Here is a 52,457-nt window from a genome sequence, read left to right as displayed (position 1 = left end):
GAGCGTATGGAGCGGGAGGGTACGGTCCTAGCCCGGCGGGTGGCGTCCCATCGCAGGCTGGCGATTCAGTTCACCCCCACCCAGCGGGCCGGGGACATGGTGCTGCGCTGCGAGGGCGTACGCAAGGCCTACGGCGACGTGGTCCTGTTCGATGACTTCAACCTCGAGATCTACCGCGGCGAGAAGATCGGCATCGTGGGACCCAATGGCGTCGGCAAGACCACCTTGCTGCGCATGGCCATGCACAAGACCGAACCGGACGCGGGGACAGTGCGGCTCTTCGAGAACCTGCAGGTGGGTTACTACGACCAGGAGCACGAGGACCTTCGGCCGGAACTCACCGTGATGGAGGAGATTGAACCCAAGGCCTCGCAGAGCCAGCAGGCTCAGATCCGCTCGTTCCTGGCCCGGTTTCTGTTCCAGGGCGACGACGTGTTCAAGCGGGTGGGTGCGCTCTCCGGCGGCGAGCAGAGCCGGGTCATGCTCGCTCGGCTCATGTACAGCAATCCCCAGGTGCTGATCCTCGACGAGCCGACCAACCATCTGGATATTCCGGCCAAGGAAGTGTTGGAGGACGCCCTGATTTCATATCCGGGTGCGGTACTGCTGGTGAGCCACGACCGGTACTTCCTCGATCGCGTGGTCAACAAGCTGCTGGTCCTGCCCGAGCGGGCCAAGTACGAGACCATGACCGGCAACTGGAGCACCTACGCCAATCGACAGGCGGAGCAGGAAGCCCGCCGGCGAGCGGAACTGGACGAGGCCCGCAAGCAGGCCCGGCGTACAACCAAGACTCGCACCAAGCGACTGCCGTCCGGCGAGGTCGTCGAGGACGATTCGCCGTACGCCTCGTGGTCCATCGATCGCATCGAAGAGGAGATCATCGAAAAGGAGACGGCCTTAAGCGAGCTCGAGCAGCAGTTCGCCGACCCGGCCATCTACCGTGACGCAGAGCGGGCCCGTGCGTTGAGGGCGGAGTCGGACCGGCTGAGGGCAGAACTGGCTGTGCTCAACGCGGCGTGGGAGAGCCGGGGCTGATCTGGTACCAGAGCGCCTGCGCTACATCACTCTGTACCCAACAAGGAGAGACAGCGTGGTTTCTGCCCGCCCCTCATACCAGCTCGTGGACCAACGGTTCGAGAGGTCGCTCGTACGTGTCGATCGCACTGCGATCATGTCCGAGCACGGCCAGATCGCGGCGAAGCCGGCCGGAGCGGAGCACAAAACGAGCGGCGGAAAGGTAGGCGATGCCGATCCTCTCCGCCGCGCCCTCCTCCTCTTCCCGTCAGCGGACCTCATTGGGCCCTGCTTGTCTCCTACCCCTCCTCGAACACGTCGACACCGATGAACCGCGCCAGCCGTCGTGTGTCCGCCAGGTGATTGCCGTAGAAGATCACCCGGTGCAAACCATGGGACCAACCCTCGAACATCTTGCGGGCATCGCGGACCTTGACCGTGATCTTGGTGCGGCAGCCCCGGTCCACATCGGGGACGTCCACGATCTTGCCGGTTGACACCAGCATGGTGCCCACCCCATAGCACTTGGCGGGTGAGGCCGCCCAGCGTGTCGGCGTCCCTGACCAGAGCGTTGCTCAGGAACTCGACGTCCTCGAGGCCCGGCACCTGATCGATTCCGGCCTGGAGCCGTTTGGCCTCTGCCTGCAAGTCCGGGTCAGGCTTCGGCCAGGCCGGGTTCACCCCGATGAACACCCGCAAGACGCACGTCTTGGTGAAGCCGCCCCGAGGGCCAACCGCGGGCCCCGCCCCGCCAGTCTCGCTCTCAGCTTTGGCGAGTGTCGTGGCGGCCAGAACTCCCGCCGATGCGGTACCGAGAACCGTGCGCCGCGTCCATCTGCCGTGCATCGCGTGCTCCTTTCACGTGACAGGCCGCCGATGGCCCGCAGCGTGGAGATACCCGAGCGCCCTCGGCCGCGCCATCGACAGGTGGTGCACCACCAGCAAGCTGGTTTCACGGCCAGGTCGTCCACCTGCTGATCCGCCTGCCTGACGATACCCGGAACCGCATGCCCGGGATCGAGCCAATCCGCGCCACTCCGCCCGCGGTCGCATTTCCGCGGGTCCCCGCAGAGCACGACCGTTCAGTGAGGCTTTGTCTCCCCCGGACAGAGCCGCTATACTCGTGGATCAGTCCGGGAGGCGGACCGGACCGGCGACCTGCAGTGACCAGCGATGAGCAAGACGGCACAATCCAAGTTCCTGCGTGAGTCCGGCGTCGATGTCTTCAACGGCAACGAGTTGCTGGTCAAAGGCGCCCTCGAGACCGAGGGCGGCGTGCACCTGCTGACCGGCTACCCCGGTTCGCCGGTGGCCACGTTCTTCGACGTGCTTGCCGATCTGGCCGACCTGCTCAAGGAACGGGGCATCGAGGGCCGGATTGCCAACAACGAAGCCCTCTCGGTGGCCGCGGTCAATGGCTCCCAGATGGGACCGCTCCGGTCCCTGGCCGCATTCAAGAGCGTGGGGCTCCACGTGGCCAGCGACGCGCTGGCCCTCGGCAATCTGGCCGGCCCACACGCCGACGGCGGGGCGGTCATCGTCGCCGGCGACGACCCCTGGAACGAGAGCACCCAGGTCCCAGCCGATTCACGCTTCCTCTTCCGGCACCACCAGGTACCCGTCATCGAGCCGAGCACCCCGCAGGAGATCAAGGACTACGTCGGTGCGGGTTTCTCTCTCTCCCGGGCCTCAGGACTCTACACGGGCTATGTGCTGACCACGCCGCTGGCCGACGGTGGCGGATCGGTGATCTGCTGCCCCAACCACTACCCGCTGACCAACGCCAATCACCGGTTCGATCTGCAGACCGACACGCTGGATCTCGAGAGCCGCGTGCTCCTGCCTCCGCGGACCGGTCGCCGCGAGCTGGACCTCCCCCAGCGTCTCGACAGACTGCTCCGCGAAGTCGAACGGCTCGGCCTCAACCGCCTCGACGACGTACCCGGCCAGAACGAGGTTGCCATCGTCACCAGCGGCATGGCGTGGCAATATGTTCGCCAGTCACTGAGTGATCTCGGGCTTCTGCACAGCGTGCCGGTGCTGAAACTGGCAGTGAGCTACCCGCTCAACCCGCGGCAGATCGAGCCGCTCCTGGCCCGATTCAAGCACCTGGTCATCATCGAGGAACGCCGGTCGTTCATCGAGGAGCAGATGGCAGGACTCGCGATTCATTACGCGCAAGCCGGCGGCCGCCGCATCGCACAACTGTGGGGCAAACAATTCCCTCAGGAGGCGAGCGGATTTCCGTCGGTCCAGGGCCTGAACGTCTCGATCGTGACCGATCGCCTCGGGCGCTTCCTGCGGTCCATCCAGTCACCGCTGGCCCGCAAGGCGGCCAAGGCCATCGACTCCGAGCTGCGGGTCATTGCCGAAACCGCTAAGTTCGATGCGAGCATCTCGGCACGCACTCCAACATTCTGCCCGGGCTGCCCGCACCGCGATTCGTCCGGACTTTTACTGAAGATCAAGAGGCGATTCGCAGACGAGGGTTACATGCGTCGCCGGCACGGCCGCGGGGCCGTCGACCTGGTCTTTCACGGCGACACGGGCTGCTACACAATGCTCATGTTCGAGCCCAATTCCCAGCTCATGCACAACTACTCCGGCATGGGTCTGGGCGGCGGCACCGGCAGCGGCATCGATCCGTTCATCAATAACAAGCAGGTCGTGTTCATGGGCGACTCGACCTTCTTCCACTCCGGCCTCACCGCGATCAGCAACTCGATAGCCGCCTGCCAGGACATCACCTACATCATCCTGGCCAACGGGACGACGGCCATGACCGGCCACCAGCCGCTGCCTTCCGTACCAAACGACCTGCTCAATCGCCCCATTCCCACCCAGGAAATCGAGCAGATGGTCCGGGCCATCACCGGCGGGCAGTGTCCAGTCATCCGGACAGATCCGGACAATCACAAGGAATACAACCGCACCCTCGAGCAGACCATCCTGGCCGACGGGGTCAAGATCATCATCGCCGACAAGGAGTGCGGCATCACCTTCAACCGTCGGCGGCTCAGGGCCCAGCGCAACGAGCAGCGGAAGTTCGGCTTTGTCTGCCGCCAGGTGCACATGAACGTCACCCCGGAGGTCTGCGACTACTGCCTGGAGTGCACGAACAACACCGGTTGCCCGGGCCTGACCGTGGTGCCCACCGACTACGGCCCCAAGGTGCAGACCGACCTGTCCTGGTGCGTCAACGACGGGGCGTGTGCCAAAGTCGAGGCTTGCCCCTCGTTCGAGGAAGTCATCATCACCCGCCGGCGCCGGCCCACGCCCCGGGGACACAAGATCGCCCTCGAGGACATCCCCGAGGTCCCCGTCCAATTCAAAGGCGACACATGGCGAGTCTGGCTGGCCGGAGTCGGCGGCATGGGGATCGGCACGGCGGGCAGCATTCTGGTCCTGGCCGGTCAGCAGGAAGGCTACCACGTCCAGTTCAGCGACAAGAAGGGTCTGGCGATCCGGAATGGGGCGGTCTACTCGCAGATTGTGTATACCCGAGCAGCCAACAGCCAGCAGTCAGCGGTCAGCAGCGATGCCCCCTCGGCACCAGGGGGTCGTGAGCCGGGCACGCCGGCCAACGAACCGGTGGCGTCCATGGTCGTTGGGTACGGGAAGGCTGACCTGCTCATCGGCATGGACCCGCTGGAGGCGGTGCGGGCGATCGATGCCGGGCAGAAGTTCCGCGTGGCCAGCCCGAAGCGGACGGCCGTGGTTGTCAACACCGATGCCAGCCCCACGATTCGAACGCTCATGGGCCGGGACGAAATCAACGTCGAGTACCTCGAGCTGTGCCTGCGGAAGGCCACCCGACCGGACGGCTACTTCGCGGCCCGCGTGTCGCTGCTGTGTGAACGCATCTTCGGCACCAAGCTGTACATGAACATCACCATGCTGGGAATCGCCTGGCAGCGCGGGCTCATTCCCGTCTCGCTGGATGCCCTGAAGGAGGGAATCCGCGGTACTATCCGGGCGGATTTCAAGAAGAACCTGCGGGCCTTCGACGTAGGGCGAAAACTCGTCTGCCGACCGGATCTGTTCGCCGATCTCTTCGCCGACAGCCGAGGAGACCTGCTGGCTGCGGCCGACGGTGAGTCGAGCGGGCTCGGCGAATCGCGAAGCACGCGGTCCCGTTCGCTGGCCAGAACGGTGCGCGCCAAGGCCGCCTACCTCAACATGCGTCTGCTCGGCAGCCGGAAGGCCCTCCGGGCAGACCGCAAGACCACTCGCGGCGGTCGGAGACTTCCTCGCTCCGAGCGGCCGGGACCGACGGGGAGCCGGCGGCTTCCCGACACCAAGCTCGCTCGGGCCTACAAGCACATGACCTACACCACGCTGCGGGCCTGCCGGGAACTCGATCGAGAAACGATGCGCGACATCGCCATCCGCATCTATGACCTTATTCACTGGGGCGGCCTGAGCTACGCGAGGCGCTATGTAGACCGTGTTCGCCGCACCTTCCTGGCGGATGACGAGCGGCACGGTTTCGCGGCTACCCGGGCGGTGATCTGGAACCTGGCCAAGCTGATGCTGATCAAGGACGAGTTCTTCGTCGCCCACCTCCTGACCAGTTACGAGAAACGCCGCCGAGACCGGCAACGCTACAACGTCAACCCCGCCAACGGCGACAAGATGCGGTATCGACGCACGTTCCACCCGCGGTTCTTCGGCAAGCAGATCGACATCGTGGTACCGCACTGGACACTGTATGTCCTTCGCAACATGCGTTTCCTGCGGCGGATCATTCCCTACTGGCGGCACCGTGAGCAAGCCTTCTTAGCGTGGTATGAACAGCGGGTCGATGCTTTCACCTGGACGACTGAAACGGAGTACGCCGCCTACCTTGAGGCCCTCCGGTGCGTCGAATCGGTCACCGGCTACGCCGAAATCCGCTGGCCAAAGATGGCCTCCGCCCAATCCAAGGCCGAGCGACTCCTCGCCGGCTGCCAGCGGGGCCGGCTGCCCTCCGCGGCTCGCCGTGACGATCAGTGACCCAGGCGACCAGGGAAGATCATCGCCAGCCGACGGCGTGTCCCGACGCGGAAGACGGTCCGTCCGGGGCCGTCTGCCCCAGAGGGAATGCACCCTTCCGACAGGAATCGGGCCGTCTCACCAAGACGAACGAGGCAGGGCAGGAAGGCATACGCCGAAGGTGAACTTATTGTGCTTAGGCTGGACGCTTTCTCTCTTGACGTCCCGGATTCCTGACTTATAATGAACGACGCGTGAATAGTGCGCACGGGTTGCGCAATCACCTATTCTCCAAGAGGTTGTGGCCCGCTTTTCGCGAGACCGAGGGAGGCCGCGGGCGGTGGCCGTAACCTATGGGGATCGAGGTCGGTGATAGAGAAGGCTCCACCGACCGGACATGAGGAGCGTTTGTTAAGCTGAGTGCGTCTTCTCGGATGCCTGAGGGCTCAGGTATTCGTCGGGCGATGGCCGTGGATGACACGGGCGATGCCCGGAGGTGTACGAAGGCGCCATCGTCGTGTGTCCGCCAGTCGCGGCGGTTCGAGGGTACAGGCAAGCGTCAGGGCGAAGGTCGCCGGAGAGTGCCAAGAGTGCGACTTCTTCGCCCGTGTCATGACCGGAGTGAGGATGAAGCAACAGGGGTAACGCGTGACCGTTCTCATGCCTAGCACCCGAGTGTGGTTCGTGCGGTATCCCGAACGGATGACTCTGACGTGAGCCTGCTCATCCCGTTGTATCGGCGGGAGTTACGATCTGCCTCCGACAGGTGGTCCACCTGAAATCGTGGCGCCGCCCGGCCTTCGGTCGTGCGCGAAGTCCACGCGGTTCCCTCCTTGCGTCTTCCCGATCCCCCACTGGATAGCATCGCTGCCTTGCGGTTCAACCGAGTCCGGGGCGCCGGCATGAGTTCGCCGGATGCTGACTCGCGGGGCGGGTGATGATCATATAAGGAAGAAGGTGGTAATCATGGGAGTGCCCATCGCGATGGACAACTCCGCGATGATCGCCCTCTGGATCCTCGACTTTGTGGCGGGCGTGGTCATCGGCTGGGGCCTGTTGACCGTGTTGAGCAAACGCCGCCGCGTGGCCGCCCTCGAGGAAGCGGAGCGCATCGTCAACGAGGCGCAGAAGCAAGCCGAAGTCATCGTTGAGAAAGCCCAGGTTAACGCTGAGAGACACTTCATCCAGAAACAGGAGGAGTTCGAAAAACAAAGCGCCAAGGACCGGGACGAAATCAAGGAACTCGAACGCAAGCTCGAGAAACGCGCGGACAATCTCGACAAGAAGCTGGATACCCTGAGTACCAAGGAACGGGCCCTGGAGCAGGGCGAGCAGCGGGTCAAGGATCGTGAAACGAGCCTGACTCAGAGAGAGGAGGAGGTCGGCCGGGTTCTTAAGCAGCAGCGCGAGCAGCTGCAGCGGATCAGCGGCATGTCCATCGAAGAGGCCAAGCAGCTCCTGTTCAACCGCTTGAAGGACGAGGTCGAACATGATGCGGCCGAGATGGTCCAGAAAACGGTCAATCTGGCCAAAGAGGAAGCCCAGGCCAAGTCCCGTGAGATCGTCGTCACCGCCATTCAGCGATACGCCACCGAACACACCAGCGCTGCCACGGTCAGTACGGTCGACATCCCCTCGGACGACATGAAAGGGCGCGTGATCGGCCGCGAAGGCCGCAATATCCGGGCGTTCGAGAAGGCCACGGGCGTGGACGTGATCGTCGACGATACCCCCGGCGTGGTCGTAGTCAGCGCTTTCGATCCGGTGCGGCGGGAAATCGCCCGTCTGTCGCTGGAGCACTTGATCCAGGACGGCCGCATTCACCCCACCCGAATCGAGGAAATCGTGCAGGAAACCAGCGAACAGGTCGCCCGCGAGATCACCGAGCGGGGCAAGAAAGCCGCGGTCGAGGCCAATGTCGGCGGCCTGAACCGCAAGCAGATCGACCTGCTCGGCCGCCTGAGCTATCGCACCAGTTACGGGCAGAACGTCCTGCAGCACTGCATGGAGGTCGCTTTCCTGTGCCAGATCATGGCCGACGAACTCGGCCTGGACGGCACCCTTGCCCGGCGATGCGGATTGCTGCACGACATCGGCAAGGCGGTGGATCATGAGGTCGAGGGCGGCCACCCCCAGATCGGGGCAGACATCTGCCGACGGTTCAACGAACGGCCGGAGGTGATCAACGCCATCGCGGGGCACCACGGCGACATTGAGGCAACCAGCGTCTACACGCCGCTGGTCGCCGCCGCGGACGCGGTGAGCGCTTCGCGGCCAGGAAGCCGCCGCGAATCGCTGGAACGTTACATCAAGCGGCTGGAGCAGCTTGAGCAAATCGCCGGCCGCTACCCCGGCGTCAAGCAGGCGTACGCCGTACAAGCCGGACGCGAGATCCGGGTGATCGTCGACGCCAACCGGGTAACCGACGGCCTGGCGACCAAGACCGCGATCGACATCGCCAAGCAGATCGAGGCGGAAATGACCTACCCGGGCGAAGTGAAGGTCACGGTGATCAGGGAAATGCGGGCAACCGAGTTCGCGCGGTAGAGCAGCGGCCTTTCGTCGTCCGTCCTGGGACCATCGCCGACCGGACGGGCTGTACTCCGGAAACTGTAAGCACAAACGGGGCGTCTCGTTGATCAGGAGACGCCCCGTTTTCATTGGCTTTTCCGACAGCCGACCCGGTCGCCGAATCGCAGGCCGCTCAATCGGCCATGCCACTCCATCGACGCGGCCGGCAGGCGGATCAGCGTTTCCTCTTGGCCGACTTCTTGCCGGCCTTCTTGGGCGCGCCACCGCCCAGGATCGCGTCCTTGGCGGCCTTGGCCACGCGGAACTTCACGACCTTCTTGGCCGCAATCTTGATGGTCTCGCCGGTGGCGGGGTTGCGGCCCATGCGGGCCTTCCGCTGGACGAGCACCAGCTTGCCGAGCCCCGGCAGCGTGAAGCTGTTCTTGGCCTCATCGTAGGCCAGAGCGGCCAGCTCTTGCAGGAACAAGGTGGCCTGCTTCTTGGGAACACACACTCGTTCCGCGAGTGCCGCCGCGACGGCGGATTTTGACATTGCCTTAGCCATGGCTACCTCCTTGTAACATAAGGCGAGCCTTACACGGGCTCGTGCGCACCGGGAATATAAACACTCACCTAGGCAACGTCCAGTAAAAAACGCGGCAAAATCAACGAATTTCGTCAGAATCACGCCGGAAAGGGGTGAAAACCGGAGGAAACAGCCTTGTTGAGGACCACGATGGGCAAATTCTCTCGGAAATCCGGCACAAAAACGCCGGCTACTGTCCCCACTTGAGCTTCCGAGTCAGCGTGTGCCAGCGGTGCTGGGTGGGATGGCAGACCAATTGAAACGCCACGTCCGCCCGATGAACAACGAGCCGGTCGCCAATCCCCAGCGGGAACATGGCTTGCCCATCGATGACCACGGTCGTACCGGCGTTGGCCTGGCGGGCGAGCACCTCGATGCTCGATTCACCCGACATGACCAGCGGACGATGGGTCAGGGAATGCGGGGCAATCGGAGTCATGATCAGGGCCTGCACGCCCGAATGCACGATCGGTCCGCCGACGGACATGTTGTGTGCGGTGGATCCGCAGGGGGTGGCAAGGATGAGACCGTCGCCGCTGACATCGGTCAGAAAGTGGCCGTCAATCGCAATCGACAGCTCGATCATCCGGAACGGTGGCCCGGTATTGACGACGCAGTCATTCACCGCTAGGGATCGGACTGAGGAGCCATCCGGGCGAGTGATCGTCACCTCGATCATCATGCGGGAACTGACAATCGCAGGGTCGTTCAGGACAGCATCCAGGTACGCAGCGACATCGTCGAGGCTGAACTCAGCCAGGAAGCCGAGTTTGCCAAAATTGACACCGACGAGCGGGATTCCCAGATGAGCGGTCGAGCGAGCGACGGAGAGCAGGCTGCCGTCGCCGCCGAGGACGAGGATCCGGCCGGGATTCCGGTTCACGCAGGCCAGCACATCGGTGATTGGACCGGTGGCCAGCACGGTCGCCTTGGGGCGAAGGGTCTCAACCAGGGACGCCGTGGTCGCCTTGGCATCGGGTTTGGCCGGGTTGTAGAGGACGACGACGCTGGGACGATCGTGCATGGCCCGACTCCCGCCGGCTGGTGCCGGTTCTTTGCGGTTGCGGGCATGATAAACGGGTGGCCCTTGAAAGGCAAAGGGCTTCGTGGTAGTATTAAGAATCTGTGCTCGGTTGACCCCGATCAGTGCCGAAGCCTGAGACAGGGTAGCGGCCGGCCGTTTATCGGCCCGCCCCTCCGCACCCGGGGCCACGAGCTCGTCATGGAGAAGTACCGCCATGCGGCTGGATTTGAAGGTGTTTCCACCCCTCCGGCTGTTCTGCTAATCGCCCGCCACCGGCATCGGCGGTCGATTCCCAGGACCGCCGAGGTGGGTTTCCACGAAATGAACCGGTTGAGTTGAGTATTCTGCAAAGCCGTCTTGTCCGGCGTGTCGTGGTCGAGTGTGATCCGCATCGAGCGTCGGAAGGACACACGAAGTGAAAAGGTGAAGCGAGCTGTCATGTCGAACCTGCGTCATCTGAGAAATATCGGAATCTCGGCCCACATCGACTCGGGCAAGACCACCTTGACCGAGCGAATGCTGTACTACACGGGTCGCATTCACCGCATGGGCGACGTCAAGGACGACGAGCGCGGCGCCACCATGGACCACATGGAGCTCGAGAGAGAGCGTGGCATCACCATCACGTCGGCCGCGACCACGGTCCGCTGGCGGAACAAGACCATCAACATCATCGACACGCCGGGTCACGTCGATTTTACCATCGAGGTCGAGCGTTCGCTGCGCGTTCTGGACGGCGCCGTCCTGGTGCTGTGCGCCGTCGGCGGCGTGCAGTCGCAGTCGCTCACCGTCGATCGGCAGATGAAGCGTTACAGCGTGCCCCGCATCGCGTTCATCAACAAGTGCGACCGGGTGGGCGCCGATCCCGCGCGCGTGGTCAACGAGATCGAGACCAAGCTGGGACACACCGGCGTACCCCTGCAGATCCCCATCGGACTGGAAGGACACCACCAAGGGGTGGTGGACCTGATCGCGATGAAAGCCCTCTACTTCGAGGGAGAAAACGGCGAGCACATTCGCATGGAGGAGATCCCCGCGGAGCTCCGCGAGGCGGCGGACCGGGCCCGCCACGGAATGCTCGACACGCTCTCACTCTACAGCGACGAACTCATGGAGTTCATGCTCGAGGAGAAACCCATCGACGAGGAGCTGATCCACCGGATCGTCCGCGAGCAGACCATTGCCCGGGAGATCACACCGGTGCTGATGGGCTCGGCCTTCAAGAACCGGGGAGTGCAGCCCCTCCTGGATGCCGTCACCCGCTATCTGCCCAGCCCGCTGGATCGGGTGATCTACGCCCGCGACAACCGGAACCAGGGGGCGGAGATGACGTTGAGCGCCGATCCGGACGGCTCGGCCGTCGCGATGGCGTTCAAGATCGTCGAGGAGTCGTTCGGGCAGCTGACCTTCACCCGCGTGTACCAGGGCCGAATTGTCCGCGGGGGAACGTACTACAACAGCCGGGCGGGCAAGAAACAGCGCGTCGGGCGCATCTTGCGGATGCACGCCAACGAGCGCGAGGACATCGACGTGGCCGAGGCCGGCGACATCGTCGCCCTGATCGGCGTGGAATGCAGTTCGGGCGACACCATCTGCGACACGGCGCACAACTACTCGCTGGAGAGCATCCATGTGGCCGAGCCGGTCATCTCCCTGTCCATCAAGCCCGCCCAGAGCACCGATCGTGACAAGCTGAGCAAGACACTACACCGGTTCTGCCGCGAGGACCCGACGTTCCACACCCATACCGACGAGAAGACCGGCGAGACTATCATCTCCGGCATGGGCGAGCTGCACCTGGACATCTACATTGAACGGCTGCGGCGAGAACAGAAGATCAAGATCGAGGTGGGGGCTCCGCAGGTCAGCTACCGCGAGGCCCCGACCCGCGAGACGCCTTTTGACTACAAGCATCGCAAGCAGACCGGCGGGTCCGGTCAGTATGCCCATGTCGTCGGCAAGCTCATTCCGCTCCCGCATGGCGCCGAAGACGACTACGAGTTCGAGAGCACGGTCAAGGGCGGGCGAATCCCGACCGAGTACATTCCGTCCTGCGACAAGGGCTTCCAGAGCGCCCGGGGCAAGGGCCCGCTGGCCGGCTTCGAGATCGTGAAGGTCAAGATCCTGCTCGAGGACGGCACCTACCACTCGGTCGACTCCTCCGACCTGGCGTTCCAGATCTGCGCCCGAGACGCGTTCGTCGAAGCGTTCAAACGGTCGCAGCCCGCCCTGCTCGAGCCGATCGTGAAGGTCGAGGTCGAGGCGCCGCCCGAATACCAGGGCAGCGTAGTCGGCGATCTGTCCAGCCGCCGCGGGATCATCCTGGGCAGCGAGCTGAAGCAGAATGTCACCGTCATCAACGCTGAGGTTCCGCTCGCCAACATGTTCGGCTATGCGACCGATCTGCGGTCGGCCACTCAGGGCAAGGGCACATTCACCATGGAATTCGCCTGCTATCGCCGGACACCGCGCGATGTACAGGAGGAGGTCGTCACCACCCACCGCAAGGCCGAGGCCCAGCGACGGTGAGGCCCGGCCCGGGCGGTTGGGAGCAGCACGGGGCAAGGATCATCGGTATGAAGCGGGTGACGACACCAAGCCCACCCCCCGAAGAGAGCCAGACGCGTAAACGGGCTGCTCCTCGCTTCAACGAGGAACAGCCCGTCCTTTCGTCAATCGCGAAAGCAGTCAGACAAACGCCTCACCCACGAGACGGCGTCTGATCATTGGATCAAAGGCCCCAGCTGTTGAAAAGCGGCGAGGTGTTCGGAATCCTCGGGAAGAACTCGGCGAAGGTCGGAATCAGGGCACCCACAGCTTCCTTCGCCGTGGCGTTGATGGCAGCCAGTCCACCCGACACGATCTGATCCCTGACGGTCGTGAGGGTACAGCCGCCGAACACAAAACTGCCGCCAATGACCATCGCACCTACGACAGCCAGTTTCCTCATCGCCCTACCCACCATGTGCGCTCTTTTCATGAGTCCTATCTCCTCAAGCGACAACCAGAATGTGATCCGTCACACGACCCCACTGACCGCGATGTGAGGCGGTTTCGGGGTTTTAGAAGCTGCCGGGACAGGATCCCCGGGCCCGCACCCACACAGATTACCTGTCCTCCGGGCGGAAATCAAATTCCTCGCCGTTCGTCCGAGACATGCAAGAACACCCGAGGCCACGCCACCGCCCTACTGGGGTTGATGCATCGCCGGCGGCTCCGGTATCTGCATATCGACACCAACCACCCCTTCTTCTGTAGTCGTTTCGACTTTCAGGCCGGAGCGATGGAAGATTTTCAGCATTCCGCTGTTCTCGGCCAGGACCTCAGCATGGAACTTGCGGAGGCCCTGGGCCTGGGCGAGTTCGACCAATCGCTTGAACAAGAACGACCCCAACCCCTTGCGCTGATAGTCGTCGCGAACCACGAAAGCCATCTCTGCCGAGCGTTTGGCGGCGTCGGTCATGTACCGTCCAACACCGATCACTTCCTCGCTGCCCGCCACGCCGGTCACGCCAATCAAAGCCATCTCGGTATCGTAATCGACGTTGCAGAACACCTGTAACTTATTGTGGGGCATCGACTTAAGCGTGTTGTGGTACCGAAGGTATACCGTCTTCTCGCTGAACGAGTAGAACATCTCCTTGATCAGGCGTTCGTCGTCCGGGCGAATCGGCCGAACCATGATCTCCGTACCATCGTTCAGTGTCGTGGTCGCTTCCATCTCCGCGGGATAGGGTCTCGACGTCGGCGGCAAGATCTGATTGGCGTAGACGATTCTCCGTCTCTTGGCGGCAAACAACAACTCGCCCCGGAAGTCGGGGTGGGCGATACCAATCAGGGACATCGCCCGCTCGCGGAGGTTGCGGCCATGCAGGTAGGCCACGCCGTATTCCGTCGCGATGTAGTGAATGTCGCCACGGGTCGTGACCACGCCGGCTCCTTCCTGAAGCGCCGCCACGATACGAGAGCGGACTCCGTCGGCGGTGACGGCGGTACTGGGCATGGCGATGATCGGCTGGCCGTTCCGGGCCATGGCCGCCCCGCGCACGAAATCCGCGTGGCCACCGATGCCGCTGTAGAAACTGTTGCCCAGCGAATCAGCGCAGACCTGGCCGGTGAGATCAATTTCCAGGGCCGAGTTGATGGCCGTCAGATTGTCGTGCTGGGCGATGACGAACGGGTCATTGGTGTAGTCGGAGGGGTGCATCTCGATCATCGGGTTGTTGTCCACGAAGTCGAAAAGCGTCTTCGATCCCGCAGCGAAACTGCCGACGATCTTCCCGGCGTGGAGGGTCTTGTACTTGCCCGTGATGTTGCCGGCCTTGGCCAGTTTCATCACGCCGTCGGAGAACATCTCGGTGTGAATACCCAGATCGTTCCGGTCGGTCAGCAGCGCCAGCACGGCGTCGGGAATTCGGCCGATGCCGAGTTGGAGGGTGGCGCCATCGGAGATCAAGCGGGCGATGTTGGCAGCGATCTTGCGAGTGACCTCATCATCTCCGGCAAGGCCGGGCCACTCCAGCAAAGGCTCGTCGTGTGCCACGAGGTAGTCAATCTGCCGCACGTGGATGAAGCTGTTGCCCAACACCCGCGGCATGTTCGTGTTGACCTGGGCGATCACTACCTCGGCCGACTCGACCGCGGCCTTGGTGATATCCACGGACACCCCAAGGCTGCAGAATCCGTGCTCGTCAGGAGGACTGACCGTGACCAAGGCCACGTCGATGGGCACCCGTCGCGACTTGAACAGATCGGGCACCTGCGACAGGAAGATCGGCGTGTAGTCGGCCCGGGCCTGGTTGACTGAATCGCGCAGACTGGCCCCGATGAAGAACGCGTTCGCTCGAAAGTTGGCGGCATATTGCGGATCGGTATAGGGGGCCACACCGAAGGTCAGGACCTGGATGAGCTCCGTGTCGGCCAGATGGCTGCCGGCGTCGCACAAGGAGTGGACCAAGTGCTGGGGCTCCCCGCAGGCCGAGCCGATGAAGACCCGATCTCCGGGCTTGATCTTGCGCAGGGCGAATGCGGCCTCCACCGTCTTGTCTGCATATCGTTCACGCCAAGGTTGGCTCATCGGTTAGCTCTCCGACAGAATAATCCGGGCATCGGCTACCATGCATCCCTTGCCACGGGGGTAGACGATGAGCGGGTTGATGTCAAGTTCCTTGATCCTGGGATTGTCCGTGACCATTTGCGAGAGCCGCATGAGACAGTCGGCAATGGCCGTCAGATCCGAAGGGGGCTCGCCGCGCACGCCTTCGAGCAGGCGGTAGGAGCGAATATCCTTGATCATCTCCAAAGACACGTTCTCCCGGATCGGCGCGAGGCGGAAGGCCACGTCTCGCAGGGCCTCGGTGTAGATGCCGCCGAGTCCGAACATGAGCAGAGGCCCGAATCGCGGGTCGCGGGTCACTCCCAGAATGATCTCCTTGCCGGGCTGCAGCATCTTCTGAACGAGAACGCCCCAGATCTCGACCTCGCTGCCCAGCTTGCCCCGAACGGACTGAATCATGGCCTCGTAGGTTGCGCGAACCGAGGCTTCGTCGGTCAAATTGAGCTTCACGCCGCCGACATCGGTCTTGTGCAGAATCTTCGGGCCGGAGATCTTCATCACCACGGGGAAACCCATCTCGATCGCGGCGGCCGCGGCCTCGTCCGCCGACTTGGCTAGCTTGTAGGGTACGATTGGGAAGCCATAGTAGGTGAAAGCCTCCAAAGCCCGCACCTCAACCAGCTGGTTGCGTCCAGCGGCCGTCTCCTGCCGGAACAGTTCATCCACCGCGGCCCGGTTGACCTCGAACCGGCGGTAGTCGAGGATCGGGGAACGAATCCACTCGGCAAAACGGGCCTTGGCGGCCATCGATCGCATGGCGTTCTCAGGAAACTGATACGTCGGAACGCCGTGCTCCTTGAGCACCCGAACACCCGGCTCGACGTCGCTTTCACCCATCATGCAAGCCACAATCGGCTTCTCGCAGTAGCTCTCCATCTCGACCACGACCTCGGCGATTTCCTTGGCATTGGTCATCGCCTGAGGAGTGACCAGGACCATGACCTGGTCGACTTCCTCATCGGCCGTGACCGCATCCAGGGCCGCCCGATAGCGGTCATGGCGCGCGTCTCCAATGACATCCACGGGATTCTTGAGACTCCCGGTGGGCGGCATCTGGAACTTGAGCGACTTGATGGTGTATTCCTGGAACTTGGAGAGCTTGAGGCCATACCGAATGCACGCATCCGTGGCCATGATCCCCGGACCGCCTGCGTTGGTGATGATCGCCGTTTTCCGGCCGCGGGGCAAGGTCGGCTCGGCAAAGACCTCGGCATAGTCGAACAGATCCTCGACGCTCTCCACGCGGATCACGCCGGCCTGGGAGAACACCGCGTCGTAGACCTCGTCCGAGCCGGCCAGTGAGCCAGTGTGGGACGCCGCGGCGGCGGCGCCTTCCTGGGTGCGGCCAGTCTTGATCGCCAGGATCGGCTTCGGATTGCGCCCGTGGGTGATCGAATGGGCCACGTCAACGAAGGCCTGGCCGCTGGACAGATCCTCGACATACATCAGGATGACCTTGGTCGCCGGGTCGCCGGCCAGAGACTGGAGCAGGTCGATCTCGTTGATGTCGGCCTTGTTGCCGAAGCTGACAAACCGGGAGAAGCCAATCCCTCGCCCCTTGGCGTAGTCCAGGAGGGCGGCGGCCAAGGCACCGCTCTGGCTGATCAGGCCCATGCACCCGGCCTTGGGCAGGGCACCACCGAAGGCCGCGTTCATGCTCACTCCCGGCGCAGTGTTGATCAAGCCCAGGCAGTTGGGGCCCAGGATCGACAGCCCGCGTTCCTTGGCCAGAGCCTTCAGCCGATTCTCCCGCTCCACGCCCTCGCCGCCCACTTCCTTGAAGCCCGCGGATATCACGATGAAGTGCTTGGTTCCGTGGTCGGCACACTCGCTCAACACGGCTTCGACCGAGTTGGAGGGCACGATGACCACCGCTAAATCCACCTGGTCGTCGATGGCCGAAGCCGCGGGCACACACCGGATGCCCATGAGGCTCTTCGACTTGGGGTTCACCGGGTAGATCACCCCACCGAAGGAACCGATCACCAGGTTCTTGAGAATCTCGCTCCCGGCGGTTCCCAGACGACGAGACGCGCCGATCACCGCGATGGACTGCGGGGCGAACAGCGGCTCCAGATCACGCACCGTCCGTCCGGTCTCGGCCGGGCCGGCGGCCTGGTTCATCTCCGGCTTGCTGGAATTGGACTTTGCACTACGAGCCATGAGATCAGCATCCTCTCAGTGTCCAGGGTCTCTGCTCAAGCCTACGCCGGCTGCCAGCTTTGCAGAATGTGCATGTAGTTGGCGCGTTCGTAGGCCTTCGGATTTGGCACCTTCAGCAAACTCATGCTACCCTGCATCTGGGCCAGCGAATCGTACTCGTGTTCCTCCAGCCACTGGGCGACGTCTTGCCGAATGGTCTTCAGGTGCTGCGGACCGCGCTGCAACAGGGCCGACACCATCTGGACTGCGTGCGCCCCGCACATCACCGCCTTGACCCCGTCGAGGCAGGTGTGCACGCCGCCGGTCACTGCCAGATCGGCTTGAATCCGCCCCGACAGGATCGCCAGCCACCGCAGGCGAAGCAGCAACGCGCCCGACGAGGACAAGTTCAGATCCGAGAGCACTTCCAGCGTCTCGACGTCAATATCCGGCTGGTAGAACCGGTTGAACAGCACCATGCCATCCACCCCGGCCGCGTCGAGCTGCTTGGCCACGTTGGCGAAGGAGGAGTAGTACGGCGATAGCTTCACGGCCACCGGAACGGTGACCGTCTTCTTGACCGACCGGACCATGTCCACGGTACGCTTCACCACGGCCTCGCCGGGCTCGGTCATGTCCGTTGCCAGGTAGTAGACGTTGAGTTCCAGAGCATCGGCTCCGGCTTGCTGCATCCGCTTGGCGTAGTCCAGCCAGCCACCCAGCGTCGTGCCGTTCAACGAGGCGATCACCGGCACCTTCACCGCCTGTTTGACCTTGCGAATCTGCTCCAGGTACTCATCCGGCCCCAGAACGAACTCGTCCGGCTGAGGCAGATACGAGAGCGCCTCGGCGAAGGACTCGGCCGGGCCATCCATCGCACTGGCCGTCGCCAGCCCCTCGGCAATCAACTGCTCCTCAAACAGGGAGCGCATGACGATCGCCGCCGCACCGGCGTCTTCCATCTTCCGGACGTTGTCGAGTTTGTCCGCCAGCGGCGACGCACCACACATGAACGGGTGGGTAAGCTTGAATCCGAGGTAATGCGTGGAAAGATCCATGAACGGGACCTCCATTGAGGGTTGTCGGTTATCGGTTATCAGCAGCCAATCATCGACTCTTCGGTTTCGGGGTATTCACCCGCGTCGAGAAGCAGAGCCGGCTGACTCCGCTTCCCGACATCCAGTCGCTACACGCTACTCGCTCTTGCCGCCGTTGGACTTGGGAACGGTCAGCTTGGCCATATGATCATAGACGGCCAGTCGTCTGGCGGAGGCCTCGGCGGCCATGACCGAGAGCTTCTGGAATCGTTCCGGATTCATCTTCTCGACCATCCGGAAACGAGTTTCGTTCCGCATATACTCGCTGACCTTGGTCTCACCCGGCGTCGAGTCGAGGATGAGCGGCGGTTCGCCGTTGAGAACCCGTCGCGGGTCGTAGCGGTAAAGCGGCCAGACGCCGCTGTTGACCGCCAGCTTCTGCTGCTCAAGGCCGAAGGCCAGATCGTAGCCGTGAGCAATGCAGTGGCTGTAGGCAATGATGATCGATGGACCGGGGTAGGACTCGGCCTCGACGAAGGCCTGGACCGTATGGGTGTCCTTGGCCCCAATCGCCACGCTGGCCACGTAGACGTGCCCGTAGCTCATGGCCATCAGGCCCAGATCCTTCTTGCCGACCGACTTGCCGGCCGAGGCGAACTTGGCGGCGGCCCCGATGGGGGTGGCCTTGGACGCCTGCCCGCCGGTGTTCGAGTACACCTCGGTGTCCAGCACCAGGATATTGATGTCCCGCGGCATCGAGAAGACGTGATCAAGGCCACCGTACCCGATGTCATACGCCCAGCCATCACCGCCCAGCATCCAGACCGACTTGCGCACGAGATAATCCGCCAGGATGGTCAGACGTGCGGCATCGTCCTCCTGAAGGGTGGCCAGCTTGGCCTTCAGGGCGGCGACCCGATCGCGCTGCGCCTTGATCCCGGCCTCGGTGGTCTGGTCGGCGCCGAGCAGCTCGGCGACCAAGTTGTCGCCGATCCTGGCACCCAGCTTGGTTACCAGTTCACGGGCCTGCTCGTGGTGCTTGTCGATGGCCGCACGCATCCCGAAGCCGAACTCGGCGTTGTCCTCAAACAGGGAGTTGGCCCAGGCCGGGCCGCGCCCGTTGGCGTCCTTGCAGTACGGCGTGGTGGGCAGGTTGCCGCCGTAGATGGAACTGCAGCCGGTGGCGTTGCCGATCATCAGGCGATCGCCGAAGAGCTGGCTGAGCAGCTTGACGTAGGGCGTCTCGCCGCAGCCGGCGCACGCCCCGCTGTACTCGAACAGTGGGCGGAAGAACTGCGAGCTCTTGACGTTGACCTTGTCGATCGCACTGCGGTCGGGATCGGGGATGCCAAGGAAGAAGTCGTAGTTGGCCCGCTCGCGTTCGCGGAGCGGCAACTGGGCTTCCATGTTGATCGCCTTGTGCTTGGGATTGCTCTTGTCCTTGGCCGGGCAAGCCTGGATACAGAGCTTGCAGCCGGTGCAATCCTCGGGAGCGACCTGAATGGTGAACTTCATGCCCGCGAAGTCCTTGGCCTTGTAGTCGGCCGAGCGGAACGCCTCGGGAGCCTTGGCCAGCTCCGATGGGGCATAGACTTTCGAACGGATGGCGGCGTGCGGGCAGATGATCGCGCACTTGTTGCACTGAATGCAGACCGCCGGATCCCAGATGGGTATCTCGAGGGCGATATTGCGTTTCTCCCACTGCGTGGTCGCCGTGTCGAAGGTGCCGTCCGGCGGAAAGGCGCTGACCGGGAGCAGATCACCCTTGAACGCCATCATTGGGGCGATCACCTCGCGAACGAAGCTCGGCGCCTTGTCGCTGACGATCGAGGGACGGCGGAACGTGGCCGTGACTTTGGCCGGCACCTTGACCTCGTGCAGGTGGGCAATGGTGTCGTCGACCGCGGCGTAATTCCGCTTGACCACCTCGTCGCCCTTTTTGCCATAGGTCTTCTTGATCGTCTCCTTGATCTTGGTGATGGCCTCGTCTCTCTGGAGAACGCCCGAGATCGCGAAGAAGCAGGTCTGCATGATGGTGTTGACTCGGCTGCCCATCCCCGTCGCCTTGGCCACTTCGTAACCGTCGATGACATAGAACTTCAGCTTCTTGGCGATGATCTCCTCCTGAACCTCGAGGGGCAGATGATCCCAGACGGTTTCCGCCGAGTAGGGCGCGTTGAGCAGGAAGGTCGCGCCCGGCGCCGCGTAGCACAGGACGTCGTATTTCTCAAGGAACACGAACTGGTGGCAGGCAACAAAGCTGGCCTTGCTGATGAGGTACGGCGGGCGGATGTAGCCCGGCCCGAACCGCAGGTGCGAGATGGTCATCGCCCCGGACTTCTTGGAGTCGTAGACGAAGTAGCCCTGAGCGAAGTTGTCGGTCTCCTCGCCGATGATCTTGATCGAGTTCTTGTTCGCCCCGACCGTGCCATCCGCCCCCAGGCCGAAAAAGACCGCCCGGACCACGCTCTTGCCTTCGATATCGAAGTGCTCATCGAGGTCCAGAGACAGGTGGGTGACGTCATCGTTGATGCCCACGGTGAAGTGCCGCTTGGACGAGGCCTTGGCCAACTCATCGTAGACCGCCTTGACCATGGCCGGCGTGAACTCCTTGCTCGACAGGCCGTAGCGACCACCGATGATGGTCGGCTCGGCCATGGCCAGCTTGCCGGAGTCCTTGGTTTCGCGAAGAGCGGTGACGACGTCCTGGTAGAGCGGTTCGCCGACTCCGCCCGGTTCCTTGGTGCGGTCCAGGACGGCGATCTTCTTGACCGACTTCGGCAGGACCTTGACCAGGTGCGGGATCGAGAACGGGCGGAAAAGCCGGACTTTGATCAGGCCGATCTTCTCGCCCTTGCCGACGAGGTAGTCTACGGTCTCGTGAGCGGTCTCGGCACCGGAGCCCATCATGACGATGACCCGTTCGGCGTCGGGAGCGCCCACGTAGTCGAAGAGGTTGTACTTGCGTCCGAGGCGCCCGCCGAACTGATCCATGGCCTGCTGGACAATGTCCGGGCAGGCGTCGAAGAACTTGTTGCACGCTTCGCGGGTCTGGAAGAAGGTGTCGGGGTTCTGGGCAGTGCCGCGTATCTTCGGCTTGTCGGGGGTCAAGGCCCGCTCGCGGTGAGCCTTGATCGCGGCCTGGTCCATCATGAATAAAAGGTCTTCGTCGGAGATCATCTCGATCTTGGACACTTCATGCGACGTGCGGAAACCGTCGAAGAAGTGCAGGAACGGGATGCGGCTCTTGAGCGTGGCGGCGTGAGCGACACAGGCCAGGTCATGGGCTTCCTGCACCGAACCCGAGCAGAGCATGGCGAAACCGATCTGCCGGCAGGCCATGACATCGGAGTGATCGCCGAAAATCGACAGGGCATGCGTGGCCAGGGTGCGGGCGGTCACGTGCATGCAGAACGCGGTCAGTTCGCCGGCGATCTTGTACATGTTCGGGATCATCAGCAGGAGGCCCTGCGACGCGGTGAATGTGGTGGCCAGCGCCCCCGCCTGCAACGCGCCGTGGACGGCACCCGCCGCTCCGCCTTCGGACTGCATCTCCGTCACCTGAGGAATGGTCCCCCAGATGTTGCGCATTTGCTTCGACGCCCATTCGTCGGAGAACTCGCCCATCGGCGAAGACGGCGTGATCGGGTAGATCGCGATCACCTCGCTCGTGCGGTAAGCTACGGAGGCGGCAGCTTCGTTGCCGTCCAGTGTCATGATTCGTTTGGCCATCCATCGTCTCCTTTTAGCGAAATCCCGCCCGGCGGTCTCGGCGACCGCTTGAAGGCGGTACTTTGGTCGTCACGGATTCTGCCCGGCGATTACTACCGTCGCTTCCAAGGTTGGCTGTGGGCCCGCCCGGCCAGCCAGGCAAAGCGAGCGACACTCACGGCACGCCGGCTTGGCAGGGCGCACGCTCACCTACCCGACAGTCTGTCGCGAACCCACATTGTGCCCGTTTTCCCGGGTGTCCGCAAGCCGCCCGAGAACGCCCAAAGGCAGACCGCCATCGCCCTCCATGCGGCCGAGAACCGGGAGGCCAAGCCGCAATATGAGACTGAGTCTCAGTATCCTGGCGGCCTTCCGCTATCCGGCGACACCCCCCCGTCAGCACGGCAGCTCCCCTGGACCCTGCCTGCTGCCCCAGGTCACGGATGATCAAAGACCATGCTCTGTACTTCGATACCCGCAAGAGCCGCGACCTTGGCGGCCATCTGGCCGCAGAGCGCTTCGTCGCCGACCATCTCCAGCAGAATCAGACCATTCGGCGAGCACACGTTGTTCGATGCCTCGTGCAGCCCGAGCCGTGTCCTGATATTGCATCCGTACTCGCTGAGGATCTTCTGAACCCCGCTCGCGTTGTGGGCCCGGTCGGTCACGTGAATACCGTAGATGACATGCTTGTCAGCCATGTGTTTCTCCTTAAAGCCAGTGGGCATATGTATAGCGACTCCAACCTCGCTGCAAGAAGAACCGCGGTTATCCGTCAGCTATCGGTTCCGACCATCCCTGAGTCAACGGGCACGAACCGCCTCCCCGCTGCCGAACGCGCCATCGCCGGGGCGTGGCACCACCGAATCAAGAATCACCGGGTGATGGCCGCCAGCTCAAACCGCCTTGCGACGCTGACCTCAGGCAACCGCATCTGTCTGCTTACGTGAAACCCGGGCCCGGGGTACAATCTGGCGGAGGATCAATCATGTTGAAAGTCAAACCGGTTACTGTGGGTTTAGCGGCTCTCCTGGCGACAGGCCTTTGGCTCGGGGGCTGCGTGAGCGTCAAGGCCCCCGAGTCGATCAGCATCGGCAACCATCCGCACCGGGTGGATTCGAGCCGCGTTCCGCCGACGCAAAGCCATGACGAGGCCCGTCAACGACTCGGGGAAGCCTACGAGCGAAACCGCTATCTCGAGGCCAAGGTCGAGAAGTTGGAGCGCGAGAAGGACGAGCTCAAGAGAGAGCGGGACGAGTACAAGCGCCGATACAAAGAGGCAACGGATTGAGGGGATGCTCTCTCATCACCCGGGGTCGCCGGAGCCGGCAAGGAGCTACTTGTCCTTCGTTTGTTCGGACTCCGGCTTCTTGACGTCGGCCGTCCCGAGCTCGTCGGTCTTCGGTTTCATGGTCGTCTTGCCATCGGCGCGCATGTACAGTTGCGAGCGAAACTCCTCTCCTTCCGCTCGCTTGGCGGTGATCGACATGTCAATGACCGCCCGGTCGGTGCTGCCGAGGGGCAAGCCCTTGTCGATGTCAAAGGCATACAGCTTGTCGATGCGAACCTTGCCTTCAACTTGGTACACACCCTCGTCCGACTTGAAGCTGAGTTCCAGAGGGACCATGATCTCGCCACGCAGCCAGGCGGTCCGGACCTCCGACTCGTCGCTGGTTCCCAGGAAGCGAAACTCCTGCTTGGCCTTGAGGGGTTTGCCGTCGGGACCGGTGAGGTTCGCGGCGGCCGTCCAGGTCGCTCCGGGAGCGACGGGCTCTTCCGGCAGAACCGGCGGAAGATCGAGCTGCTGCACAATGTAGCGCCACCAGCGGAACCGCATCAAGTTCTGTGGCGAGGCCTCGAACGGGTCAACCTCGGTACGAACCACCTGGCCCCGCCGATCGAATGTGAAGACGACCGGCCCGACGGCCTCGGTCATGGGATCGCGCGTGTTGCCGTTGACCGTACTTTCGCTCGATGACTCGCCGGTCATCTTCAGGCTTGCGGTTTCACCCGCCGGCACCTCGCTCATCTGGGCCAGCAGCTTGCGCTTCTCCCTGCTGACCAGGACCAGCTTCCCCGTGTTGGGAAGACCTAACACGTGTCCCTCGGCCGTTCCCTCGACGCTGACAGTCAGCTGGAAACTGGGCTCCGCCCTGTAGCTCAGCTCGACCCTGTCCTCCGCTGCGGCGATGGAACCGAACACCAGAAACAACATGAGGATCTGCATAGTTCTAAGCATGACTTACTCCTCCGTTGAACGTGACCTGTGAACCGGTCGACCTGGAACAAACGCATCATACCGTCCCGAACAGGCCGGGTCCATGCGGCAGACCGAGGCCCTGCGGAAGCCGAAGGCCTGGTTGCCTTGGATCGCCAACGATTCTACAATGGAACGCGTGGGGCCCCACATCGGTGAGCGTGCCAGCGGCTGGAGTACTCGTCTTGACAAGCGGAGTCGTGCTCAACATTCAGCGGTACTCGCTCCAGGATGGACCCGGCATCCGCACCACGGTCTTCCTCAAAGGGTGTCCGCTGGACTGCTGGTGGTGCCACAACCCGGAGAGCCGGTCGCACGAGCAGGAAATCATCGTCGTCGAGAACCGCTGCATGCGGTGCGGACACTGCCGCGAGGCCTGTCCGACCGATCTGGCCGGGCCGTGCACCCGGTGCGGGGCGTGTGTCGAGGCTTGCCCAACCGACGCCCGCCAGATGGCCGGCCGAACCATGACCACCCGGCAGGTACTCACGGAAATCCGCAAAGACCTCGTTTTCTACGAGGAATCGGGCGGCGGTGTCAGCCTGTCCGGCGGTGAACCGGCCATGCAGCACGACTTCGCCCGAAGCGTGCTCCGTGCCTGCCGCGACGAAGGCATCCATACCGCCATCGACACGAGCGGCTATGCCCCGCAAGAGCCGCTTCTCGCCGTCGCGGAACTGGCCGACCTGGTACTGTATGACCTCAAGCTGATGGACGATGCCCGCCATGTCCGATACACCGGGGTGTCGAACGCGACGATCCTCGAGAACCTGCTTGTCCTCAGCCGTCGGCACCGCACGATCTGGATTCGCGTGCCGCTCATACCCGGGGTGAACGACGACGCGACCGAACTGGCGAGCATCGCCCGATTCGCGGCCGGCGTCCCGGGCGTCCGCCGACTGTGCCTGCTACCCTACCACGAGCTGGGCATGCACAAGAGCCGCAGGCTCGGCCGGCCCTACCGGATGAACGGAACCCGCGCCCCGGATCCGGAACAGCTGGACCGGGCTGCCCGCGTGTTTCAAGCCGCCGGCCTCGAAGTGATGATCGGAAGGTAAAACCATGACCGAACGTACCGCCAGACTCCGAAAAGCGAGCCTCGATGCCAAGCCCCACCTCTCCCACGAACGGGCCAGCCTCCTGACCGACTTCTACTTGGCCAACGAGGGCAAGTTCTCGGTGCCAGTCATGCGCGGGCGGTCTTTCCACGACCTCTGCGAGCACAAGACGATCTGCCTGGGGGACGAGGAGCTGATCGTCGGCGAGCGCGGTCCGGCCCCCAAGTCGGTACCGACCTATCCCGAGCTCACCTGTCACAGCCTGGAAGATCTGCGCATCCTCAACTCCCGACCGAAGACGAGCTACGCGGTTTCCGAGGAGTGCATGAAGGCCTACGCCGACAAGATCATCCCCTACTGGCGGGACCGCAGCATCCGCGACCGGATCTTCAAGGTCATGACCCCCGAGTGGCTCGATGCTTACCGGGCGGGCCTGTTCACCGAATTCATGGAACAGCGCGCACCAGGTCACACCGTGCTCGACGACAAGATCTACCGCAAAGGCATGCTCGACTTCAAGCAGGACATCGCTGACACCCTGGCCGGTTTGGATCCGCTCACTGATCCGCTGGCGTACGCGAAGCGCGAACAACTCCTGGCCATGGACATCGCCTGCGACGCCATGATCCTCCTCGCCCGGCGGCACGCGGAACTCGCCCGTCACCGGGCCGCAGCGGAATCGAACCCTCGCCGGCGTGCGGAACTGGAGAAGATCGCCGACGTCTGCACCCACGTGCCCGCCCACGCCCCGCGCGATTTCCACGAGGCCCTGCAGTACTACTGGTTCTGCCATCTCGCGGTCATCACCGAGCTCAACGGCTGGGACTCGTTCAGCCCCGGCCACCTGGACCAGCATCTGCTGCCGTTCTATCGCCGCGGGCTGGAAATGGGCGAGCTCACCCGTGATTCCGCCCGCGAACTGCTTGAGGCGTTCTTCGTCAAATTCAACAACCACCCCGCGCCACCCAAAGTTGGCGTCACCGCCGAGGAAAGCGGTACCTATACCGATTTCGCCAACATCAACCTCGCCGGCCTGCTTCCCGACGGGTCCGACGGCTCGAATGAACTGACCCACCTCCTGCTCGATATTGTCGAGGAGATGCACCTGCTCCAGCCGAGCTCGAATGTCCAGCTCTCGCGCAAGACCCCCGACGCGGTTCTCAAGCACACGCTGCGCGTGCTCCGGAATGGGTACGGATTTCCCTCGATCTTCAACGCCGACGCCGTGGTCGAGGAGCAGCTCCGTCAAGGCAAGACGCTCGCAGATGCCCGGGCCGGAGGATGCAGCGGATGCGTCGAAACCGGAGCGTTCGGCAAGGAGGCTTACATCCTCACCGGTTATTTCAACCTGGTCAAAATCCTCGAGCTGACCCTGCACGACGGCGTCGATCCGGGCACCGGCCGGCAGCTCGGGCTCAAGACCGGCACCCTGACCACCTACAGGAGTTTCGGGGAGCTCTTTACTGCGTTCCGGCGGCAAGTGCGGCACTTCATCGACCTCAAGATCCGCGGCAACCAGGTCATCGAGCAGATGTACGCCACGCTGATGCCGGCACCGTTCCTGTCGGTGATCACCGACGACTGCATCCGCAAGGGGCTGGACTATAACGCCGGCGGAGCCCGGTACAACAACACCTACATCCAGTTCGTCGGCATCGGCAGCCTCACCGACTGCCTGTCCGCCATCCGCCAGCTCGTGTTCCAGGACCAGGCCATCACCCCCGCCGAACTACTCGCGGCCCTCGACGCTAACTTCGAGAGACACGAGATCCTGCGCCAGCGACTGGTCAACAAGACCCATCGATACGGCAACGACGACGACGCGGCCGACCATCTGGCGGTCGCGGTATTCGACATGCTGGTCGAGGATCTCGATGGCCGGCCCAACAGCAAAGGCGGCCACTACCGCGTGGAGATGCTCCCAACCACCTGCCACGTGTACTTCGGCTCGGTGACCGGGGCAATGCCCGACGGCCGAAAGGCCGGACTGCCTCTGTCCGAGGGCATTTCGCCCGTCCAGGGCGCAGATCGCAACGGACCCACCGCCGTGCTCAAGTCCGCGGCCAAGATGGACCACATCAAGGCCGGCGGGGCCTTGCTCAACATGAAGTTCTCGCCCTCACTGCTGGCCGACGATGACACCCTCGACAAGCTCGGCCACCTCGTGCGGTCCTACTTCAAGATGGACGGCCACCACGTCCAGTTCAACGTCGTGACCGCCGACACCCTTCGCAGGGCCCAGGCCGCGCCCGAATCCCATCGCGACCTGATCGTACGCGTGGCGGGCTACAGCGACTACTTCTGCGACCTCTCCCCCGAGCTCCAGAATGAGATCATCGAGCGGACCGAGCATGGCCGCTTCTGAGACACGAGCCCCGCCAGGCCACGCCGATAAGCCGTGGGTCCGATAGAATCTCGTCAGTCTCTCCCATGAAGCGAAAAGAGCCGCGAGGCGGCCGTCGCGGCGGGAAATGGCTGGTACAATAGTCCATGTCCGCCCTGATGGTGTCGCCGGAAACCGCATGCCGGCAGGAGGGAATCGCTCTGTGCGGTGGCTGCGTCTTGTCGCGAGTCTGCTTGCAGCCAGTTCCTCGGCCTTGGCCGATGGACTCGTCCACCGAGTGGTCGTGGACCGGTCACGCTATGGACCGGGTGACTCCGTCACCATCACCGCCGAGCTGAACAACGCCACCGGCTCCCCTTGGAGCGGCTGGCTTTCGGTGGAGATCTGGAAATCCACTACCCTTCTGCACGCGCTTGGCCGAAACATCACGGTGCCCCCCGGCCCGAAGACCGAAATACTCACCTGGACCGCCCCACCCCTGGACTATCGCGGGTACACCCTGGTGGCCCGGGCGGGCGGTGCTTCCGCGTCGACGGCTCTGGACGTGTCCAGCACCTGGACGCGGTACCCGCGCTATGGCTACCTGCGGAACTGGACCGCAACACCGTCTCGCTGGCATGGGCACCGGCCGTGGATGATTCGGGCGTTGTCGGGTACGAGGTCCGGCGCGACGCTGTCCTCATCTCCGGCCAAAGCGAGCCGAACTTCACGGACACGGCTGTCACTCCGGTTCCACCTATGTCTACACGGTGCGAGCCATCGATCTATGTGGGAACGCATCCGCTGACGCCGCGATCGAGGTTGTTGTCGGCACACCGGCGGACTTCGATCTCGATGGTTACGTCAACGCCGACGACCTCGCCTTCTTCACCGCCTGCCTCACCTCAGCGAACGTCGATGCGGCCCCGGGATGCGAACCGGCGGACCTCGACCGTGACGGTGATGCCGACCTCGATGACTTCGGTATTCTGCAGCGATGTCTTCGGGGCATGGAACTGCAGGTCGATCCGGCCTGCGGCAACTGATACCGCCTGATCCTGACCGCAACTCGTCCCGACGATCGGGGCGGTCGAGCCGCATCGCCCCGCGCCACCCGACCAGGGCCATCTCAGGCTGTCTCCACCCTGACGACAAGCTCCGGTTTTGCCGTCCGGTCTGCGTTGTGGGTACAATCTCCGCTTTGATCGGCCTCCTGGATAGGAACGCCACGATGAAGTCGATGCTTGGCCAGATACAGAGACTCTTCCAGACCGCGCTCGTCCAGTCGCTCGGCGAGCAGGGGCATAGCGTAGACCCGCTGATTCGCCCGGCCGCCGACGACCGCTTCGGCGACTATCAGAGCAACGTGGCCATGAGTCTGGCCAAGCAGCTCAAGCAGAGACCGCGGGACGTCGCTCAGAGACTGGTCGACCTGATCACCCCCCTCGCCACCGCCCTCTGCGAGCCCTTTGAGATCGCCGGCCCGGGATTCATCAACATCCGCCTCCGAAACGAATGGCTCGCGGGCAATCTGAATGCCGTCCCGCCCGCCGAGGCGTGTGACCGCCTTGGGATCGAGCCGGCCGATCCCCAGACGGTGGTCGTGGACTACTCCAGTCCGAACGTCGCTAAGCAAATGCACGTCGGCCACCTGCGAAGCACCATCATCGGTGACACCTTCGCCCGCATGTTGGAGTTCGAGGGTCACCAGGTCATCCGCCAGAACCATGTCGGCGACTGGGGCAAGCAGTTCGGCATGCTCATCGCCTACCTGAAGGAGAAGATGCCCGCCGCTCTGGACGGCTCGAGCACCGTGCATCTGGCCGACCTTGAGCAGTTCTACCGCGAGGCCAACGCCAAGGCGGCCGAGGACCCGGCTTTCCAGGACAAGGCCCGAGCCGAAGTCGTGGCTCTGCACGGCGGCGATCCGGCGACACTCCGGGCGTGGCAGTATTTCGTGGACGAGTCCCGCAATCACTACATGCCGGTCTACGGCCGACTGGGCGTCAAGCTCACCGCAGCGGACGAACGCGGGGAGAGTTTCTACAACCACCGGCTGCCCGACGTCGTCGCCGATCTCGAACGGGAGTTCGGCGCGGCCGACGCATTGCCGCAGCCCAGGCCGGGAGTCCGCGAACCGCATATCACCGTCATCGAGTCGGACGGCGCCCTGTGCATCTTCCATTGGTTGCCGTCGGGCGAGCCGATGTTCAAGAGCCCCGAGGGCAAGCCGTTCCCCTTCATCATCCGCAAATCGGACGGCGCATACCTGTACGCGACCACCGACCTGGCGGCCGTGCAGTTCCGCATCCGTGATCTCGGCGCCGACCGTATCATCTACGTCACCGACGCTCGTCAGGCTCAGCACTTCGAGATGCTGTTCTCTACCGTTCGCGCCGCCGGATGGACCAGGCGATCCGGGAAGCCCGAGGTGCAGCTCGAACACGCGAGCTTCGGGTCGATCCTCGGGGAGGACCGCAAGCCGCTCAAGACCCGGAGCGGCGAGAACATCCGCCTGTCCGACCTGCTCGACGAGGCCGTCAATCGAGCGGCCAACCTGATCCGCGCGAACGAAGCCGATCCGAACAAGAAGCGCGGCTTCACCGCGGCAGAGATCAACGACATCGCCCAGGCGGTCGGCGTCGGAGCGGTGAAATACGCCGACCTCTCGCAAAACCGTCAGAGCGACTACGTCTTCAGTTGGGACAAGATGCTCGCCCTCGAAGGCAACACCGCCCCCTACCTTATGTACGCCTATGCCCGCATTCGCTCGATCTACCGCAAAGGGGCAGAGTCGAGCAGCAACCTGACCGGCGGGCGGATCACGCTCACTGAACCGGCCGAGCGCGTCCTGGCTCGCGCGATCCTCCGCTTCGCCGAGACAATCGAGAACGCCGCCGCCGGCCTGCGGATCAACCTGCTAACCGAGTACCTCTACGAGGTCGCCGGCCTGTTCATGAAGTTCTACGAGTCCTGTCCCGTCCTCGGCGCCGCCACCCCCGAACAGCGCGCCAGCCGCCTGCGCCTCTGCGACCTCACCGCCCGAACCCTGGCCATCGGCCTCGACCTGCTGGGGATACGAACGGTGGAGCGAATGTAGAGCAGCGCCGAAACGCCCCAGCGAAGACCAGGAGCCGAGTTCGCATCTCCCTCACCCGTGAGCGGCCGCTGCCCGTTCACCTGTGGAGCCTGCCGAGCACTCTCTCGGCAGAGGACCCGCCGTGCCAATGTTGGGCGAGCTCCACATTCGGGCTTGCGGCCTTCCGGTCTCCTACCTCGCTTCCAGAGAGCTCGCTCGGAGCCAGCTCTCCAACCACTGCACCGTCTGATCATGGGTCAGCTTGAGCGTGTGCACGAAGAGGATGCGGTTCTTAGCCTGGTCCTCCGGCTTGACCTCCTGATCATCGAGCAGCTCATAGGCAATCCTGCGCTTGCGGAATTCGGTCATCATGTAGACGTTGTCCGCCGCCAGATGGTCGGTGAAGATGCTGAACAGGCGGGCCTTGGGGTGGCCGGCCACCCAGGCGACGAACGGATCGAGCAGATCGTAGCTGGCATCGAGAAGCCCCACCTCGGTCACGCGCTCTCCCATCCCGCCGTGCTTCACACAGAACGAAAGCCCCAGATACGCCCCGCTGTGGCCGGTGAGCAGCACCCGGCCGATCTCCTTGCCCCTGACCTTGCCCTCGGCCACCAGCGTCTCCATCACTTCGGTCAGCAGCTTCTTCAGGCCATCCCGCTCCTCGAGCTTCCCGCAGCCGGAGTCGCTGGCATTCTTGGGACCTTCCGGGAACACGAAGATGACGTTCTTGCCGCTGGCCACCACCTGCTCGCGCAGCTTATACTGCTCGAGGGCCTTGGCAATATGATTGCCGTGGCCGTGGAGGTAGACAACCAAGTCAGTTCGCTGCTGGGGCTTGTAGCCCTTGGGAATGAAGATCGCAACGCTGTTATCGATGTAGTGGGGATCGCGAGGGTACGTCGCGCTCCTGCCCTTGAATCCCTCCTTGCGGCTCTCGTGGGGATACGGCGCGTTCTGCATCTTGAACACCGCTGTTTCCCCCTGTTCGCTCTTTTCCCAGGCGGCCTGGGCCGTCCCGACGACACACCCCACGAACACGAGCGACGACCTCACCAGGAACGAGCTCAACATCGGGTTCTCCCTGCCTGTGGTACGCTTCAATTCTGCCTCATCATGCGCGGATTCCTCCGCGAGGCAAGCTCCGGCAGCATGACGGAACCGGCGGCATCGCTCGTTGGCGGCTCCCGACGCAGCCGATAGAATGCTCGCGGAACAGACCTCCGGCGAAATGAGTCGGCATGGAGTCCGCATGGGCAGGCCCACACGAAACGCGCTGCTGGCCCTCACTGGCGTACTGGTCATTCTGGCGGGCGGCTGGTGGGGCTATACCCAGCTCACCACCGCCGGACCACCCAGTCCCGGCCAAGCCTCGCCCGAGGAGGTGGCCGGTTTTCTCGGCAATCCCCGCGGGCTCATCCGCCTGCCTCTCGCCGAGCGCGAAGCATACCTGCGAGGCACGTTCCAGCATTTCAGCAGTGAAGAAAGCCGTTCGCGGCTCGGCCGGTGCATCCGGCGAATGTCCGATGAGCAGAAGCAGGCCCTGGTGGACGCCACCTTCGAGGTGGTTCGCGTGCGAATGCTCGAGGCTGCCGACCGGTTCAAGGACCTCCCCCTCCACCAGCGAGACCAGTTCGTGGGGGACCTGATCGCCGATTTCCACCGTCTGCAGGGCGAGCCGGCCGCGGGAACAAACCCGGACACCGGCATCGGAGAGTCGTTCAAGGGCCTCCTTCCGGCCACAGGTCAGGACTGGAACCAGCTCGTGCTGACTCGCACCACGCCCGAAGAGCGGGCCCGGGCTACCCCCCTGGCTATGGCTATCGCCGAGCACAAGCGGCAGGAACACGAGGCCCGGCGCAAGCGCCAGCAAACCTTCTCTCGACCGGAGCCATCCTCGTCGCCTGCGGATTCTCGGCCAGCCGGGCCATGATCCGGCCCACCCAGCCAACCACCGCCGTCCCCCCTGCCGCCGGAACCGACCGGAGAGCCACTCCTTGGACCGGTCGCCGCTAGCCCAAGCCACCGTGCCGAAGGGTCATCTCCACGTCGAACCGGGCCTCATCGGCAAAACGCGGGTACATGCCCACGATCACACCATCGGTCTTCTTGATGTTGGCAAATGCGTACTTGAAGGCGGACTCGACATCCGCGGGTTGGCGGCAGAGTCGACCGGCCGCCAGGATCTTGAAAGCCAGGCACGGCCGCTTGACCTTCCGAATCACCGCGGTCATCTCGTCGCGATCCGATTCGAGAAACGGCTCGTCGAGAATGCCGGTGCCCAACTTCCTCCGAATCTCTTCGCCCGGCCGAGAAACTTGGTACAGACAAGTCATGAAGAACTCGTTCTCCCAGCCGTGCTCCTCCATGTAGGCGATGTTCGCAGGATTGTGGGCCGAGACACCGGCCGCGACGCCGGCGTCGTGGACCTTCTTGACGTAATCGTGAACCTGTTCGGCCTTGCCCTCACGGAAGAGACTGTCGGTCGCGCCCCCGTGGTGAATGATGGCGATGGGCTTGTAGGACAGAAGTTCCTTGACCGATTTCTGACTGTCGCCCGGCCTGGTCTCCGTGGCCAGGCAACACCACTGGATCTTCGATCCGCGTTCGCGGAGGATCTTCAGCGCATCAAGCACCTTCGGGCTTGGCCCATGGCCGCTTTGCCAGGTGTTGATCCCAAGCTGCTCGCAAGAGCTGATGAACTCGACCGTCTTGTCGAGCGTGAAATACTCGCGCATGTGAAGGTCCAGCTTGGAGCTGGAATGGGAGTATCCCTCGAGAGGATTGCTGCCGACGATCAGGCGGGTCAGCCGGTGCTTGCCGATCGTGATAGTGGGCAGTCTGCTCGGACCGGCTGAGGGCGACGCTGGCGCCTGCTCGGCCTTGCAGGCGGCCCCATGCATGGCCTGGGAACCGACGATGGCCATCGCTCCCGCGGAGACCTTCTGCAGAAACCGCCGCCGATCCTGGCGGAACGCCGCCCTCACCCGAACATCGACTCCCTTGTTCGTAGCCCCGTCATCTTGCATGGAGCTTCTCCTCTTCGTGAATCGCGACACAAGACCAGGACACCCCCGGTCGACTTCCGCTTGTCACTTCGACCATTACCCGCTTCAGCCGACATCACGCCGCCCCGCGGTGGCTCAGTAGCCAAGCCGTCCCCAGACGGCCAGCGTCAGCCTCCGCAGATCCTTGTTGTCTGGCTGGGAACTCTTCGCACTCGCTTCGGCGGCAGCCCAGCTCAAGGACCCAAACGCGATGGACCGCTGATCGGTCCACCGCCACCATTCGGAGTGGCCGTCCGCGAAGCTCAACGCCGTGCCCTTGCCATGACGCATCGGGATCGGATTCCACCATTTGGGCTCAAGGTGGGACACCATCCAGCAGGCATCCCAATCCTCGGGATAGTCATCGAGGTACACGATCCGGGCACTGGGCCGCTTGATCTGGGTGGTGCGGATCATCACCCATTCCGCACCGAACCACTCGATGTAGCCGCGCATGGACTGCACACAGCTGTAGGTGCGGATCTCGTTCTTCTTCGTGGCGGGGCATCGATAGACGTCGACCACGGGCGTGTACTTGAACAGGGCCCCAAACCGGAGGGCGTCAATCTGCTCCTGGATCGGCTTGGCCGTCGGCAGAGAGTCCAGAAGCCTGACCCAACCCAGTCTGGCCGGATCGTTGTTCGCGAAGCCGTTCACCATGTAGTCGTGGTGGCTTTGCGCGTATACGACCCAGGCCACGCCCAGCATTCTTAGGTTGTGCAGGCAGACGGTTCGCTTCCCACTTTCTCTGGCCTGGCTCAAGGAAGGCAGAAGGACAGCGATCAGCAAGGCAATGATGGACACCACGACCAGAATCTCGATCAGGGTGAAGCCTCTTCGTCTCATGGCGGCCTCCTTCGACGCTTGGCCCTCCCGAGATGAGAAGATCCAGGAGCAGGACCGAAGACCGGAGGATCCCTCGGCACGGCTGCATCCGGCCCGCCAGCTTCCGGCCCAGACCGGGAGGATCGACGTGTTCCCGGTGCAGCCGGTCGGCCCTCCGCTGCGAGCATATCTCCATTATGGCACCGGCCGCTCCGGGTGGCAACCGGCCGCCGGTGACCGCTCCCAGCTCCAACCCGGCCTCCCTAACGGGCTTCCGGAATAGACTCCTCGACGAAATGCCTGGCAGTCAGCGGCTCGCCAGTCGCACGTGTGATCAGCTCCCGCCAGGAATACCGGTTGCCCGGCTCGAACACCTGCCGGCGCAGGTACTCGCCCACTTCCGGATGCCCACACAGCACTGCCGCCGCATCCCTGCCCGGTGCGACATTCGCGAGCAGATGGTGGCGGATCTGAGCCGCGAACAGCTCGCCCATCAGGTAGTTGTGGTAGTACACCGGGTTGGTGAAAAGGTGGAATTTGGCGGCGTAGTCAGGCCGCCCGGCCAGCCCCTCGGCCGCCAGCGACTGGTATTGCCCCCGCAGTTCACTCCAGAGCTTGGCCAAGTCCTGCTCCGGATCGGCGTACAAGCCCTGCTCGAAGCGAACCATCACCTGCGACCAGCGGCTGAAGACCAGCCGGTCCGCGTGGATCGCACCCTGTACCGAGCGGCTCAGGCTGTTCGCCCGGTCGGCCGGCAGCCCCAGCACACGGGTCAGAAACGGCTCGGTACGGGTGGCGGCTCCGAACATCTGGGCAATGCCCTCGGTGGTCATGGAGTGGGACACGTCGCGTAACAGGAACGGCAGATCCGCGCAGATGTATTTGTAGTAGATCGCGTGCCCCGCTTCGTGGATCATCGTCGTCGACCAGTAGAGGTTCGGTTTCAGATTGGCGATCACACGCACGTCGCCGGAACGGTCCATGTCCGTGCCATAACCGTGGGGGCATTTGCCCGGCTTCTCGTATAGATCGCTGCGGGCCAGGATGTCATCGATCGCCAGGCCAAGACCGGCATAATACTTGCGGCTCAGGGCGACGGGGTCGGCGCCGGTGTAGGCCTCCTCCAGCCCCGCCTGCTGCTCGGCCGGCAGCTCCTGAAAGAAGAAGTCGCCGTAATGCCACGGCCGCAGCTCGGTGGCCGTGATGTGGAATCGCACGGCCCGTTCACGGTCGATCTCCGCCTTCAGCTTGGCGTAGGGCGCGCGGGTGAGGACGTCCAGCTCATCGAAGAGCTTGAAGAACTCGGTCTCGTCGAGCTCCTGCAGGAACAGGCTGAGGGCATGGTAGTTGCGGTAGCCGAGCTTGTGGGCCAGATCATTGCGCAGCCGGGCCATTTCGGCCAGCCGCGGCGCGATCGGCGCTCCCACGCCCATGTACGCCTTCCAGGCGGCCTCGGCCTCGGCCGGATCCGCAGTCTTGGCCAGGATCCCGCGGAGGTCGTTCTCGTGAACGGGCCGGTCACCGAGTCGCGGACGGTAGTTGTTGAACAGCCGATCCACCTCGTTCTGCAGGGCAACGATCCGCTTCTGGACATCGGGATCGGCCTGATTCTCCAGAAACGAGCGGTACATGACATCGAGCTGCCGGCGCAGAAGCGGGTCGGTGATATTGCCCGCTTTTCTGGCCGACTGGACGCCCGCGAAGAACGCGCGGTCGGCATGCATATCGATCAGGGCCTGGTCCGCGACCTGCTTGCGGGCGTAGGCAGCTTCCGTCCCGGTGATGTTGGCGTCCCACCACGCCCTCTGCTGGGCAATGAACAGCGGCTTGAACCTGGCGGCGTATTCCTCGCAGAGAGCCGCACACTGGCGGTCCGCATCGGTCGGTGCGGCCTGCAGGTTCGCGAAGATCGCGAGCAGCAGGACGACGAAGACCACGCGCGGCACCGTCTTGACCAACGCGGGCAGGTCGCAGCCCGGATCGGACTTCATCCTCGCTACGCCATACGGACTGCGCGAGTAGCCCGAGGCATAGAGCTTGTGCTCACGAATATGGTCTGTTCCGGGCAGCGGCTTGTGCGTGGGAATCCCGATAGGATGGTAGCCCAGCTTCGGCATGGCGACCGCCCTCCATAGCCAACCGAAGATAGCCGAGGGAATCGGCCCCCAGGGAATAAAAGCCCCGAGCCAAGGCGGCCCGGGGCTTCTCAGGGCTTGCATCACTTGCTCCGCCGCTCCGGCCCTCGGGCATCAGACCGGCATCTGGGTGATCTGCTCGAACCAGCCAACCTTGGGCAGATCACCGACCAGCGGGCTGACGTACTCGCGGAAGCTGTTGAGCACATTGTTGCAGGCCTCGTTGATGTACTCATCCGGCACATCCTTGGTAAACGGGGCGTTTTCCGGGGCGACCTCGCGGAGCGGAACGAGCTTGGTACCCACCGCGTAGGTCGTGCTCGGCAACCGAACCAGGGCGACGCTGCCGTCATGGTCGGCGTCCATCGAGTAACTCACGGCCATCTGGCCGACCAGTCGGGCCTCCCAGGCGTCCACTTCGCTGTAAGAACTGGGGAAGCTGCGCTGCAAGTACCCGAAGGTGTCCGCCCGGACGCGGCGGATACTCTTGCATTTCTGGCGGACCATGGCGGAAAGGTAGTCGGCCAGCGAGCCGGCGCCGGCAGAAAGCTGCACGTTCCCAAAATCGTCACGCTCCATGGCTTCCTTACGCATGACCTGAACCTTCTCCGCCCAGGGAGCCCCGTGGACGTCGCTGATGCCCTCGGAGATGGCGACCACGCATCGGCCGAACCGGTCGAACACGCTCTCGACATCGTTGACAAACTTATCCAGATCGAACGGTCGCTCCGGCAGATAGACAAGGTGCGGACCATCGTCCGGACGCTGCCGGGCCAGAATGCTGGCCGCGGTCAGGAAACCGGCGTGGCGACCCATCAGGATGTTGATCTTGACGCCCTTGAGGGCTCGGTTGTCCAGATCGTCACCAATGAAGGCCGAGGCCACGAACTTCGCCGCACTGCCGTAACCCGGGCAATGGTCGGTCACCAGGAGATCGTTGTCGATGGTCTTGGGAATGTGGATGACGCGAAGCTCGTATTTGGCGTCGGTGGCCAGGCGGTTGACGATCTGGGCGGTCTGGGCCGAATCGTTGCCGCCGATGTAGAAGAAATAGCGGACATCATGTTTGCGAAAGACGTTGAAAATCTTCTCGCAGTACTCGACGTCGGGCTTGTCACGCGTAGCGCCGAGGGCGGCGGCCGGCGTTTGCGCCACCAGTTCCAGCATGTTGGTTGGCTGGCGGTTCAAATCGTAGAACTGCTCGTTGACAATGCCTCGCACGCCGTGGCGGGCCCCCAAGAGCCGGGGAATGTGGTGGTATTTCTGGACTTCCTGGATGACACCGACCAGCGATTGGTTGATTACCGCGGTCGGCCCGCCAGCCTGACCTACCACAGCGTTCCCGGTCAATAGATGTCCCATGGCATATTCCTTTTCACGAACCTTCGAATCACCGCACAAACGGGCGGATTCTACCAAGTCCTCTCGATGAATCCAGTATCCACGTCACCCGTGACGAACCGCTCGTGGCGGAAGATCTCGCGGAGCAGGGGAATGGTCGTTCTGATCGGCTCGATGGTGAACTCGTCCAGGCAACGCTGCATGCAGGCGATCGCCTCACTCCGGCTCGGCCGGTGGACGATCAGCTTGGCAATCATCGAGTCGTACCGCGGGCTGATCGTCATGCCGGCGTGAGCGTAGGTATCCACCCGAACACCCAGGCCGCCGGGCAGGAAGAACCGCTCGATCTTACCCGGACAGGGCCGGAAACCGTTGGCCGGGTCTTCGGCGTTGATCCGGCACTCGATGGCTGCCCCATACGGCTTGATATCCTTCTGCCGGACCGGCATGGGCGCGCCCGCCGCCACCGCAATCTGCATCTTGAGCAGATCCTGGCTGGTGACCGCCTCCGTCACCGGGTGCTCAACCTGAATCCGGGTGTTCATTTCGAGAAAGTAAAACTTGCCCTTGGGATCGACCAGAAACTCAATCGTGCCGGCACCATGGTACTTGGCGGCCTGGGCCAGCCTGACGGCCGCCTTGCACAACTCCTCCCGGGCCCGATCGCTCAGCCCCGGACTGGGTGACTCCTCGACCAGCTTCTGGTGACGCCGCTGTAGACTGCAGTCACGCTCGTAGAAATGAACCACGCTCCCGTGCCGATCGCCCATGATCTGGACCTCAACGTGCCGCGCAGACTCGACGGCCTTCTCGAGATACAGGGCGGCGTTCTTGAACGCCGCCTGGGCTTCGGACCGAGCCGCCGGAAGACTGTGACGCAGGGCGGCCTCGTTGTGCACCAGCCGAATGCCGCGCCCGCCACCGCCACCAGCCGCCTTGATCATCACCGGATAGCCAGCCTGCGCCGCCCAGCGAACCGCCTCCTCGTCGTCTTCCACGCATCCCTCAGTCCAGGGAATCGTGGGCACTTTGGACTTCTTGGCCAGCTTCTTGGCTTCAATCTTGTCCCCCAACAGCCGCATGGCACTCGATTCCGGTCCGATGAACTCAATCTTGGAGTCACGACATGCGTCGGCAAACTGGGCATTCTCGGCCAGGAAGCCATACCCAGGGTGGATCGCATCGACGTTGGCGATCTCGGCGGCCGCAATGATCCGGTCAATCTTGAGGTAGCTGTCGATCGCCGCTCCCGAACCGATACAGATCGTCCGGTCGGCGAAGCGCAGATAGGAGGCCTCCCGGTCCTCTTCAGAGAAGACACAGACCGTCTGAATCCCTAACTCCTTACACGCCCGAATGATACGGAGCGCGATCTCGCCTCGGTTGGCTATCAGTACGCGGGAGAACATAGTCCTGTTCGACACCCCTGGTCATGCGGAGGCCATCAAGCCCCAAAAAGAACAGTCAGGTCACTTCCGGGGCCGGACCAGCATAAGAGGCTGGCCAAACTCTACCGCTTGTTCATTCTGCACAAGAATGCGCTCGATGGTGCCGGCCACCTCCGCCTTGATTTCGTTGAACACCTTCATGGCCTCAATGATGCAGACAGTCGTGTTGACATCGATCTCCGACCCGATGGTCACAAAAGGCGAAGACTCGGGATCAGGCGTCGCATAGAAGGTCCCCACCATCGGGCTCTTGATGGACACCAAACCATCATCCTCCTTCGGTTCCCCCACCGCAGCCGAAACCACAGTCGGCGCGGGCAGCACCGAAGCCCCAGCCATGGGATGGTGCGACATCGCCAGGGGTGCGGCCATCACCACCTGAGCTCCAGTCGGACCTTTCCGCAGAACAATTTGGTCCTCCCCGTCCTTCAGCTTCATCTCACTGAGGCCGTGCTCAACCATCAGCTCCAGTAACTCTTTAATTGTCTTCGTGTCGATCACGTCTCATACCACCATGGAATCCAGGTCCTTGGCCAGCCGAGTCAGCACCCGACAACCACCTTCGGTCACGAGGACATCGTCCTCGATCCGAACTCCCCCCAACCCCGGGCAATACACACCCGGCTCGACGGTCACCACCATACCCGCCTTCAGGGCATCCTTCATCTTGGCGGCAAGCCGGGGGGCTTCATGCACGTCCAGCCCCAGACCGTGTCCCAGACCGTGAGTGAACTTCTTGTCCAGACCGACAGCCTTAAGCCGGCCGCGGGCCCGGCGGTCCACGTCGCACATGCGGACACCCGGCCGGATAGCCCGTATGCCCTCCGCCTGGGCTGCCAGCACATGCTCATACATGCGCCGAAAGCGAGGCAGAATCTTATGGATGAACACTACCCGGGTCAAGTCGCTCCGGTAATGGCTCCAGGTCGCCCCCCAATCGATGAGCAGCAGGCTGCCAGATCGGATTCGGCGGTCACCGGGCACCGCATGGGGCAGCGAAGCGTTCGGGCCCTCAGCCACGATAAGCGGGAAGGCAACATCGCTCGCCCCACGCCGGAGCATCTCCCATTGGAGATCGGCGGCCACCTGCCGTTCGGTCATCCCAAGCCTCAGCCGCCGGGTAACCGTCAGGAAGGCCGATTCAGCGATCTCGGCCGCCTTCTCGATCGCTGCAACTTCCGTCGAGTCCTTGAGCAACCGAAGATCGTGGACCATGGCCGGCATCGGCACCAGCCGGGTGCCACGGATGGCTTTCCCCAGATCACGGTACAGCTGCAGGCTCATGGTGCCGGGATTGAAGCCTAAACGGACAAGGCGACAGCGCTTGATGAGCTGGGCGGCGGTCTCCACCAGTGACCCTCTGCGGATGACCACGCTTGCCCACGGAGCCTCCTTCGCCGCGGCCTGAATGAACCGTCCATCGGTGAGGAGATGCACCGACCGGGGCAGAATCAGCACCGCCCCGTCCTCCCCGTCAAAACCCGTCGCGTAGTACTGATCCACCCGGCTGTTGATGAGGTAGCCATCCAGCAACTTCTGCTGTATCTTTGTACGCAGCGCCTCCAGGCGACGCTCGATGACCGGTGACGACCGGTGAGCTCGACGTTGGGCCAAGGTTGACCTCCTCCCGGGCAGCTCGGAAAAGCCGAGCCCCTTCGGGGAGCGAATCTACGGAGCCGGCCGGCGGAAGTCAAAGAAATGCGGGTGGTTACGCGCTAGACGGACAGTAGCCTATGCGTGTGCTAGTCAAAGAGCGCGATTCAGTCCTGGCCGACCTTACCTTCGAGGACGAGGAGATTCTGGTCGGGAGTGATCCCTCCTGCGCCATCCATCTTCCTGACCAGCGCGTGAGCAGCCGGAACGCGGCCATCCGCGCCACCGTCGACGGTATCTGGTTCCTCGAAAACCTGGATCCGAACAACACCTTCCTGCTCAACAGCCACGGCCTGATCGAGGCCACCCGGCTCACGGACGGCGACGAGATCGTCCTTCACGACTATCTGCTGAAGATCTATCTCAGCGCCGGCCTGGACCAGCATGTGGTCGAAGACGTGGCCGCCGGAGCGGAGGAACTCGCCAAAATCAAGCAGTTCCCCCTGCCGCCCGGTTCGATCGTCAAGCGGCCCTTCGACGGCATCACCATGGTCAAGGCCGATCTGGACCACGCCTCGAACCTCGGTGTCGAGGTCTCTCACTGCCGGGATATTCACGACCTGATTGACCGGTCGATCAGTCTCCTGCTCAAGGTCTTCGAGGCCCGGTCCGCCTGGATCGGCATCCGCCGCCAGCCGCACGGCGAGCTGGAGGTGGTCAGCGGCCGATATCCGTCCGGTCAGAGCTGCGACACAAATCCAATCATCGAACTGCTGCTCTACCGCTGCTGTGAGCGGAACCAGCACATCTGCGTTCGCAAGATCCGCGACGAGAAGGACATCGGCTCGGCCCTGGCCGTGCCGCTCTCCACACGAAACGGCACGTTCGGGATGGTCTACGTCGACCGCCGCCCCAAGACACTCCGCTTCCAGATTCCCGACCTCGACATGCTCACCGCCCTCGGCTCGGCCATCGCCGCCAAGCTGGACATCATCCTTCAGGGCCGCCAGGCACGTCAGGCCGAAGTCTCCGCGGCCGAAGTCAGTGTGGCTCAGACTATCCAGGCCCAACTGGACCCGAAGTCCTCGATCAGCTGGACGAAGTTCCAGATGGCCGCCTACAGCCGCTCCGGCCAGGAGCGGCCCGGAGACGTCTACGACGTGATGAAACGCCCGGACACGGAAATCACCTGCTTTCTGCTAGGTCATGTGCGGGCAACGGGAGCTTCCCTGGCCCTGTCCATGGCCCGCCTCCAGTCCACCTTCCGGGTGGCGATGTTGCACAACGACCCCCCCCACGCCTTCGAGCGAGAGCTCAACTGGCTGGTGTTCAACGAGAACGAGCCGGCCGTGGTCGATTCAATGTGTTTTCTGCTCGACCCCAAATCGGGCAAGATCCAGTATAGCCGGGCGGGCAAGATCGGGGCATTCATAGTGGATCCCCGCGGTGAGCCGCGAAAACTGCCCACCGCCGACGGGCCATCGGTCGGCGCGGTGAAGCACTACGAGTACACCTCTAAGATCGACCAGCTTGCCCCCGGCGAGACCCTCGCGGTCTACACCCGCGGCGTAGCCACGGCCGTCAACCAGCAGGGCGACCGATTCAGCGAGGCCCGGTTCATCGAGATGGTCTGTGACGGATTCGGTCAGCCACCCGGAGCCACGATCCAGGATATCAGTCACGAGCTGAGCGAGTTCTTCTACAACGGCAAGCACCCCGACGACATCACTGTCATCCTGCTGCACCGGCTGGAGGACTAAGGAGCTCGCGGTTCGTCGGGGGTCACCCGTTTTTCTCGACGGCCTGCGGTGGGTCGTTGAGGGTTCCTGAAGGCTGCAACGAGCGCCGGACACCCTGGCATCGATCGCTGACCAGGCGTATTCGCAGCGGCTCAGGAGTACCGGAGTACCAGTGTGCCGCTGGCCGGCGGCGGTGGAGGAAGATCATGCCAACCACAATCCAAGAAGAACGAAAGATGGACGCCCAGACGGGAATGCCGCGCCGGGAATTCCTGATGAGTTCAATGGCCGCCGCCAGCATGGCAGGCGCCGCTGCGGGCATCGCGGGCGGCACGGGTCCCGCTCTCGCCGCCGAGGCTCGGCCATCCAAGGCCACCGGCGGTGACGGCAGGATGGGCGTCGGCATCAACCTCGAATACGTGCGCCACGGCGACAAGAGCCTGGCCTACGGGATCAAGAAAGCCGGCGAGATCGGCTACAAGTGGGTGGAGCCCTGCTTCCTCGACGGGCGCTGCCTGCTCTCGAACGCCGGCTACTGCCACGTGACCAGCATGGACACGGATCCGCAACTCATCAAGGACATGTGCAGCGCCGCCGGCGTCAAGATCAGCGCCGTCTCCTCGCACTCCGATCTCCTGAATCCCGAGTACGGCGTACTCTACGCCCGCCGGGGAATCCGCTACGCCAAGGCCCTGGGCGTGGACATCGTCCAGATCTGCGAGGACATGCATCCCCCCAAGTGGATCGACGAGACCGAGGCGTATAACATCATGCGCGTCAACCTGAGGGCGATCTCCGAGACCTGCGAAGAAAACGGCGTTTACCTCGGCGTCGAGCAACATGGGCCGTACACCGGCAAAATCGACCGCATGAAGCGGGTTCTCGGCCTCGTCGATTCCCCGTGGATCAAGTGCAACTACGACTGCGGCAACACCTTCCTGGCGGGCTCCGATCCCTACGACATGCTCGAGGCGGTCATCGACAAGGTGGTCCACGTGCACGCCAAGGACATCTCGGTCAAGCAGGCAGAAAAGGAACGCGGCAAGGTGACCGGAACGGCCGTGGGCTGCGCGTGCGGCGACGGCGTCATCGATTGGAAAAGGCTCATCGGTCGGCTCAAGAAAGCCGGCTTCAAAGGTGTGCTGTCCGTTGAGTGCGGCACCGAAGATGAGTCCGTCCGGTCGCTGGCCTACTTGAACAAAGTGCTCAAGGAACTGGACACCTGATCCCGCGAGCAGCACAACTCAACATGCCGCTGCGGATCGGGGCCATCGCTCCGATCCGGAGCCCGGATCGCCAAGACCGTCCCAGGGCGTATGCCAGAGGAGAATCCAGTGCGAACACACCACCCGCTGCCGTTCGCGACGGCCGCCATCCTGGGGTGCGGGCTGATGGGATTCCCGAGCCAACGACCATGCCTCGGCGCAGAGCAGCCCCGATTGCCGGAGGGTCTCGGCCTGTCGGCGAACTACCCCGGCGATGTCGGCATCGCCCGTGACCCGGCTGTTCTTCTAGCCGAGGATTTCGAGCGCGGCCCGCTCGAGAACCTCAAACAGCGATGGAGCGACGTCAGCAACAACGACGGCAAGGTCCTCATCTTCAGCAAGGACGTACCACCGGGTAGTCGCGGGCATCGATCCCTGCAGATGACCGCCACGCTCGGCCAGAACACCGGCGGGCATCTGTACGCCCGGCTGGCACGCCCGGCGGACAAGGTCTTCGCCCGCTTCCACGTGAAGTTCCCGGCGGATACCGGTTACATTCACCACTTCGTTCACCTCGGCGGCTACAACCCGTCCACGGCGTGGCCTCAGGGCGGAGCCGGCGAGCGCCCCCGCGGCGACGATCGCATCACCGTGGGCATCGAACCGCACGGCCATCACGGGCGGTACCCTGCCCCGGGAGCCTGGACGTTCTACACGTACTGGCACGAGATGAAGATCAGCGCCGACCGCAAGTACTGGGGCAACGCTCTCAACGGCACTCGCCCTGCCATCATCCCTCGCAATCATTGGCAGTGCATCGAAGTGATGCTTCAGCTCAACTCCTCCCCCGAGAAGGCCGACGGCCAACTCGCCCTCTGGATCGACGGGAAACTGGATACCCACCTGCAGAAAGGGACACTGCGCGGACCCTGGACCGGCGAGGGCTTCAGACTGGTCACCTCGGGCGGCGAACCCTTCGAGGGCTTCCGCTGGCGGAACAGCCCCGACCTGAGGGTCAACTTCTTCTGGCTCCTGTACTACATCACCGAGAACGCAGCGCGCCAGAACAAGGTCGCCAACCCGCCGTCAACCAGCTACGTCCGGTTCGACGACATCGTCGTGGCCACCGAGTACATCGGCCCGATTCTGACTTCCGCAGCTCATGGCGACAGCAACACAACCACGCAACCGACCGAAAAGGGAAATCCGAACCTGGAAGTGCGTCCAGGTTCCATCGGCCGGTGAATCGGGTATAATCGAGCTGAAGGGACACGCGGAGCACAAGAAAGACCATCGGCCGCGAAGACCGTCGAGGACCGTTTTTGAGCCGCCCGCGAGATCATCTCCGCCCGACCGCGTTCCGGTTGCCCGCCTGGCTTCTGCTCATCCAAGCCCTTGTCCTGTCCGCCCCCGCGACCGCCCAAACCGCTGATCTGTTCAGCCCGGCGACCATCGCCGCCGAGTCCTCCTCCTCGAACACCGAGAACAGCATGGCCAGCCGAAGCAGGATAGTGATAACCGACCGCGGCCAGCTGGGCGACGTGGCCGCGGGCAGACAGAAGACCCTGGGATTCAATTTGTTCGACGACGTGGCGGTCGAGGGCCACATCGAGCACCTGAGCCGGTTCGGCCACGACCGCTTCAGCGCATCCGGCAGGTTGCCCGGCGTGCCCCACGGCCAGTTCAGCCTGGCCGCCTGCCAGGATGCCGTCGCGGCACTGATCCTCGTACCGGGAAAAGGGGCCTTTCAGATTACTCAGGCCAGCGATGGGCGGCAGGTCATTGCCCAACTCGGCGAGGACGAGCCCTGCGACTCGCCATTTGATGCCCTCGAGCCATCGGCGACCGTGGGCGGCCCGCCCACCCAATCGCCTTCCGGCCGGACCGAAACCTCAGTCCCTGCCGACGACGGATCAGTTTTCGATCTACTCGTCGTCTACACCCCGGCTGCCCGGACAAGCCAGGGTGGCACCGCCGCCATGCATGCGGTGATCGACCTGGCGGTGGCTAACACCAACCTCGCCTACCAGAACAGCCTGATCCACCCCCGCGTCCGCCTCGTCGGCACCGCCGAGGTCAACTACGTCGAATCCGGCAACGGCAATACCGACCTCCAGCGACTCGCGGCCAATGGTGACGGCATACTAGACGACGTTCACGTCCTTCGCGACGAACTGAGGGCGGATTTGGTCTGCATGATCACCAACCTGGTGCCAGGCCTGTGCGGGCTGGCCTACCAGATGACCGAGGCATCACCGGCCTTCGAGGCGTCCGCCTTCTGCATTGTGCACCGGATGTGCGCCAGCACCAGCACCGTGGCCCACGAACTGGGCCATCTCATGGGCTGTCGACACGACCGGGAAAACGCCGGGACCTGCGGGCTCGGAGATGCGTACGGGTATCGTGAGGCCCAGTCCGGCGGATTCCGCACCATCATGGCCTACACCCCGGGCGTCCAGATCCTCCACTTCTCCAACCCGGAAGTACTCTATGACGGCCGGCCCACCGGAACGCCACTCGATCAGGCCAAGCCGACCTACAACGCCCGGGCCATCAATCAGAACGCAACCACCATCGCCAACTGGCGAATAAGCCACGAGGCCGCTGCCCGCCGGCCTGAACCCAACGCTGCGGCAACGCCGCCCGACCACCCCCAAAGGGCAGCGTCGAGCGGCTCCGGCTCGGACTGCAGGGTCATCTTCGTGAACGCCTCAGCCGACGGAGCCAATACCGGAGCGAGCTGGCCCGACGCCTTTCTCGATCTGCAGGACGCCCTCGACGCGGCCCGAGCCTCGGCCTGTGCCGGGTCACAGGTCTGGGTCGCACGCGGTGTCTATCGCCCCGACCGCGGCACCGGCGATCGATTCGCCAGCTTCCATCTGGCCACCGGCGTCGGCATCTATGGCGGATTCGCAGGCACCGAGAGTACCCTGGAAGAACGCGATCCGGCCGCCCACCCCACCACGCTGAACGGCGATCTGGCCGGCGACGACGAAACGGGGGATATCTGGGAAAACAGCGCCCACGTCGTGGACGGCAGCGACACGGACGCGACAGCCGTACTCGACGGCTTCATCATTACCGCCGGCAACTGCCTGAATATCTCGTGGTCCTACGACGGCGGCGGAGGCGTGGCCATCCGCGACGGCAGCCCGGTCCTGAGAAACTGCCGGCTGACGGCCAACAGCGGCCAACGCGGCGGCGGGCTCACCAGCCTGAACGGCAGTCCGACGCTGATCAGCTGCGTCTTCCAGGCTAACAATTCGGCCCCCCTGGGCGGCGGCATGTACGCACGCGGCGGAAACCCTCGGCTATTCAACGGCATCTTCAGCGGCAACATCAACAGCCCCTGCGAGCTTGTTCCCACCGGCGGCGGGCTCTGCGCGAGCGGGGGCCGCATCGAGATAACCAACTGCACATTCTACGGCAATCAGGCAAGCCTGGGCCGCGGCGTCGGCATTCTCGGCGGGGCCAAAGCCATCCTCGCCAACAGCATTCTGTGGGACGACGACGACCACACCACCGCCGACGTCACCACCCAGATCTGGGGAGGCACCCCTGAAATCAATCAGTGCTGCATCCGCCGGTGGACCGACGATCTGGGCGGCGAGGGGAATCATGGCTACAACCCGCTGTTCGTCAACGCCCTCGGACCCGACGGCTCGGCCGGAACACCGGACGATGACTTCCGATTTATGCCCTTCTCTCCCTGCATCGATACCGGCGACAACGGACACCTTCCGATCGAAGTGATAACCGACGTCGACGGACGCGCCCGCATTCAACACTGCCGCGCGGATATGGGAGCCTGCGAATCGTCAGCCTTCGCGGATTGCAGCAGCAACAACCTCCCGGACGGCTGCGAGATCGAGTCCGAAACCGTCAGCGACTGCAACCACAACGGCATCCCCGACTCCTGCGAGCTGCTCTCGTCGAGCCGCGCGGCGATCGCTGACGCGAAAAGCACCGGGGCCACCCTGCTCGATGCCGCCGGCCGGAAAGTCGCCGAACTCACTCCACCCGCCGAATACGTCCTCCTCGAGCCCAGCGACGTCGTCACCGACCAGCGACGCAGGGTCTACGTCAGCGGTGCAGGTTCAGACAACATCCTCTGCTTCTCGGGAATCACGGGCACGTTCATCCGCGAGTACCGAGGCGATAGTCTGCGGCGACCGACGGCCATGCTGTTCAAGACCGCGACCACCCTGCTGGTGGCCAATGCGGCCGATCATTCGGTCATCGAACTCGACGTCGAAACCGGTACCATCCTGCGCACCCTGGTGGCCGCGGGCGACGAGGGGCTGCATACGCCCCTGGCCCTGGCCCTCTCTTCAGAGGGCAGCCTGCTGGTGGCCAGCGCCGGTTCAGATCAAGTCCTAACCTACCAGCTGGACACCGGGGCGTTCGTCCGCGTTGCGGCCACCGGCAGCGGCCTGGTCCACCCCGCCGGACTTGCGGTCGGCTACGACGGCGCCGTTCTGGTCAGCAGTCGGGACAGCGACGCGATCCTCAAGTTCGACGGCCGGGGCGCACTCCGCGCCGAGTTCGTGCCTCCGGGCAGCGCCGGGCTCTCACAACCCGGTAAGATCACCCGCGGCCCCAGCGGCCATTACCTCGTGGCCAGCACCGGCAACGGGCGACTGCTCGAATTCAACGCCCTGACCGGCATGCCCATCGACCACGATCCGGCGGCGGCAGGCATGCAGGCGGAGTTCGGCAACTCCGCATCGCTGATCGAGCCGGCGGCCGCCGCCCGCCTCCTACCCACCGAATGTGACCGCAACGGCATTCCCGACAGCTGCCAGTTGGCCGACGGCAGCAGCAAGGACTGCAACGAGAACCACACCCCCGACGACTGCGAGGCCGACACGGACGGCGATGGGCTCATCGATGCCTGCACCCAAGACAAGGATGGTGACGGCATTCTCGACGACGGCGACCACAGTGGCGTTCCCGGAGATCATCCCTGCACCGGGATGCAGACGCAGAACTGCGACGACAACTGCCCCTCTACGCACAACCCCGACCAGGTGGATGACAACAACGACGGCGTCGGCAACGCGTGCGCGCCCGTCACGATCTATGTGAAGGCCGCCGCCAGCGGAGCCGGCAACGGCACGAGCTGGACGGATGCCTACACCGATCTGCAGAACGCTCTAGATTCCGCCCGTCGCGTGGAACGCGGCCCCGTGCAGGTCTGGGTCGCGGCCGGCACCTACCGGCCCGACCACGGAACCGGCGACCGGACCGCATCCTTCGAGCTGACCGATGGCATTGCCCTCTACGGCGGCTTCTCGGGCCATGAGATCCGCCTCAACCAGCGCCAGCCATCCACTGACATGACGGTGCTGACCGGCGACCTGGCAGGCGACGATGCGACCGGCCGACTCGCCGAGAACAGCTACCACGTCCTCGCCGCCACGAACGCCGGGGCAACCGCATTACTCGACGGCTTCATCGTCACCGGAGGAAACGCCGACGGGCCGGCGCCGCACGACTCGGGAGGCGGACTGAGCATCACTCTGGCAAACCCGACTATCGTCGGCTGCACCTTCCGATCCAATGCGGCCCTCCACGATGGAGCCGGAGTGGCCTGCGCAGCTTACGCCGACCCAAAGCTGATCAACTGCGCCTTCATCGGCAACGTGGCCGGACGCGGCGGCGGCGGGCTCGGTAACGAGCTGTACAGCCGGCCGGCGGTAATCGGCGGCATGTTCGCCGTGAACAGCGCCGCTACCGGCGGGGCCGTGTTCAACGCCACCCACAGTCACGCGAGCCTGACTAACTGCACGATGACCGGCAACGTGGCGATCCTGCTCGGCGGCGGCCTGTACAACAGTTACAGCCGACCGACTTTGGCCAACTGCATCCTCTGGGGTAATCACGACTCGCAAACAGCCCCCGGGCTGGCCCAGATCACCGACTACCTCGGCCAGACAACCGCAACCTACTCCTGCATCCAGGATGACGCTCCAGGCGATGAAGTCCGATACGACGGCATGGGTAACATCGACCTGGATCCGCGTTTCGTGCGTAACCCGAGCAGCCAGAACCTCAGCGATCCCGGCGATCCGAGCCTGCGAGCCGAATCCCCGTGCATCGACGCGGGCTCGAACACCGCGGTGCCGAGCGACTCGTTCGACCTCGATTCGGATCACAACTACCTCGAGCCCCTTCCGCTCGATCTCTACGGCCGGTTGCGGTTCGTCGACGCCCCGCTGACCGCCGACACCGGCGCCAGCCGGGCACCCATCGTCGACATGGGAGCGATCGAGTTCGAGCCGGACTGCAACGGCAACGGCATTCCCGACTCCTGCGACGTGAGCTGCGGAACGACCGGCGGCGTGTGCGATGTGCCCGGCTGCGGCCAGAGCAAGGACTGCAACGGCAACCTGCTCCCCGACGAATGTGAGCCGGACGCCAACCACAACGGGGTGGCCGACGTCTGCGAGTTTCAGTACGGCGACTTCGACCTCGACGGTGACGTCGATCAGAGTGACTTCGGTATTTTGCAGAACTGCCTGGCCGGGAGCGATATCACCCTGCCCGGCTCAGTGTGCCAGGGCGTCGATCTCGACCACGACGATCATATCGACGCCAGCGATCTGTGGATGTTCCGTGAGTGCCTGACCGGCGAGGGCATCCCGTTCAATCCGAATTGCCGTAACTGAAGCGAAGAGGTTCGGAAGCGACCATCGGTATGGTGTGGTTGGAATCCGGTCAACCGCAGAACACCTCACTGAGACCGCAACCTGCCCGCCACGTTACACCCTCATGCTCGCACGCTATAATCCGCCTCCCGTCGGCAGTTCGTTCGCCCGTTTTTGAGAGGAACCACACCCATGACCAGGAAAATGCGAACCGGACACGGCGCGCGGCAGACGATTCTGTGCAGCACGCTGGTGTCAGCATGCCTCGGCTTGTGCCAGCCGGAGAAGTCTCCGGCAGACCCGCAGCCGCCACCCAGCGCCCTATGGATCTGGTCACCCGGCAACGAAACCGCTCCCAAGAACCGCCTGACCTACTTCCGCAAGGAGGTCCATCTGGCAACCGTCCCCGCCGACGCCCGGTTCCACCTCGCCGCGGACAGCAACGCCCGGGTGTGGATCAACGGCCAGATCCTCCGCCGCAAGGTCGCTCGCTATCACGAGCCGTTGATCACCACCGAAGTCCTGAATGCCGCCCCCCTTCTGCATCCCGGCAAGAACGTGATCGTCGTCCTCCACCACAACTGGGGAAACCTCGTCACTTTCCAGCGGACGGCCAACAGGCACGCCGGCCTCTACGCCCGCTCCTCCTGGGTCAACACCGACCCCTCGTGGCGATGCCTGCGTGCCCCTGAGTTCGCCGAGCACGACAAACAGATCGTCGGCGTCATCGGTGATCCGCGGATTCGCTACCCGCAGATCATCGACGGCCGCAAGACGCTCCCCGACGAGATCCACAAACCCGGCTTCGACGACAGCGGATGGTCGCACTCCGTTGCGGTCAACGATGGCCCCTGGCCCGCAACGCCGACCAACGTCGAGACGCCCGGCCAACGCGAGTTCGCGGTCCGGCCAGTGTCCGTTCTCGCCGCCGGCCGATTGAAACCGCAACAGCCCATCTCAACCGAACCACTGTCCATCGCGGCCGGGATTCGCACGGCAACTTGTGAACCCGACGCCACCGCAACGCGCGAGGTCGGACGACTCCTGGCCCACCAACCTGTCGTCATCGAAGGCCGAGCCGGTGAGTCCCGCTACGTCACCTTCGACTTCGGTCGACCGGTACACGGCTATCCGTTCCTGACCCTGGCAGACGCTCCGGCAGGAACGACCATCGACTTCGGCTACTGCGAGGTCTCCCGGGCACTCTACACCGGCGATATGCACCTCCGCGAGGACGGCTGGCTCAATCCCGAGGGCGTCGTCGGCAAAGGCTACGCCGATCGCTACATCACCCGCACCGGTCGCCAGAACATCGAAATGCCCGACGAACGAACCGCCCGCTGGTTCGCCCTGCACATCCACTTCCCCGTTGACGGCCGAGTGGTCCTCGTCGACACCGGCATCACTCGATCGCAGTATCCGATCACCCCGATCGGTACCTTCGCCTGTGGTGACGAACGGATCGACCAGATCGTCAAGCTCTGCCTCGGCCACGCCGAAGTGACCATGATCGACACCTATGCGGACACCCCCGGCCGCGAGGATGGGCAGTGGATCGAAGACGCCCGCCCGAGAGCACAACTCGCCGCCCGGTGGTTCGGCGACGTCAACCTGCTTCGATTCATGATCCGCACCCTCG

34 protein-coding genes are annotated in these 52,457 nt (G+C 63.7%); 16 read left to right on the top strand and 18 right to left on the bottom strand.

The annotated features are described in order from the left end of the window. Nucleotides 1-1,038 (top strand): ABC-F family ATP-binding cassette domain-containing protein (locus tag KA354_18170; GenBank protein MBP7936571.1); only part of this gene is annotated, 1,038 nt, incomplete at its 5' end. 278 nt (nt 1,039-1,316) lie between these two features. Here KA354_18170 and KA354_18165 read toward each other — a convergent pair. Next, nucleotides 1,317-1,523 carry a hypothetical protein gene (locus KA354_18165; protein ID MBP7936570.1) on the bottom strand — a complete coding sequence of 69 codons (207 nt, stop codon included), beginning with the start codon at nt 1,521-1,523 and terminating at the stop codon, nt 1,317-1,319. 667 nt (nt 1,524-2,190) lie between these two features. Between KA354_18165 and KA354_18160 the strand changes: the two genes are divergently transcribed. Together KA354_18160 and rny are read left to right on the top strand one after the other, a co-directional pair. Next, nucleotides 2,191-6,012, top strand: a complete 3,822-nt coding sequence (locus tag KA354_18160) for an indolepyruvate ferredoxin oxidoreductase (GenBank protein MBP7936569.1) — start codon at nt 2,191-2,193, stop codon at nt 6,010-6,012. Nucleotides 6,013-6,990: 978 nt separating this feature from the next. Next, complete coding sequence (rny, locus tag KA354_18155) at nt 6,991-8,538, top strand: ribonuclease Y (protein MBP7936568.1); 1,548 nt, start codon at nt 6,991-6,993, stop codon at nt 8,536-8,538. A 199-nt stretch (nt 8,539-8,737) separates the two neighbouring features. Here rny and KA354_18150 read toward each other — a convergent pair whose 3' ends face one another. Both KA354_18150 and KA354_18145 read right to left on the bottom strand, forming a co-directional pair. Continuing rightward, a complete protein-coding gene (locus KA354_18150; protein MBP7936567.1) occupies nt 8,738-9,067 on the bottom strand; it encodes an HU family DNA-binding protein in 330 nt (109 codons plus the stop codon). A gap of 211 nt (nt 9,068-9,278) precedes the next feature. Beyond that, nucleotides 9,279-10,112 (bottom strand): NAD(+)/NADH kinase, encoded by an 834-nt coding sequence (locus KA354_18145; protein ID MBP7936566.1) that lies wholly within the window; start codon nt 10,110-10,112, stop codon nt 9,279-9,281. A gap of 438 nt (nt 10,113-10,550) precedes the next feature. Between KA354_18145 and KA354_18140 the strand changes: the two genes are divergently transcribed. Further along, on the top strand, nt 10,551-12,641 hold the full coding sequence (locus KA354_18140) for an elongation factor G (protein MBP7936565.1): 2,091 nt from the start codon (nt 10,551-10,553) through the stop codon (nt 12,639-12,641). 202 nt (nt 12,642-12,843) lie between these two features. Here KA354_18140 and KA354_18135 read toward each other — a convergent pair whose 3' ends face one another. The 6 genes from KA354_18135 to KA354_18110 form a co-directional block, all read right to left on the bottom strand. Next, a complete protein-coding gene (locus KA354_18135; protein ID MBP7936564.1) occupies nt 12,844-13,092 on the bottom strand; it encodes a hypothetical protein in 249 nt (82 codons plus the stop codon). A gap of 207 nt (nt 13,093-13,299) precedes the next feature. Next, on the bottom strand, nt 13,300-15,189 hold the full coding sequence (locus tag KA354_18130) for a GNAT family N-acetyltransferase (GenBank protein ID MBP7936563.1): 1,890 nt from the start codon (nt 15,187-15,189) through the stop codon (nt 13,300-13,302). Nucleotides 15,190-15,192: 3 nt separating this feature from the next. Beyond that, a complete protein-coding gene (locus KA354_18125) occupies nt 15,193-17,352 on the bottom strand; it encodes an acetate--CoA ligase family protein (GenBank protein MBP7936562.1) in 2,160 nt (719 codons plus the stop codon). A gap of 80 nt (nt 17,353-17,432) precedes the next feature. After that, on the bottom strand, nt 17,433-18,428 hold the full coding sequence (locus KA354_18120; GenBank protein ID MBP7936561.1) for a dihydroorotate dehydrogenase-like protein: 996 nt from the start codon (nt 18,426-18,428) through the stop codon (nt 17,433-17,435). A gap of 135 nt (nt 18,429-18,563) precedes the next feature. Continuing rightward, nucleotides 18,564-22,139: a pyruvate:ferredoxin (flavodoxin) oxidoreductase gene (nifJ, locus tag KA354_18115; GenBank protein MBP7936560.1), complete on the bottom strand. Its 3,576-nt coding sequence runs from the start codon at nt 22,137-22,139 to the stop codon at nt 18,564-18,566. A gap of 416 nt (nt 22,140-22,555) precedes the next feature. Further along, a complete protein-coding gene (locus KA354_18110; protein ID MBP7936559.1) occupies nt 22,556-22,819 on the bottom strand; it encodes a hypothetical protein in 264 nt (87 codons plus the stop codon). A 287-nt stretch (nt 22,820-23,106) separates the two neighbouring features. Here KA354_18110 and KA354_18105 point away from each other — a divergent pair, with 287 nt between their 5' ends. Next, on the top strand, nt 23,107-23,409 hold the full coding sequence (locus KA354_18105; protein ID MBP7936558.1) for a hypothetical protein: 303 nt from the start codon (nt 23,107-23,109) through the stop codon (nt 23,407-23,409). Nucleotides 23,410-23,454: 45 nt separating this feature from the next. On the opposite strand, the gene KA354_18100 is transcribed toward KA354_18105, so the two are convergent. Next, on the bottom strand, nt 23,455-24,357 hold the full coding sequence (locus tag KA354_18100; GenBank protein MBP7936557.1) for a hypothetical protein: 903 nt from the start codon (nt 24,355-24,357) through the stop codon (nt 23,455-23,457). Nucleotides 24,358-24,560: 203 nt separating this feature from the next. On the opposite strand from KA354_18100, the gene KA354_18095 reads away from it, so the two are divergent. The 5 genes from KA354_18095 to argS all read left to right on the top strand — a co-directional run bounded on the left by KA354_18095 (nt 24,561) and on the right by argS (nt 30,856). Then, nucleotides 24,561-25,433 carry a glycyl-radical enzyme activating protein gene (locus tag KA354_18095; protein ID MBP7936556.1) on the top strand — a complete coding sequence of 291 codons (873 nt, stop codon included), beginning with the start codon at nt 24,561-24,563 and terminating at the stop codon, nt 25,431-25,433. A gap of 4 nt (nt 25,434-25,437) precedes the next feature. Beyond that, nucleotides 25,438-27,798 carry a glycyl radical protein gene (locus tag KA354_18090; GenBank protein ID MBP7936555.1) on the top strand — a complete coding sequence of 787 codons (2,361 nt, stop codon included), beginning with the start codon at nt 25,438-25,440 and terminating at the stop codon, nt 27,796-27,798. Between the two features lie 181 nt (nt 27,799-27,979). Continuing rightward, nucleotides 27,980-28,564 (top strand): hypothetical protein, encoded by a 585-nt coding sequence (locus KA354_18085; GenBank protein ID MBP7936554.1) that lies wholly within the window; start codon nt 27,980-27,982, stop codon nt 28,562-28,564. After that, a complete protein-coding gene (locus KA354_18080) occupies nt 28,527-28,802 on the top strand; it encodes a hypothetical protein (GenBank protein ID MBP7936553.1) in 276 nt (91 codons plus the stop codon). The genes KA354_18085 and KA354_18080 overlap by 38 nt, the downstream gene beginning before the upstream one ends. 185 nt (nt 28,803-28,987) lie before the next feature. After that, entirely contained in the window at nt 28,988-30,856 is a 1,869-nt protein-coding gene (gene argS, locus KA354_18075) for an arginine--tRNA ligase (GenBank protein MBP7936552.1), read from the top strand. 171 nt (nt 30,857-31,027) lie between these two features. On the opposite strand, the gene KA354_18070 is transcribed toward argS, so the two are convergent. Next, nucleotides 31,028-31,909 (bottom strand): hypothetical protein, encoded by an 882-nt coding sequence (locus KA354_18070; protein ID MBP7936551.1) that lies wholly within the window; start codon nt 31,907-31,909, stop codon nt 31,028-31,030. Nucleotides 31,910-32,087: 178 nt separating this feature from the next. On the opposite strand from KA354_18070, the gene KA354_18065 reads away from it, so the two are divergent. Further along, the gene (locus tag KA354_18065) at nt 32,088-32,768 is read left to right on the top strand and encodes a hypothetical protein (protein MBP7936550.1); all 681 of its coding nucleotides are present in this window, start codon (nt 32,088-32,090) and stop codon (nt 32,766-32,768) included. Between the two features lie 79 nt (nt 32,769-32,847). On the opposite strand, the gene KA354_18060 is transcribed toward KA354_18065, so the two are convergent. The 7 genes from KA354_18060 to KA354_18030 all read right to left on the bottom strand — a co-directional run bounded on the left by KA354_18060 (nt 32,848) and on the right by KA354_18030 (nt 41,245). Beyond that, complete coding sequence (locus KA354_18060) at nt 32,848-33,864, bottom strand: hypothetical protein (GenBank protein ID MBP7936549.1); 1,017 nt, start codon at nt 33,862-33,864, stop codon at nt 32,848-32,850. Between the two features lie 114 nt (nt 33,865-33,978). Beyond that, the gene (locus tag KA354_18055) at nt 33,979-34,728 is read right to left on the bottom strand and encodes a prepilin-type N-terminal cleavage/methylation domain-containing protein (protein MBP7936548.1); all 750 of its coding nucleotides are present in this window, start codon (nt 34,726-34,728) and stop codon (nt 33,979-33,981) included. A 242-nt stretch (nt 34,729-34,970) separates the two neighbouring features. Further along, on the bottom strand, nt 34,971-36,824 hold the full coding sequence (locus KA354_18050) for a M2 family metallopeptidase (protein MBP7936547.1): 1,854 nt from the start codon (nt 36,822-36,824) through the stop codon (nt 34,971-34,973). A 132-nt stretch (nt 36,825-36,956) separates the two neighbouring features. Continuing rightward, nucleotides 36,957-38,204: a 6-phosphofructokinase gene (locus KA354_18045; protein ID MBP7936546.1), complete on the bottom strand. Its 1,248-nt coding sequence runs from the start codon at nt 38,202-38,204 to the stop codon at nt 36,957-36,959. Nucleotides 38,205-38,254: 50 nt separating this feature from the next. Continuing rightward, complete coding sequence (gene accC / locus KA354_18040) at nt 38,255-39,592, bottom strand: acetyl-CoA carboxylase biotin carboxylase subunit (protein ID MBP7936545.1); 1,338 nt, start codon at nt 39,590-39,592, stop codon at nt 38,255-38,257. A 60-nt stretch (nt 39,593-39,652) separates the two neighbouring features. Beyond that, a complete protein-coding gene (gene accB / locus KA354_18035; GenBank protein MBP7936544.1) occupies nt 39,653-40,093 on the bottom strand; it encodes an acetyl-CoA carboxylase biotin carboxyl carrier protein in 441 nt (146 codons plus the stop codon). A 42-nt stretch (nt 40,094-40,135) separates the two neighbouring features. Continuing rightward, nucleotides 40,136-41,245, bottom strand: coding sequence for an aminopeptidase P family protein (locus tag KA354_18030; protein MBP7936543.1), 1,110 nt, complete (start codon nt 41,243-41,245; stop codon nt 40,136-40,138). A gap of 119 nt (nt 41,246-41,364) precedes the next feature. On the opposite strand from KA354_18030, the gene KA354_18025 reads away from it, so the two are divergent. The 5 genes from KA354_18025 to KA354_18005 all read left to right on the top strand — a co-directional run. Beyond that, a complete protein-coding gene (locus KA354_18025; protein MBP7936542.1) occupies nt 41,365-42,984 on the top strand; it encodes a SpoIIE family protein phosphatase in 1,620 nt (539 codons plus the stop codon). A 185-nt stretch (nt 42,985-43,169) separates the two neighbouring features. Next, complete coding sequence (locus tag KA354_18020; protein ID MBP7936541.1) at nt 43,170-44,189, top strand: sugar phosphate isomerase/epimerase; 1,020 nt, start codon at nt 43,170-43,172, stop codon at nt 44,187-44,189. Between the two features lie 108 nt (nt 44,190-44,297). After that, nucleotides 44,298-45,413 (top strand): hypothetical protein, encoded by a 1,116-nt coding sequence (locus KA354_18015; protein MBP7936540.1) that lies wholly within the window; start codon nt 44,298-44,300, stop codon nt 45,411-45,413. A gap of 77 nt (nt 45,414-45,490) precedes the next feature. Beyond that, nucleotides 45,491-50,839, top strand: a complete 5,349-nt coding sequence (locus KA354_18010; GenBank protein MBP7936539.1) for a hypothetical protein — start codon at nt 45,491-45,493, stop codon at nt 50,837-50,839. Nucleotides 50,840-51,010: 171 nt separating this feature from the next. Further along, nucleotides 51,011-52,457 (top strand): hypothetical protein (locus KA354_18005; GenBank protein ID MBP7936538.1); only part of this gene is annotated, 1,447 nt, incomplete at its 3' end.

It is taken from the genome of Phycisphaerae bacterium, from assembly GCA_018003015.1.
Classification (GTDB): domain Bacteria; phylum Planctomycetota; class Phycisphaerae; order UBA1845; family PWPN01; genus JAGNEZ01.
This window is presented reverse-complemented; position numbering and strand designations above follow the sequence as displayed.

Coding starts and splice junctions, on each gene's coding strand:
- KA354_18045 (MBP7936546.1), bottom strand. CDS start 38,204: ATGGGACATCTATTGACCGGGAACGCTGTGGTAGGTCAGGCTGGCGGG.
- KA354_18125 (MBP7936562.1), bottom strand. CDS start 17,352: ATGAACCAGGCCGCCGGCCCGGCCGAGACCGGACGGACGGTGCGTGAT.
- KA354_18140 (MBP7936565.1), top strand. CDS start 10,551: ATGTCGAACCTGCGTCATCTGAGAAATATCGGAATCTCGGCCCACATC.
- KA354_18020 (MBP7936541.1), top strand. CDS start 43,170: ATGCCAACCACAATCCAAGAAGAACGAAAGATGGACGCCCAGACGGGA.
- KA354_18105 (MBP7936558.1), top strand. CDS start 23,107: ATGTTGAAAGTCAAACCGGTTACTGTGGGTTTAGCGGCTCTCCTGGCG.
- KA354_18165 (MBP7936570.1), bottom strand. CDS start 1,523: ATGCTGGTGTCAACCGGCAAGATCGTGGACGTCCCCGATGTGGACCGG.
- KA354_18050 (MBP7936547.1), bottom strand. CDS start 36,824: ATGCCGAAGCTGGGCTACCATCCTATCGGGATTCCCACGCACAAGCCG.
- KA354_18055 (MBP7936548.1), bottom strand. CDS start 34,728: ATGAGACGAAGAGGCTTCACCCTGATCGAGATTCTGGTCGTGGTGTCC.
- rny (MBP7936568.1), top strand. CDS start 6,991: ATGATCGCCCTCTGGATCCTCGACTTTGTGGCGGGCGTGGTCATCGGC.
- KA354_18150 (MBP7936567.1), bottom strand. CDS start 9,067: ATGGCTAAGGCAATGTCAAAATCCGCCGTCGCGGCGGCACTCGCGGAA.
- accB (MBP7936544.1), bottom strand. CDS start 40,093: ATGGTTGAGCACGGCCTCAGTGAGATGAAGCTGAAGGACGGGGAGGAC.
- KA354_18070 (MBP7936551.1), bottom strand. CDS start 31,909: ATGTTGAGCTCGTTCCTGGTGAGGTCGTCGCTCGTGTTCGTGGGGTGT.
- accC (MBP7936545.1), bottom strand. CDS start 39,592: ATGTTCTCCCGCGTACTGATAGCCAACCGAGGCGAGATCGCGCTCCGT.
- KA354_18160 (MBP7936569.1), top strand. CDS start 2,191: ATGAGCAAGACGGCACAATCCAAGTTCCTGCGTGAGTCCGGCGTCGAT.
- nifJ (MBP7936560.1), bottom strand. CDS start 22,139: ATGGCCAAACGAATCATGACACTGGACGGCAACGAAGCTGCCGCCTCC.
- KA354_18060 (MBP7936549.1), bottom strand. CDS start 33,864: ATGCAAGATGACGGGGCTACGAACAAGGGAGTCGATGTTCGGGTGAGG.
- argS (MBP7936552.1), top strand. CDS start 28,988: ATGAAGTCGATGCTTGGCCAGATACAGAGACTCTTCCAGACCGCGCTC.
- KA354_18100 (MBP7936557.1), bottom strand. CDS start 24,357: ATGCTTAGAACTATGCAGATCCTCATGTTGTTTCTGGTGTTCGGTTCC.
- KA354_18065 (MBP7936550.1), top strand. CDS start 32,088: ATGGGCAGGCCCACACGAAACGCGCTGCTGGCCCTCACTGGCGTACTG.
- KA354_18135 (MBP7936564.1), bottom strand. CDS start 13,092: ATGAAAAGAGCGCACATGGTGGGTAGGGCGATGAGGAAACTGGCTGTC.
- KA354_18145 (MBP7936566.1), bottom strand. CDS start 10,112: ATGCACGATCGTCCCAGCGTCGTCGTCCTCTACAACCCGGCCAAACCC.
- KA354_18120 (MBP7936561.1), bottom strand. CDS start 18,428: ATGGATCTTTCCACGCATTACCTCGGATTCAAGCTTACCCACCCGTTC.
- KA354_18025 (MBP7936542.1), top strand. CDS start 41,365: ATGCGTGTGCTAGTCAAAGAGCGCGATTCAGTCCTGGCCGACCTTACC.
- KA354_18130 (MBP7936563.1), bottom strand. CDS start 15,189: ATGAGCCAACCTTGGCGTGAACGATATGCAGACAAGACGGTGGAGGCC.
- KA354_18090 (MBP7936555.1), top strand. CDS start 25,438: ATGACCGAACGTACCGCCAGACTCCGAAAAGCGAGCCTCGATGCCAAG.
- KA354_18110 (MBP7936559.1), bottom strand. CDS start 22,819: ATGGCTGACAAGCATGTCATCTACGGTATTCACGTGACCGACCGGGCC.